The organism is Bradyrhizobium sp. 2TAF36, assembly GCF_052114925.1.
GTDB lineage: Bacteria > Pseudomonadota > Alphaproteobacteria > Rhizobiales > Xanthobacteraceae > Bradyrhizobium > Bradyrhizobium barranii.
Window position 1 is genome coordinate 1 of record NZ_JBFRFR010000029.1, and the last position, 55,125, is coordinate 55,125.

Annotated in this window: 57 protein-coding genes and 1 pseudogene (1 of these 58 only partly in view); 30 read left to right on the forward strand and 28 right to left on the reverse strand. The window is 63.9% G+C overall.

The window, feature by feature from the left end; all coding sequences use genetic code 11:
• From AB4Z51_RS17765 to AB4Z51_RS17775, 3 genes are all read right to left on the reverse strand, one after another.
• A partial coding sequence (locus tag AB4Z51_RS17765; RefSeq protein ID WP_441497700.1) for a helix-turn-helix transcriptional regulator occupies positions 1-862 on the reverse strand: 862 nt, incomplete at its 3' end.
• Between the two features lie 375 nt (positions 863-1,237).
• Positions 1,238-1,408 (reverse strand): hypothetical protein, encoded by a 171-nt coding sequence (locus AB4Z51_RS17770; protein ID WP_441497701.1) that lies wholly within the window; start codon positions 1,406-1,408, stop codon positions 1,238-1,240.
• A gap of 259 nt (positions 1,409-1,667) precedes the next feature.
• Positions 1,668-2,141, reverse strand: coding sequence for a hypothetical protein (locus AB4Z51_RS17775; RefSeq protein WP_063982299.1), 474 nt, complete (start codon positions 2,139-2,141; stop codon positions 1,668-1,670).
• A gap of 246 nt (positions 2,142-2,387) precedes the next feature.
• On the opposite strand from AB4Z51_RS17775, the gene AB4Z51_RS17780 reads away from it, so the two are divergent.
• Positions 2,388-4,043, forward strand: coding sequence for a fumarate hydratase (locus AB4Z51_RS17780; protein ID WP_014494037.1), 1,656 nt, complete (start codon positions 2,388-2,390; stop codon positions 4,041-4,043).
• Positions 4,044-4,086: 43 nt separating this feature from the next.
• On the opposite strand, the gene AB4Z51_RS17785 is transcribed toward AB4Z51_RS17780, so the two are convergent.
• The 7 genes from AB4Z51_RS17785 to AB4Z51_RS17815 all read right to left on the reverse strand — a co-directional run bounded on the left by AB4Z51_RS17785 (position 4,087) and on the right by AB4Z51_RS17815 (position 9,543).
• On the reverse strand, positions 4,087-5,106 hold the full coding sequence (locus AB4Z51_RS17785) for a DUF3616 domain-containing protein (RefSeq protein ID WP_063982300.1): 1,020 nt from the start codon (positions 5,104-5,106) through the stop codon (positions 4,087-4,089).
• Positions 5,107-5,249: 143 nt separating this feature from the next.
• Complete coding sequence (locus tag AB4Z51_RS17790) at positions 5,250-6,170, reverse strand: hypothetical protein (RefSeq protein ID WP_063986246.1); 921 nt, start codon at positions 6,168-6,170, stop codon at positions 5,250-5,252.
• A 14-nt stretch (positions 6,171-6,184) separates the two neighbouring features.
• Positions 6,185-6,481: a hypothetical protein gene (locus AB4Z51_RS17795; RefSeq protein ID WP_063982301.1), complete on the reverse strand. Its 297-nt coding sequence runs from the start codon at positions 6,479-6,481 to the stop codon at positions 6,185-6,187.
• A 108-nt stretch (positions 6,482-6,589) separates the two neighbouring features.
• Complete coding sequence (locus tag AB4Z51_RS17800) at positions 6,590-7,141, reverse strand: inner membrane-spanning protein YciB (protein WP_441497702.1); 552 nt, start codon at positions 7,139-7,141, stop codon at positions 6,590-6,592.
• A 14-nt stretch (positions 7,142-7,155) separates the two neighbouring features.
• Positions 7,156-7,731 (reverse strand): hypothetical protein, encoded by a 576-nt coding sequence (locus tag AB4Z51_RS17805; RefSeq protein ID WP_063982303.1) that lies wholly within the window; start codon positions 7,729-7,731, stop codon positions 7,156-7,158.
• Between the two features lie 76 nt (positions 7,732-7,807).
• Positions 7,808-8,071, reverse strand: coding sequence for a hypothetical protein (locus AB4Z51_RS17810; RefSeq protein WP_354114855.1), 264 nt, complete (start codon positions 8,069-8,071; stop codon positions 7,808-7,810).
• Positions 8,072-8,145: 74 nt separating this feature from the next.
• Entirely contained in the window at positions 8,146-9,543 is a 1,398-nt protein-coding gene (locus AB4Z51_RS17815) for a carotenoid oxygenase family protein (protein ID WP_441497703.1), read from the reverse strand.
• A gap of 106 nt (positions 9,544-9,649) precedes the next feature.
• Here AB4Z51_RS17815 and AB4Z51_RS17820 point away from each other — a divergent pair, with 106 nt between their 5' ends.
• Entirely contained in the window at positions 9,650-10,384 is a 735-nt protein-coding gene (locus tag AB4Z51_RS17820; protein ID WP_247309258.1) for a TetR/AcrR family transcriptional regulator, read from the forward strand.
• A gap of 21 nt (positions 10,385-10,405) precedes the next feature.
• Here AB4Z51_RS17820 and AB4Z51_RS17825 read toward each other — a convergent pair whose 3' ends face one another.
• Positions 10,406-11,011 (reverse strand): hypothetical protein, encoded by a 606-nt coding sequence (locus tag AB4Z51_RS17825; protein WP_441497704.1) that lies wholly within the window; start codon positions 11,009-11,011, stop codon positions 10,406-10,408.
• A gap of 160 nt (positions 11,012-11,171) precedes the next feature.
• On the opposite strand from AB4Z51_RS17825, the gene AB4Z51_RS17830 reads away from it, so the two are divergent.
• A complete protein-coding gene (locus AB4Z51_RS17830; RefSeq protein WP_441497705.1) occupies positions 11,172-11,717 on the forward strand; it encodes an SET domain-containing protein in 546 nt (181 codons plus the stop codon).
• A gap of 130 nt (positions 11,718-11,847) precedes the next feature.
• Here AB4Z51_RS17830 and AB4Z51_RS17835 read toward each other — a convergent pair whose 3' ends face one another.
• The 10 genes from AB4Z51_RS17835 to AB4Z51_RS17880 all read right to left on the reverse strand — a co-directional run bounded on the left by AB4Z51_RS17835 (position 11,848) and on the right by AB4Z51_RS17880 (position 21,325).
• Entirely contained in the window at positions 11,848-12,246 is a 399-nt protein-coding gene (locus AB4Z51_RS17835) for a hypothetical protein (protein WP_441497706.1), read from the reverse strand.
• A 36-nt stretch (positions 12,247-12,282) separates the two neighbouring features.
• The gene (locus AB4Z51_RS17840; protein ID WP_014494050.1) at positions 12,283-12,513 is read right to left on the reverse strand and encodes a hypothetical protein; all 231 of its coding nucleotides are present in this window, start codon (positions 12,511-12,513) and stop codon (positions 12,283-12,285) included.
• A gap of 385 nt (positions 12,514-12,898) precedes the next feature.
• Positions 12,899-13,954 (reverse strand): threonine aldolase family protein, encoded by a 1,056-nt coding sequence (locus AB4Z51_RS17845; protein WP_441497707.1) that lies wholly within the window; start codon positions 13,952-13,954, stop codon positions 12,899-12,901.
• 17 nt (positions 13,955-13,971) lie between these two features.
• Entirely contained in the window at positions 13,972-15,609 is a 1,638-nt protein-coding gene (locus AB4Z51_RS17850; RefSeq protein ID WP_441497708.1) for an ABC transporter permease, read from the reverse strand.
• On the reverse strand, positions 15,606-16,667 hold the full coding sequence (locus tag AB4Z51_RS17855) for an ABC transporter ATP-binding protein (RefSeq protein ID WP_085404244.1): 1,062 nt from the start codon (positions 16,665-16,667) through the stop codon (positions 15,606-15,608). The genes AB4Z51_RS17850 and AB4Z51_RS17855 overlap by 4 nt, the downstream gene beginning before the upstream one ends.
• A gap of 4 nt (positions 16,668-16,671) precedes the next feature.
• On the reverse strand, positions 16,672-17,679 hold the full coding sequence (locus tag AB4Z51_RS17860) for an extracellular solute-binding protein (RefSeq protein WP_441497709.1): 1,008 nt from the start codon (positions 17,677-17,679) through the stop codon (positions 16,672-16,674).
• 31 nt (positions 17,680-17,710) lie between these two features.
• Complete coding sequence (locus AB4Z51_RS17865; protein WP_441497710.1) at positions 17,711-18,889, reverse strand: pyridoxal-phosphate-dependent aminotransferase family protein; 1,179 nt, start codon at positions 18,887-18,889, stop codon at positions 17,711-17,713.
• A complete protein-coding gene (locus AB4Z51_RS17870; protein ID WP_441497711.1) occupies positions 18,886-19,383 on the reverse strand; it encodes a LeuD/DmdB family oxidoreductase small subunit in 498 nt (165 codons plus the stop codon). The genes AB4Z51_RS17865 and AB4Z51_RS17870 overlap by 4 nt, the downstream gene beginning before the upstream one ends.
• Entirely contained in the window at positions 19,380-20,642 is a 1,263-nt protein-coding gene (locus AB4Z51_RS17875; protein ID WP_441497712.1) for a 3-isopropylmalate dehydratase large subunit, read from the reverse strand. Before AB4Z51_RS17875 ends, AB4Z51_RS17870 begins: the two co-directional genes overlap by 4 nt.
• A 2-nt stretch (positions 20,643-20,644) precedes the next feature.
• Entirely contained in the window at positions 20,645-21,325 is a 681-nt protein-coding gene (locus AB4Z51_RS17880; protein WP_441497713.1) for an RraA family protein, read from the reverse strand.
• A gap of 90 nt (positions 21,326-21,415) precedes the next feature.
• Between AB4Z51_RS17880 and AB4Z51_RS17885 the strand changes: the two genes are divergently transcribed.
• A complete protein-coding gene (locus AB4Z51_RS17885; RefSeq protein WP_049807412.1) occupies positions 21,416-22,150 on the forward strand; it encodes an IclR family transcriptional regulator in 735 nt (244 codons plus the stop codon).
• Between the two features lie 231 nt (positions 22,151-22,381).
• Here the strand turns inward: AB4Z51_RS17885 and AB4Z51_RS17890 are convergent, their stop codons facing one another.
• Both AB4Z51_RS17890 and AB4Z51_RS17895 read right to left on the reverse strand, forming a co-directional pair.
• The gene (locus AB4Z51_RS17890; protein ID WP_441497714.1) at positions 22,382-22,969 is read right to left on the reverse strand and encodes an ANTAR domain-containing response regulator; all 588 of its coding nucleotides are present in this window, start codon (positions 22,967-22,969) and stop codon (positions 22,382-22,384) included.
• The gene (locus AB4Z51_RS17895; RefSeq protein ID WP_028151205.1) at positions 22,966-24,141 is read right to left on the reverse strand and encodes a transporter substrate-binding domain-containing protein; all 1,176 of its coding nucleotides are present in this window, start codon (positions 24,139-24,141) and stop codon (positions 22,966-22,968) included. Before AB4Z51_RS17895 ends, AB4Z51_RS17890 begins: the two co-directional genes overlap by 4 nt.
• 409 nt (positions 24,142-24,550) lie before the next feature.
• Between AB4Z51_RS17895 and AB4Z51_RS17900 the strand changes: the two genes are divergently transcribed.
• From AB4Z51_RS17900 to AB4Z51_RS17940, 9 genes are all read left to right on the forward strand, one after another.
• Positions 24,551-25,951, forward strand: a complete 1,401-nt coding sequence (locus AB4Z51_RS17900; RefSeq protein ID WP_441497715.1) for an amidase — start codon at positions 24,551-24,553, stop codon at positions 25,949-25,951.
• 17 nt (positions 25,952-25,968) lie between these two features.
• The gene (locus AB4Z51_RS17905; protein WP_354076165.1) at positions 25,969-26,967 is read left to right on the forward strand and encodes an acetamidase/formamidase family protein; all 999 of its coding nucleotides are present in this window, start codon (positions 25,969-25,971) and stop codon (positions 26,965-26,967) included.
• Between the two features lie 34 nt (positions 26,968-27,001).
• Positions 27,002-28,243: an urea ABC transporter substrate-binding protein gene (locus AB4Z51_RS17910; RefSeq protein ID WP_441497716.1), complete on the forward strand. Its 1,242-nt coding sequence runs from the start codon at positions 27,002-27,004 to the stop codon at positions 28,241-28,243.
• Between the two features lie 98 nt (positions 28,244-28,341).
• Complete coding sequence (locus tag AB4Z51_RS17915) at positions 28,342-29,208, forward strand: ABC transporter permease subunit (protein WP_028151201.1); 867 nt, start codon at positions 28,342-28,344, stop codon at positions 29,206-29,208.
• Between the two features lie 12 nt (positions 29,209-29,220).
• Complete coding sequence (locus tag AB4Z51_RS17920) at positions 29,221-30,294, forward strand: branched-chain amino acid ABC transporter permease (protein ID WP_354076167.1); 1,074 nt, start codon at positions 29,221-29,223, stop codon at positions 30,292-30,294.
• Positions 30,295-30,296: 2 nt separating this feature from the next.
• A complete protein-coding gene (locus AB4Z51_RS17925) occupies positions 30,297-31,016 on the forward strand; it encodes an ABC transporter ATP-binding protein (protein WP_085404254.1) in 720 nt (239 codons plus the stop codon).
• On the forward strand, positions 31,006-31,731 hold the full coding sequence (locus tag AB4Z51_RS17930) for an ABC transporter ATP-binding protein (protein ID WP_441497717.1): 726 nt from the start codon (positions 31,006-31,008) through the stop codon (positions 31,729-31,731). The genes AB4Z51_RS17925 and AB4Z51_RS17930 overlap by 11 nt, the downstream gene beginning before the upstream one ends.
• A 47-nt stretch (positions 31,732-31,778) precedes the next feature.
• Positions 31,779-32,540 (forward strand): SDR family NAD(P)-dependent oxidoreductase, encoded by a 762-nt coding sequence (locus AB4Z51_RS17935; RefSeq protein ID WP_441497718.1) that lies wholly within the window; start codon positions 31,779-31,781, stop codon positions 32,538-32,540.
• Between the two features lie 86 nt (positions 32,541-32,626).
• Positions 32,627-34,030: an amidase gene (locus AB4Z51_RS17940; protein WP_441497719.1), complete on the forward strand. Its 1,404-nt coding sequence runs from the start codon at positions 32,627-32,629 to the stop codon at positions 34,028-34,030.
• A gap of 15 nt (positions 34,031-34,045) precedes the next feature.
• Here AB4Z51_RS17940 and AB4Z51_RS17945 read toward each other — a convergent pair.
• A pseudogene (locus AB4Z51_RS17945) lies at positions 34,046-34,304 on the reverse strand (hypothetical protein); the annotation flags it as partial.
• A gap of 376 nt (positions 34,305-34,680) precedes the next feature.
• Between AB4Z51_RS17945 and AB4Z51_RS17950 the strand changes: the two are divergent.
• The 3 genes from AB4Z51_RS17950 (at position 34,681) to AB4Z51_RS17960 (ending at position 38,552) form a co-directional block, all read left to right on the forward strand.
• Positions 34,681-36,306 (forward strand): sugar ABC transporter ATP-binding protein, encoded by a 1,626-nt coding sequence (locus tag AB4Z51_RS17950; RefSeq protein ID WP_441497720.1) that lies wholly within the window; start codon positions 34,681-34,683, stop codon positions 36,304-36,306.
• The gene (locus AB4Z51_RS17955; RefSeq protein ID WP_283017018.1) at positions 36,303-37,295 is read left to right on the forward strand and encodes an ABC transporter permease; all 993 of its coding nucleotides are present in this window, start codon (positions 36,303-36,305) and stop codon (positions 37,293-37,295) included. The genes AB4Z51_RS17950 and AB4Z51_RS17955 overlap by 4 nt, the downstream gene beginning before the upstream one ends.
• Before the next feature lie 147 nt (positions 37,296-37,442).
• Positions 37,443-38,552, forward strand: coding sequence for a substrate-binding domain-containing protein (locus AB4Z51_RS17960; RefSeq protein ID WP_441497721.1), 1,110 nt, complete (start codon positions 37,443-37,445; stop codon positions 38,550-38,552).
• A gap of 80 nt (positions 38,553-38,632) precedes the next feature.
• Here AB4Z51_RS17960 and AB4Z51_RS17965 read toward each other — a convergent pair whose 3' ends face one another.
• Entirely contained in the window at positions 38,633-39,427 is a 795-nt protein-coding gene (locus AB4Z51_RS17965; protein ID WP_085404259.1) for a DeoR/GlpR family DNA-binding transcription regulator, read from the reverse strand.
• A gap of 341 nt (positions 39,428-39,768) precedes the next feature.
• Here AB4Z51_RS17965 and deoC point away from each other — a divergent pair, with 341 nt between their 5' ends.
• The 10 genes from deoC (at position 39,769) to AB4Z51_RS18015 (ending at position 50,954) form a co-directional block, all read left to right on the forward strand.
• Entirely contained in the window at positions 39,769-40,686 is a 918-nt protein-coding gene (deoC, locus tag AB4Z51_RS17970) for a deoxyribose-phosphate aldolase (RefSeq protein ID WP_441497746.1), read from the forward strand.
• A 2-nt stretch (positions 40,687-40,688) separates the two neighbouring features.
• Positions 40,689-43,079: an aldehyde dehydrogenase family protein gene (locus AB4Z51_RS17975; protein ID WP_441497722.1), complete on the forward strand. Its 2,391-nt coding sequence runs from the start codon at positions 40,689-40,691 to the stop codon at positions 43,077-43,079.
• A gap of 83 nt (positions 43,080-43,162) precedes the next feature.
• Positions 43,163-43,618 carry an RbsD/FucU family protein gene (locus AB4Z51_RS17980; protein ID WP_014494077.1) on the forward strand — a complete coding sequence of 152 codons (456 nt, stop codon included), beginning with the start codon at positions 43,163-43,165 and terminating at the stop codon, positions 43,616-43,618.
• A 5-nt stretch (positions 43,619-43,623) separates the two neighbouring features.
• On the forward strand, positions 43,624-44,547 hold the full coding sequence (rbsK, locus tag AB4Z51_RS17985; RefSeq protein WP_441497723.1) for a ribokinase: 924 nt from the start codon (positions 43,624-43,626) through the stop codon (positions 44,545-44,547).
• 7 nt (positions 44,548-44,554) lie between these two features.
• Positions 44,555-45,430, forward strand: a complete 876-nt coding sequence (locus AB4Z51_RS17990) for a carbohydrate ABC transporter permease (protein ID WP_441497724.1) — start codon at positions 44,555-44,557, stop codon at positions 45,428-45,430.
• Complete coding sequence (locus tag AB4Z51_RS17995; RefSeq protein ID WP_441497725.1) at positions 45,427-46,464, forward strand: carbohydrate ABC transporter permease; 1,038 nt, start codon at positions 45,427-45,429, stop codon at positions 46,462-46,464. The genes AB4Z51_RS17990 and AB4Z51_RS17995 overlap by 4 nt, the downstream gene beginning before the upstream one ends.
• Positions 46,465-46,513: 49 nt before the next feature.
• Positions 46,514-47,953 carry an extracellular solute-binding protein gene (locus AB4Z51_RS18000; RefSeq protein WP_321576352.1) on the forward strand — a complete coding sequence of 480 codons (1,440 nt, stop codon included), beginning with the start codon at positions 46,514-46,516 and terminating at the stop codon, positions 47,951-47,953.
• A gap of 85 nt (positions 47,954-48,038) precedes the next feature.
• Positions 48,039-49,130: an ABC transporter ATP-binding protein gene (locus AB4Z51_RS18005; protein WP_441497747.1), complete on the forward strand. Its 1,092-nt coding sequence runs from the start codon at positions 48,039-48,041 to the stop codon at positions 49,128-49,130.
• A 260-nt stretch (positions 49,131-49,390) separates the two neighbouring features.
• Entirely contained in the window at positions 49,391-50,212 is an 822-nt protein-coding gene (locus AB4Z51_RS18010) for a helix-turn-helix domain-containing protein (RefSeq protein WP_085404264.1), read from the forward strand.
• 76 nt (positions 50,213-50,288) lie between these two features.
• Complete coding sequence (locus AB4Z51_RS18015; protein ID WP_441497726.1) at positions 50,289-50,954, forward strand: DsbA family oxidoreductase; 666 nt, start codon at positions 50,289-50,291, stop codon at positions 50,952-50,954.
• 7 nt (positions 50,955-50,961) lie between these two features.
• On the opposite strand, the gene AB4Z51_RS18020 is transcribed toward AB4Z51_RS18015, so the two are convergent.
• Complete coding sequence (locus AB4Z51_RS18020; protein ID WP_441497727.1) at positions 50,962-52,131, reverse strand: GNAT family N-acetyltransferase; 1,170 nt, start codon at positions 52,129-52,131, stop codon at positions 50,962-50,964.
• A gap of 161 nt (positions 52,132-52,292) precedes the next feature.
• Between AB4Z51_RS18020 and AB4Z51_RS18025 the strand changes: the two genes are divergently transcribed.
• Together AB4Z51_RS18025 and AB4Z51_RS18030 are read left to right on the forward strand one after the other, a co-directional pair.
• Positions 52,293-52,721 (forward strand): YeeE/YedE family protein, encoded by a 429-nt coding sequence (locus AB4Z51_RS18025; RefSeq protein ID WP_441497728.1) that lies wholly within the window; start codon positions 52,293-52,295, stop codon positions 52,719-52,721.
• 5 nt (positions 52,722-52,726) lie between these two features.
• On the forward strand, positions 52,727-53,194 hold the full coding sequence (locus AB4Z51_RS18030; RefSeq protein WP_441497729.1) for a DUF6691 family protein: 468 nt from the start codon (positions 52,727-52,729) through the stop codon (positions 53,192-53,194).
• Between the two features lie 54 nt (positions 53,195-53,248).
• Here AB4Z51_RS18030 and AB4Z51_RS18035 read toward each other — a convergent pair whose 3' ends face one another.
• The gene (locus AB4Z51_RS18035) at positions 53,249-53,578 is read right to left on the reverse strand and encodes a hypothetical protein (RefSeq protein WP_028152664.1); all 330 of its coding nucleotides are present in this window, start codon (positions 53,576-53,578) and stop codon (positions 53,249-53,251) included.
• A gap of 114 nt (positions 53,579-53,692) precedes the next feature.
• Positions 53,693-54,097, reverse strand: coding sequence for a hypothetical protein (locus AB4Z51_RS18040; protein WP_354120618.1), 405 nt, complete (start codon positions 54,095-54,097; stop codon positions 53,693-53,695).
• A gap of 151 nt (positions 54,098-54,248) precedes the next feature.
• Here AB4Z51_RS18040 and AB4Z51_RS18045 point away from each other — a divergent pair, with 151 nt between their 5' ends.
• Together AB4Z51_RS18045 and AB4Z51_RS18050 are read left to right on the forward strand one after the other, a co-directional pair.
• Positions 54,249-54,473: a hypothetical protein gene (locus AB4Z51_RS18045; RefSeq protein ID WP_085404269.1), complete on the forward strand. Its 225-nt coding sequence runs from the start codon at positions 54,249-54,251 to the stop codon at positions 54,471-54,473.
• Positions 54,474-55,125: the 5' portion of a pyrroloquinoline quinone-dependent dehydrogenase gene (locus AB4Z51_RS18050; protein WP_441497730.1), read on the forward strand. The gene runs 1,397 nt beyond the window's last position; only the first 652 of its 2,049 coding nucleotides appear in the window; its start codon is at positions 54,474-54,476; the stop codon falls past the right edge of the window.

The window sequence follows — 55,125 nt, forward strand, 5'->3', positions numbered from 1 at the left end:
GAACGGCGCGGGCCTCATAGCTGGCCCCGAACATTTGCCGGCGTCCAGCCGCGAGCGGCAGGAGATTCCCGACATAATGCGAACCGTTGCGGGCCGTCAGATGCAGCGAGATGCTCGCGCTCGTCATCGACCGGTCGCCGAGAGCCGTGCCCGCCAGTGCCTGCCGCAGCATCCGATCGGCATTCAGGTCCGACGTCACGAGCCGGCCATGGACCGAACGAAGGACGTCGGCCTCGTCCAAAATCTCTCGCGCGCTTGCATTGGCGTGCGTGATGTGACCGTCGGTATCGAGCAGCAGAACGGCGGTGCGCAGAGCGTCGAGCGTGCGGACCGACGTCGTCTCCAATGCATTCTGCTGCTGCAGCTTCTGTCTGACGAGCATGGCCCGTTGCATGTGCGGCGTCAGGTGAGAGATGGTCTGATACATCCTGYGATCGACCGGACCGCCGCCCTTCATGATCGAGAGACGGGATATTCCCCCTGCAGACTTGCCGATCAGGATGTTGGCGGCGTCCTCGAGACCCTGCGGCCGCGCCCATTCGTTGTAGAATGTGGTCGTCCGGAATTCGTCGACGCCGATCCAGTCCCTGATCGTCTGGATTTGACCGACCGCGGCGTGGAGCACGTTGCGCGACGGATCGAATGGCTCGTAGGTTTCGATGTAGGACTGAACATAGGCGGGTTCGACACCGACGGCATGCGAGATCACGGCCTCGCCCGCTGCCCCGATCCAGACCAGACCACCGCTCTGGCCGCCCGCGATGTCGACGATGCTGCCAAGTGTCGCCGTCCATCGGGAATCGTCGAGCGCTGCATCGTAGATGTCCGTCACCAGCGAGAGCAGCTTTTCATTCAGTTCCATAGGCGTGTCCATGAACGGATGGATGGGCTCGTTCAGCCTCACAGATGAGCACGCCGGATGTGGAAATTTGATGAGCCGGATCACACTTGAAGACGCTCTCGCAGCCCTGGCGGGCGCTGAGCGAGATGCCGGGAGGAACGCGCCGGACGGAAGTGGCGCGGGAACAGTCAGGCCGAAGGCCAGTGCATCGTTCCGGCGCAGGCGAACAGCAGCGCGCCCATGGCCGCGGCGGTGATCGTGTTCTGCAACGGCAATTTTGCGATCATGCGCAGGTCAGCCGCGCACGATGTTGGTCCCGCTATCCGGCGAAGATGCGGCCGGACACGCGAAAAGCCCGATCGACCGGATCGGGCGTTTCATCTTTGACCGGCTTGATCAGGCGAGCTGATCGATCCGCGTGCCCTGACCCGGCGGCAGCGGCGCGGGCGGCGGCAGCTTGTACGTCGGGTCGTTGTCCTTGGTCTTCTGGTCGTCCTGCTGCTTGGTCGCGTCGTAGCTCGGCACCACGATCGCGATCGGCGGCGGCGCAACGGTAGAGACGCTCATCCACAAATCCTCACACATGGAAACAATCGACCTTGCGCTGCGAGGAGCGAAGCTTCCGTCAAGCCAATCGTTAAAATGCGAGGGAGTTGGTGCGGTGGGATGTGCCTTTTGTGCCTCCTTGCGCTGTACGAGGGAGCGGACGAACCTCTCCTCGTCATTGCGAGCGCAGCGAAGCAATCCAGGACTGTCACCGCGGAGGGATTCTGGATTGCTTCGCTGCGCTCGCAATGACGGAGCGTGTGGAAAGAGCGAGTGCCGTCTACTCGTCCTTGCCGCGCGTGATCGCGATGGACGCATCCGTCTTGGTACGCGTGCATTCCATGTTGAGCCGGCGGTAGCGCATGACGACCTTGTCGCCGCGCAACAGTCCCATCCGCTTCAGGCAGCGTGTCGCGCCCGTCGTGGTGTCGTCCTTCGTGACGGTGAAGACGATCGCCGCCATCGACCCCACCAGTGAAAAGAACTCCGCTGTCGGCTTGCGATCGCCCTTGGCATAGAGCTCGATGGAATATCTGTCGCCGCGGCAACCCACGGACAGCTCCTTGGCCGCGGGGTGCGAGAGGTAGACGATGTTGGCGGCCCGGAAATTCACCTTGAGGCGCTCGACCTGGTTCGCCAGCTCCTTGGCGCTGTCATCGCAGCGATCCGCGCGGGCAGGCGAGGCGAGGGTCACAAGGCCGGTGATGGCGGCGGCGACCAGGATCGCGCCGCGGACGTTCAGTTTGAAAATCATGATGAAAAGCCCCTTAGGCCGCGCATTCAACCTTCGTCGCGCGCCGAGCGCAAGGGGTGCACCCAGAGCCTGCCGGGGACGGTCATCGCCACCTTGCGTCCGGCCGGCGGCAACCAAAAAGGGCCGTCGTGACGCCGAATCGGGATGCCTCGGCCGCGCCAGAACGCCTTCCATTCGCGGCAAAAAAGCTTAGAACGCTTCTACGCTTAGAGGCCCGCAAGGGCTCCAAAACCCCGAGATTTGCCCATGAACGCTCCCACTGCCTTCCCCGACCCCGCAAAACCCGTTCCGCCCTACAAGCACACCCCGCTGTTCCCGCTGGGCAAGGACGAGACGCCCTACAAGAAGATCACGGCCGAGGGTATCAGGGTCGAGAAGGTCCTGGGGAAGGACATGCTGGTGGTGTCGCGCGAGGCGCTGCGGGCGCTGTCGGAGGCGGCCTTTGGCGACATCAATCATTATCTGCGCCCCGGCCATCTGAAGCAGCTCCGCGCGATCCTGGAGGACGGCGAGGCGAGCCCCAACGACAAGTTCGTCGCGCTCGACTTCCTGAAGAACGCCAACATCGCGGCCGGCGGCGTGCTGCCGATGTGCCAGGACACCGGTACCGCGATCATCATGGGCAAGAAGGGCTGCAACGTCATCACCGATGGTGACGACGAGGCGGCGCTGTCGGAAGGCGCGCGCGACGCTTACCTGCGCCGCAATCTGCGCTACTCGCAGGTCGCGCCCTTGTCGATGTACGAGGAGAAGAACACCGCCAACAACATGCCGGCGCAGTGCGAGATCTACGCCGAGGGCGACGACGCCTACAAGTTCATGTTCATGGCGAAGGGCGGCGGCTCCGCCAATAAAAGCTTCCTGTTCCAGGCCACGCCCTCGGTGTTGACCAAGGACCGGCTGCTCGCCTTCCTGAAGGAGAAGATCCTGACGCTGGGCACCGCCGCGTGCCCGCCCTATCACCTCGCCATCGTGATCGGCGGCACCTCGGCCGAGCTGTGCATGAAGACGGTGAAGCTCGCCTCCGCCCGCTATCTCGACGCGCTACCGACCCACGGCTCGCCCGACGGCAACGCCTTCCGCGACGTCGAGATGGAGCAGGAAATCCACAAGATGACGCAGTCGCTCGGCGTCGGCGCGCAGTTCGGTGGCAAGTATTTCTGCCACGACGTGCGCGTGATCCGCATGCCGCGCCACGGCGCCTCGCTGCCGATCGGGCTCGGAGTGTCGTGCTCGGCCGACCGGCAAGTGCTCGGCAAGATCACCAGGGATGGCGTCTATCTCGAGGAGCTCGAGCACAATCCGGCGCAATATCTGCCGCAGGTCGAGCAGTCGCTCGGCGGCGAGGTCGTCAAGATCGACCTCAACCAGCCGATGAAGGACATCCTGGCGACGTTCTCGAAGTACCCGACCAAGACGCGGGTCTCGATGACCGGCACCATGATCGTCGCGCGCGATAGCGCGCACGCCAAGCTGCGCGAGCGCCTCGAGAGGGGCGAGCCGCTGCCGGACTATTTCAAGAACCATCCGGTCTATTACGCCGGTCCCGCCAAGACGCCCGAGGGCTACGCCTCCGGCGCGTTCGGCCCGACCACCGCAGGCCGCATGGATTCCTTCGTCGACCAGTTCCAGGCGGCAGGCGGTTCGATGGTGATGGTGGCCAAGGGCAACCGCGCGCCTGCCGTGCGCGAGGCCTGCAAGAAGTACGGCGGCTTCTATCTCGGCTCGATCGGCGGTGCGGCCGCGAACCTCGCCGAGCACTGCATCAAGAAGGTCGAGGTGCTCGAATATCCCGAGCTCGGCATGGAAGCGATCTGGCGCATCGAAGTCGTCGACTTCCCGGCGTTCATCATCATCGATGACAAGGGGAACGACTTCTTCAAGGAATTGAATCTGGGCTAGCGCTCCGCGCAGTTGAACGGCGGTCCGCCGCTGATGGTGCGCTTTAGCGCGGCACCACATACTGCGTCGGCGCGCCGTTTTCGGGCCCATCGAACATCACGAGCACGCGCCATGGCTCGCCGCTGATGTCGCTGAGCACCAGCAGGGTCTCTGCCTTGGCGGTGCTGTCGGCGACGCTGAGCGTGTGGCTCGGTCCAAGCTTGCCGCTGCTGGTATCGTAGAAGACGACGGCGGGCGAGATCTGCTGTTCGTTGACCGGCCCGGTCAAGAGCAGCAAGCCGCCTGACACGGCGGCGATGTCCCTGATACCGGTCGTTGTGCCAAGCGCCAGCGGAGGGTCGATGAGCTTGGCCTTGAGCGGCATGTTCTCGGTGAAGACGGCCTTTGCGTCGACCGTGAGAATATAAGCATTGCCGTCTTTGGAGGGACCACGGAAACCAAGATACATCAGGTCCGCTTTGACCGCGATGCCCTCAATGTTGGCGCCGTTGTCGCCGAGGGGCTTGTCGTAATCCACGGGCAGTGCGTCCTTGATTGCACCGCGCAGGCGCGTCACGGATGCTTCGACGCCGATCACCTCGTCCGCGGAGATCGGGAAGGGCGGCTCTCCAGTGACCTTGTCGACGGGAAAGCGAAAGAGGTGATAGCTCGTCGGATTGCTAACGTCGGGATGATGACGTTTACGGCCGTGCGATCCGACCACGTAGAAATAACCGTCATCGTAAGCGGCGCCCTCGGCATCCGGATCGCCGCTGGCCTGATCGCTCAGCAGGCGGATCACCTTGCCGGGTTTGATCGTCGTGCCTTCGATCGCGAAGAACTGCGCGTATTTCTTCTCGTCGTTGACGACGAGGCAGGATTTGAGGGGCGGGGATGTGGTCGCGCACGCCGCTCCGCTGATGTTGGTGCGGGCATCCGCGTTCTTCTTGAACGGCTCGCTCAGTTGCCACGCCGGCGACCGCGGCTCGAGCACATCGGCACTCGCCGGCGCTGCTCCGGCAAGTGCGGAGATGGCGGAGGCCACGAATAGGTGGATGCGATTGCGAGCGGGGAGGGAGACCATGCAAATTCCCCTTCTGCTGAAAGTGTGTTGAGATCAATAAAAATCTTTAGTTGTATACTTCATCCTGCTCGCGAAGCCGGCTATGGTCAACGACCTGAGCGCCTTGGCCCCGTGGCCAATGACCGCAGACTGACCGCAGCCCCTCAGCTGCAATTGGTAACCTGGTTCGAGCACAGCGAGCGCCACCAGCCGCGGACGCCGTCCTGGCTCTCGACGAGGCCCCAGAGGCCGGTACACGCAAAAATGCGCTTCGGGCCGCCGTCGGTGTCGATTTCGCCGCCGAGCTCGCGCTGGGCGGGCATCCATTTCGCATCGACGAAGGGCGCCTGAAACAGGCCGCCCATGCGCGTAGCGCCGTTGGCATAGGACGCGCCGACCTTGTTGGACGCGACCCAGCCGCGCCCCGCATAGGGTTTTGGCGCGCTGCGCGGATATCTCTTCTCGTCCTCGTAGTCCTTGCCTGGCGGCTTGGCGCCTTCGATCAGAAACCAGCCGTCCTTGACGCCGATGATGCGGAATTCGGTGAGCCATCCGCCCTCGGGCGTGTTCTCGGCGCCGCCAAGCTTCAGCCGATAGGGCGGCGGCAGCGTGCCGAGCACGCGCGCTTTCACCGAGGGCTCGGCGCGAACGTTGAGGCCATCAGGATCCTTGTCGATGGACCAGGCGCCGAGACCGCAGGGCTCGGTGCCGTCGGGCAGCGTTGCGCGCCTGGCGGCGAGATCGGCGTGGAGCTTTGCGAAATCGGTATCGTCGTTGTCAGGATCCGGCCCGCTGCGCGGCTTCAATTCGGCAGAGACTGCGCGCGTCGCATCCGGCGTCAGCGTGACGACAAGGGCCTGGCGCGCAGCGAACACGCTTGCCGGTGTCTTCGGATCGTTCGACGAGGCCGGATAGACGGCGAGGGTGCCGGTCGATCCTTCGGTCCGGTAGGCCGTGCCGGCGACATAGCCCGCCGGCACCATGGCGAGCGCGCTTGCGCGCCACGCCGGTTCGGTGTCGTCCGCGCGCGCCGCTTGCGTCGCGACACACAGGATCGTTGCCGCGATGAGACGGAGCACGCGCACGGTTCGCAACGTGCTTATGCGCGCTCGCCCGTGAACGGAAAACTGCCCATCGGGCCGATGCCCATCTCGCCGCTCATGCTGTCGCCGGACACCGTTCCGATGAACTCGAGCGTCAAAGGCATCGGATTGGTGATAGAGACTTTCCAGTTGACGGCGTCGCCGCTGATGGCGCCGTCGAAGATCTCGGCCGAATTGCCGTCGGCGCCCTGCGTCCCGGTCAGTGTGCCGCCGGAGCTCAGCAAGGTCAGCGTGGCCTTGCGCTCGCCCATGGGCGTCGTCATGGTCAGAGTCCAGTTGCCGTCCACGGCCATTCGTGTCTCCCAACTTTTTCCCGGCACCTCGCGACAATCCGCAAGGTGAGCCAGGGACGCCTATAGCCTAACTCGCGTGACGTGCCTAACGCTCTCTTTGACGCGCCCTTAAGCGCGGGCTGCGCGAATACGGCTGCCGATGAGCAGGCGGAAGGCCACGTACTGGATCGCGAACGCAACGATCTTCGCGCCGATCAGGACCACCGAAATATAGAAGGCCCACAGCTTCATGTCGCCGGTCATGGCAACCGCAACGGTCCCCGCGGCGAGCGCAAACATCAGCGCGGCCCAAGCGTAGCCCGCGAAGGTAACGTATTCCGGAATGGTCTCGGTCACGATCGCCGGCAGATAACGCAGCATCCAGCCGCGCTTGAGCATGATGATGCCGATCGCGACATGCCCGATCGCGGGCTTCGCCAGCACGAAGCGTGGGTCGTGGGTGAGCAGCGTTGCGCCGCCGARCACGATGACTAGGCCGAGGCTCGCCCAGGTCATGTAGCCCAGCGTCTGGCCCTTGATCCGCGACCAGACCACCTGGCCGATGGCGCCAAGGATCGCGACTGCGGTCGCGAGGATGACGTTGTCGGTCGCGAGATAGATTGCCAGGAAGACGATGGTGGAGAGGAAATCAGAGACGAGCCGGCGGAATACGTCTTTCATCGTCTGTCCTGTCTTCAATGGGTGTGGGGCAGCGCGGCGGCGGGCGCAGCATATTTGATCTGACGATACTCGGGATACCACTTTGTGAAATAGATCGCGCTGTTGCGGGCGGCGAAGGCGACCGCGAGGCCCGACCAGAGCGGCAGGCCGGGGACGTAGAGCAGCGCGATGTTGGCGGCCATCATCAACAGCGCTGCGGCGGTCCAGGCGCCGGTGATGACGTAGTTGGCGGTGAGGAAGCCGGGCATCGCCGCCGTCTCGGCCGGGACCGTTTCAACCGCATATTGCAGAGTGAACGGGTGGCGGACCAGCATCGAGCCGAGCGAGATGACGAAGATGCCGATGTCGACCGACAGCTTGACGCCCAGCGTGCCGAGCTTCGGGTCGATCAGCGCGAGGTAGAGACCGATTGCGGCGAATACGATCGCCGAGCCCATCGCCAGGATCTTCACGGAGCGGCCGCGCACGACATCGACCGTGATGGTGGCGAGGCAGATTGCAGACGCGGCGAACACGCTGATCGTGGTCGACGTCACCAGCATCAGGAAAGTGTAGGCGCCGTAGGGCGCGAGGATCAGGAAAATCGCCATGAGCCGCCTCGGTCTCGCTAATCTTTACGATGTAAAGATGAATAAATCAGGAGCGGTGCCGGGTCAAGCGAAATCTTTACAGTGTCAAAATAACGTAGGTGACTTCCAAAAAGTGAAGGGCAGCAATGGCTTGGTCGGACGCCTCGTCGGCGAATTCCGCCCAGGGCAGGCGTGACAGGATCGGCAGCGCGGCGGCGAGGAGGAGGCCGACCGAGAGCAAGATACCGCCGTTGAAGATGACATGGCCGCTCCGTCGCAGCCGGATCATCCGGAGTGCGAGCGCAGCGGAGGCCAGGGCGAGGACGGCAAGGCAATCTGCGGTGATCGAGGGCATGTGCATGCGAGGCCTCTTTGGTGACATCCGCGATGTCATTCCGGGGCTCGCGACGTCGTCGCGCCCCGGAATGACAAGAGTTACTGCGCGCCCACCCAATTGCCGTGAAAGCCGTCGGGGACGCGGTGGCCGAGCTGCACCAGCGCGACGGGGCCGGCTTCGACATCGGTGGCGTTGAACACCGCGAGGTCGCTGCGGTTCTCCCGCGCGCGCCAGACCACCGCCAGCAGCCAGCCGTCGCCTTCCGTGGCATCCGTCGCGCGCTCGACGAACACCGGCTCGGAGATGGTATCGCCGGCCGGCAGCAGATAATGACCGAGCCGTCTGCCGTTGCCGTCGACATGGACGACGCCCGACAGCGCGCCGAACATCGGCAGCCGCGGATTGGCGCAGGCGTACCAGCCGTGACGGCTTTTCAATCCGGCGCGGCGGTCGTCGATGCGGGGGAATTCGCCGGTGAGATCGTCGAGGTAGGTCTGCTGGAAGCGGTCGGTCGTCCCTGAGAGATCGAATGTCCAGCGGCAATGGCGGGCGCGTGATTTCTCCGGATCCGTCGGCCGGCCATCGGGATGCGGAAACAGCGGCGCTTCCTCGAACTGCATGACGTCGGCGATGATGCGGTTGCCGTCCTCCCACGCATTCATGATGTGGAAGACGTAGCAGGCTTCACCGCGGAACCAGACGATGTCCTTCGCCGTGCCGTTGCGCTTCATCACGCCGACATAGGCGCCCTTGTCCGGCTCCCAGGCATAAGGCGGCCGTCCGCTCATCGCGCGCTCCATGCTGCCGGTGATCGGGAGGATCGGAAACAGTGCGTGGTTCTCGGTGACGATGAAGTCGTGCACCATGCTGGCGTAGGGCGCCTCGAAACGTTCGAAGCGCGTGGCCTTGCCGGAGGCGTCGATCGATCCGTAGGAGAGGGCAGGGGTCAGCGGACCCGCGGCGTTGTAGCCGAAGAACACGAGCTCGCCGGTGACCGGGTCGACCTTCGGATGCGCCGTGAAGCTGCCGGCGACGCGACCCTGATAATTGTGATAGCCGCACGTCGCCAGCGTGCCCGGCTCGATCTCGGTCGGCAGATGCGCTTCTTCCAGCGCGAGCAGCTTGCCGGCATGAAAGATGATGTTGGTGTTGGCGACGCCGCCATCGGTGAGGTCTTGCGGGGCATCCGGCAGCTTGCGGCCGAAGCCGCCGAACAGCGCGCGGCCTGCATCGTGCTCGGCCAGCCATTTCGGCGTGCGGACCCAGCGGTTGCGATAGCTGGCGCGGCCGTTCTCGAGGTGGAAGGCGTGCAGCATGCCGTCGCCGACGAACCAGTGCGCACCAGGCGCATCGAACTGCGGATTGGGACCGTTGCGATAGAGCACGCCATTCAGATCGCGCGGCAATTCCCCGACGATTTTGAGGAATGGCGCATCGGCTTCGAATGGAATCGGACCGAGGTTGTGGCGGCGCTCGGTGACGGCGTCGTGCTGCACGGCGTATCCCTCCCTATCTTTACATCGTAAAGATCGAATAATGCCGATCGCCGCATTCGTCAAGTGAAATCTTTACACTGTCAATATTGCGTCATATAGCTTGCAAATGGCCAAAAGCGACACCAAAAGCGAAACAGCGCGCAAGCCGCGTACCCCGCGCAAGACATCGTCGGCCGCGAGCGCGCAGGCGCGTTCCGCACGCCGTCCGGCAGTAGCGAAGACGGAGACGCCGTATCATCACGGCGCCCTGCGCGAAGCGCTGCTCCAGGCCGCCGAACGGGTGCTGGAGCGCGACGGGCTCTCCGGCCTGACCTTGCGGGCGGTGGCGCGGGAGGCGGGCGTCTCGCATGCCGCGCCGACCCATCATTTCGGCGATCTCACCGGCCTGCTCAGCGAGCTCGCGGCCGTCGGCTTCCGCCAGTTCAACGCGGCGATGGCCTCGTCCTGCGACGCCGCCACCACGCCGCTGGAGCGCGCGCTGGCGCGGCCGAAGGCCTATGTCGCCTATGCGCAGGCCCATCCGGGCATGTACGGCATCATGTTCCGCACCGAACGGCTGGACTATTCCAGGCCCTCGCTGCACGAGGCGGCCGAGGCCTCCTTCGCCGGCCTTGCCAATGCCATCGGCATGATGCGGCAGGAGCAGATCAGCGGCGACGCACTGACGCTGAACCAGGGCGCCGCGATCGCGCGCGCCTGGTCGATGGTGCACGGCTTCACCATGCTGCTGCTCGACGGCCGTCTCGAGGACATTTTGGGGCGTCTGCCCGAGGGGACGACGACCGAACAGTTGCTCGAGGCGATGCTGACGGCGCCCATCACGGCGAAGCTGCCGGCATAGCGCCTTCGGGCGGGCGCTGCCCTAGCGTATCGTCGCGAGTTCGACCGCGCGTCCACGCGTGCCGACAATCTTCACCTCGTCCTTGCCGCAGGTGAAGCTGCGGGCGAAATCGTCGGCCGCCTTGCGCGCGAGCTCATTGGCGGTGGGGTTGGCGATGGCATCGACATAGGCGACGTGGCAGACCGGCCCCGGCGGCAGCCGCGTCACGACGAGCATGGCCTTGGTGTTCGGCCGTCCCTGCTTGTCGGGATCGGTGCTATCGGCGATGTGCCAGCGCTGGATCATGGCAAACGACTTCGTGCCCGCGCTGCGCCATTCGACGGTGGCCTCCGATGAATTGAATGGCGCGAACCAGACCTTTGCTGCCGGTTCCTCCGCTGCGGCCTTGCGGTTGCGGCCGACCGAGACGATTTCGCGCAGATCATTCTCGGCGATCAGCACGATCAGGCCGTCTTTTCCCGGGCAGACCCGCGTGGTGCTGCCGTCGAGCTCGCTGGGCTTGCCGATCTGGCGGCAGTCTTTTGGCGCTGTGGAGGAATAGGTGCTGCCCATGGATTGGGCGGCGACGTGACCCGCGCTCAGGCAAGTCAGCAGCACGGTCAGACAAAGGAACGCGATACGCCTCATGACGACGCCTTGATACAGAGGGAACTCACTCCATCAGACGTCTTCATTGTGGGCAAGGTTCAAACAGAGGCGGGATGTACCTGACAGCGGCGCGGAATCGTTCTAGAAGGGCGCCTTCCGCTGCGCTTACCGCGCTTCGTCCGCGACATCTCATTCGATCATGCCAGCCATCGCTTCCAGCAAATCCTATCGCGTCGGCCGTTCCAAGACCGGACTTGGCCTCTTCGCCACCATGCCGATCAAGAAGGGGACCCGGATCATCCGTTATTTCGGACCGATCCTGGACTCCAGAGTTCCCGCGCATGACGAGATCGAGAACAAATACCTATTCGAGCTCAACAACCGCTGGACCATCGACGGGTCGGTGCGCAAGAACCTCGCCCGCTACATCAACCATTCCTGCCGCCCCAACGCCGAGTCCGACGTCCGGCCGCGCGAGCGCAAGGTCTTCATCCGCGCCATCAGGAACATCGAGCCGGGCGACGAAATCAACTACGATTACGGCACCGACTACTTCAAAGCCTATCTCAAGCCGATCGGCTGCAAATGCCCTTCCTGCGAGGCCAAGCGCAAGAAGCTGCGCGCCGAGGCCCGCGCCGAACGCACCAAGGTGAAGGCGCGCACGGAAGCCAAGGCCAAGAAGGCCGGCAAGAAGAAGCTCAACGGCCATGCCGTTGGCAAGAAGAACGGTCGCGCGCGGGCTTAGCCATTAGCCGCGGTGTCATGCCCCGCGAAAGCGGGGCATCCAGTACGCCGCAGCCCATCCGCATCCGTCTACTGTCTCGGAATACTGGGTCGCCCGGTCGAGCCGGGCGACGACAGCGAGTGACGTGGTCTCACGCCACCACCACGTTCCCGCTCTTCCGCAATCCCACATATTGCAGCTCGGCAAACACGCCGGTCGCAATCGCCTGCGCGACGACCATGAGCTCGCCGCTGATGTTCGGCGACACCGCGCCCGAGAACAGCAGCGCGATGCTGCCGACCGTCCAGGCCGCGTTGCCGACCACGACCAGCAGCACGAGCGGCCTCGCCACGGAGGCACGCGAGGTAAGCCAGCCGACCAGCGCGGTGTAGGCGATCAGGAACAGGCCGGTCTCGCGCAGCAGCGCTTCAGGCAGGTTGAACAGCGATGCGAACGCGCCGGCGCCGAAGGTGAAGCCGAGGGCGGCGCCGCCGCTGAAGATGGCGTCGGCGAGAAGCGCGCGGCGCAGGAAGGTGGATGCGTCGATCATCGTGGTCTCCATGGTTGGGTTGSGCTTGGGGTGAATTCAGTGCCGTCCGCGCCACCAGGCGCGGAGCAGGCGGGCGAGGCGGAACGGGCAGAGGCTCTTGCCGACGCCGTGCTCGAAGGCTGTGACCTGCGCGACGACATAGTGGCCGGTCGAATGCACCAGGGGCTCGGGCATGTTGAGGCTGCGTGCCAGCATGCGGGTCGCGAGCGTCACGGCCCAGGGAACAAGGTGGTCTGCGATGGTCCGGTAGAGCAGCAGCGCGATCATGGTCATCTCCTGTTGCGACCGAAGATGCGCCGTGGCGGGGACCAATTCGATTACCTCGCGGGTAAAGAATGCGCCCGTTCGCGACACCCCTAAGGTGTTCGATGCTGTTCGCGAGGTGCGCGCAGGCTGGTCATCGTGCGCAGTCCCGAGACCATCGCTCTACTAGAAAGATGGGCCGGTTATTTGAAGAAGCGTTTCGGCAGGCTCTACCGGCCAGACATCACGCGCCCTAACGGGCGTGGCAGTTGGTTGAGCGTGTGCCGCTTGCCAAGCGATGCTCTTGTTGCGCAGGAGCTGCAATCGAAAATTGGAAGGGCTGTAGACGCGTGGGTGACGGTGGGCGGGGCAACTATCTGCAGAATGATCGGTTAAGGAATGATCGCTCTCAGCCTCCTGCGATCGCGCGATGGACGAGCGCGATGACCTCGTCAGCATCCTGTTCGGTGCTGTCAAAGCGAGCCACAAACCGGATTACGTCCTGGCCCCGTCGCGCGAATTGCAGCCCGCTCGCTGCAAGACGGTTGATGGCCAAAGCGGGCAGGTTGATGAAAACAAGATTGGCTTCCACTGGCGCAATGAGCTGAACGTCGGGCAGCGCAGCGAGACCCGCTCCAAGACGCGCGGCCACGGCATTGGCCTTCGCCGCGAGCCGCAGATAAAGGCGATCCTCGACGTAGGCGAGCAGCTGTGCAGACGCAAAGCGCATCTTCGACGAGGTCTGGCCGGCGCGGCGAAGCCGATAGGACAGGGATTCGACGAGATCCTGGTCGAACACCACGATCGCATCCGCCGACATCGCCCCGTTCTTGGTCGCCCCGAAGGACAGGATGTCGACGCCAGCGCGCCATGTCATGTCGGCCGGGCTGCAACCGAGCCGCGCCAGCGCGTTGGCGAACCGGGCGCCATCCATGTGCAGCGACAGATTCCTGTCGTGGGCGATTGCTCCGATTTCGGCGATCTCGGCGAGGGGATAGATTGTTCCATATTCGCTGGCCTGAGTGATCGACACCGCATCGGGCTGGGAGCGATTGCGGACTCCCCAGGCCGCCTGGCCCAGCGCCTGGCGCAGGCTCGACGGCTCGATCCGAAAGTTTCGGCCGGACATGGCGACGAGCTTCGCGCCGCCTGTGAAGGCTTCGGTCGCGCCGCCTTCCGCGGTGTGGATATGCGCCTCTTCGTGACAATAGATGGCGCCGTAGGGCCGCGCGCAGCTCGCGAGTGACAAGGCGTTGGCCGCCGTACCGGTCGAGACCGGGAACACGGTGACCGCGGTCTCGAACAGCTCCGAGAAGCGCGCATTCAACAATCTCGAATAATCGTCGTCCCCATAGGCGGCGGCCGGGCCGCGATTGGCCTCGGCGATCGCTCGCAGAATCTCGGGGCAGACCGGCGCGACATTGTCGCTGCGGAAATTCGGGAGCGTCGGGGCTGCTTCGTTCATACCGTCCTGTCCTGCCGTCATATCACGGTTGATTCCTGCTTGTTGATGCGCCGATTGATCAGGAGCAACGGGATTGCGGTGACGAGGATAAGCACCGCGGCCGCGGCGGCCRCTAGACCCGCGCCGGTGCCCTCGATGGCATGGTACATCACGACGGTCGTGGTGACCCAGCCGCTCGCATAGAGCACAATGGTCGCGCTCAACTCGGATGCCGCGGTGATCCAGACCAGCACCAGCCCGCCGACAAGGCCGCTGGCCATCAACGGCACGGTCAGGGTCGCGAAGGTTTTGCTTGGCGAGACCCCGAGATTGATCGAGGCTTCCTCGAGCGAAGGATCGAGCTGGTGCACGATTGCCGAGGACGACCGGATCGCGAAGGGGAGCTTGCGGACGACATAGGCGATGACCAGGATCAGCCAGCCGCCGGTCAGAATCAAGGGACCGCTGTTGAACGCGATGATGAGCCCGATCGCCAGGATCGTGCCCGAGACCGCAAACGGCACCATGCCGACGAAATCTAGCAATCCCGACAGGCGCGAGCGGTGCCGGGCCACGACATAGCCGATCGGAGCGCCGATCAGCATGGTGGCGACGGCCGCGATGCTGGCGAGCGTCAGCGTGTTGAGCAGCGGCCGATAGGAGCCCGACAATAGGGTGGCGTAATYGCCCAATCCGAACTCCCAGGTCAGGACAGGGCCGCGAAAGCGCAGGAGGGAGATCATCAACACAGCCGCGAACGGCAGCAGCGAGGCAATCACAATGCCCCAACTCACGATCGTGGCCGTGAGCCGCAGTCCCGGCGTCAGAGGCAGCTTCGCGGGCGCGCTGCGGGCATTGGTCGAAAACCGGCGCTTGCCGAGGTAGTGCCGCTGAACGAGCAGCGCGATCGCCGTGCAGGCGATCAGGAGTACGCTGAGTGCGCCCGCCGCGGCCGGGTTGGCATCAGATTCGCCGGCGAACAGCTTGAAGATGTCGACGGCCAGGAACGGCCGGTCCTCAGCCAGCACCGCTGGCACGCCGAAATTCTCCAGTGCCTCAATGAACACCAATAGTCCGCCGGCAAGGATCGCCGGCATCACGATGGGCAGCAGCACGGTGCGGATCACATAGGGCCGTGAGCCGCCGAGATTGCGGGCTGCCTCCTCCATCGAGGCGTCGACGGCCTGGAATCCGGCCAGCACGGGCATGACGACGTATGGATAGAGCGTCAACGTGAACACGATGACGATTCCGGGCACGCCGTAGATCGATCCGATCGGGATGCCGATCCCGCGCAGGGCGGTGGTGACGACGCCAGCATGGCCGAACAGCAGCACGAGGGCGTAGGCGCTGACGAACGAGGGCAGGACCAGCGGCAAGGACGCAAGCGTCAGCAGCAGCGCACGGCCCGGTATGTCGATCCGGGCAAGACAGAAGGCGAGCGGAATGCCGATCGCGCATGCGAAGGCCGTCGCGAGCGCGGCGCAAAGCAGACTGTTGCCGATGCTGCCAAGATAGTAGCGGCTCTTCACAATCGCCGCATAGTTCCCAAGTGTCAGGCCGCCCGTGCCGTCGATCCGAAAGCTTGCATCCAGGACGAGCGCCAGCGGGTAGAGCAGAAACACCGCGAGCAGCACCAGCGCCGCCAGCGTCACGATGGTGGCGAAGCGTTTCATGGCGCCGGATACGCCGTGATCTGGGCAGGGTCGTAGGCAAGGGTGAGCGGCGCGCCGGGCAAGAGATCGAGCGCCTGGCCGCCGAGCGCCGCAATCCGAATCTGGGTGCCGTCCGGCAGGGTTGCGTGGAGGCGTTGTACCGGGCCGAGAAATTCACGCAGCGCCAGACGCGCATGCACAAGCGAGCCACCGGAACCGTCTCGCAGCTGCAGGGCCTCCGGCCTGACCGACAGCAACACCGGCGCGCCCGGCGCTGCGACCTCGCCTCTGACCGTGAATTCCGTTCCGGCTGCTGCGACAGGAGTGTTACGGCCGTCGAAAGCTCCAGCGATGCCCGGCACCATGTTGGTCGAACCGAGGAATTCGGCGACGAAGGCGGTCTGCGGCATCCGATAGATGCGCTCCGGCGTGTCCACTTGCTCGATCTTGCCGTGACGCAAGACGGCGATGCGGTCGGAGATGGCGAGTGCCTCCTCCTGATCATGTGTCACGTAGATCGCAGTCAGGCCGAGCGCCTGCTGCAGCTGTCGGACCTCGATCCGCATTTCGGTGCGCAACTGCGCGTCGAGGTTGGACAGCGGCTCGTCGAACAGGAGCACGGCGGGCTCGATCACGAGCGCGCGGGCGATTGCCACGCGTTGCAGCTGACCGCCGGAGAGCTGGTGTGGTGACCGCGGACCGTAACCTGCAAGGCGCACCCGCTCGAGCGCCTTGTCGACGCGCGATGCGATCTCGGCAGCCGGAACCTTCCTGGCCTTCAGCCCGTAGGCCACGTTTTCGGCGACGGTGTGGTTCGGGAAGATCGCGTAGTTCTGAAACACCATGCCGGTGTCGCGGCGATGCGCGGGCAGAGCATCGATGCGCCGCTCGTCGAAGGAAATGGAGCCGGATTCGACGTCGACGAAGCCTGCGATCATGCGCAGCAACGTCGTCTTCCCGCAGCCTGACGGCCCAAGCAGCGTGAACAGCTCGCCATGCTTGATGTCGAGCGAGATGTCGTCCACGGCCCGCACCGCGCCGAAGGTGCGGGTCAGGTTTTCAATCCGGATCGCGGTCATCGGATCAGCGCGTGTTCTGGATCGTGGTCTTCAGCCGCGCGAGGGTGTCGCGACGGGCCGCTTCCCATTTGGTGTCGTCATAGGGCAGCACCTTGACCGCCGAGAACGGCAGCATCCCCGGTGCGACTGCCTCGAGCTCGATATCCTGACGGGCAGGGCGCCGGAACGTCGCCTTCAGCAACATCTCCTGGACTTCCTTGCTGGCCAGATAGTCGACCAGCCGTTTGGCAGGCTCGGGGTTCGGTCCGCCTTTCAGGATGGCCGCGCCCTCGACGCCCGCATAGGTGCCCTCGGCCGGATAGGCGACGCTCACCGGCGCACCGTTATGGGCCCACAGGAAGCCGGCATATTCGAGCGTGATGCCAAGCGGATATTCGCCGCTGCCGATCCCGTCGAAGACCTGGGTCGAGCGGTTGAGCACCTTCGCATTCGCAAGCAGCCCGTCCATCTTGGTCCAGGCTGCGTCGTCCGCGCCCCACAGCGAGAGAAGCGTGGTCGCGGCCGCATATGAGAATCCGGAATTGGCAGGGTCGGTAAAGGCGAGCTTGCCTTTCCATTTCGGATCGAGGAGGTCTGCCCAGGCTTTGGGCCCGCTGGCCTTGTCGATCGCCTTTGTGTTCTGGCCGATCACAACGACCTGGATGTTGGTGCCCAGCCAAAGGTCGTTTGGATCGCGAAATTGCGCCAGCACGGCTTCGCGGCCCTTCGCCGCGTAAGCCTGAAGGTGCGGGCTCGCCAGCCGCAGCAGCGTCGCACTGACGCCCCAGATCACGTCGCCCTGCGGATTGGCGGCCTCGGACGCGACGCGGCGCACCAGCACACCTGATCCGGTCGAGACCACGTCGACCTTGATTCCGGTCGCCTTGGCGAAGCCTTCGGCTACAAGCTTGTTCACGGTGTCGTCGTTGGCCGAATAGAGCACGACGTTCTGCTGGGCCGAGGCCAGCCCGGCCGCGAACAGCGATGCCGCGAGCGTCACGACTCGGGCGAGGATGGAGGCAGGAGATCTCATCGTGGTTCGCCCTCGTGGGTTCAGCGATTGCTCATGCGGTTGCGGCGAGGTACTCGGTGGCCGCCTTGAGCCCGGCGCCGGGTTCGATCGGCAGGCCGAACTTCGTGAGTGCGTCCTCGAGATGCAGAAGGTCGGTCAGAATGGTCCCCGCGCTCAAAGCACCCATCGCGCCAAACCGGATGACACGGCCGGAGAGACGGTTGCGGGCGCCTGCGATCACCGTGCGGTGATCCTGGTAGAGCTGCCGCACGATGGCTCCGCCTTCGAGCCCGTCGGGGACCTTGAAAACCACGACCGTGTTCGAGCGTAGCTCATCGCGGCAAAAATCTGCGAGTCCAAGCGCCGCGCCGCCGGCGCGCAGCGCGGCGGAGAGCTTCTTGTGGCGCGCGAGCACATTGGCGAAGCCTTCCTCGTGCATCATCGTCAAGGCCTCACGCAGGCCATAGATGAGGCTCACCGGTGCCGTGAACGCGGTCTCGTTCTGCTCTGCGGATTTCAGCGCGCGACGGAAATCCCAATAGAAGGCCGATCGCTGCTCGTCCTGCCCGATCACGCGCCACGCCTTGGCGCTGACGCTGGCAAGTGCGAGGCCGGGCGGGCACATCAAGGCCTTTTGCGAGGCCGAGACAACGATGTCGACGCCCCATTCGTCCTGCCGCATCGCGATGCCGCCGAGACCGCTGACGGAGTCTGCGATGAGCAGCGTTGGCCGGTCGCGCACCAACGCGCCGAGCGCCGCGAGATCGGCCACGATCCCGGTCGAGCTCTCATTGTGCACGACGACGACGGCGCGATAGGCGTGCTCGCGCAATCGGGCTTCCACCGCGGCGACATCGATCGCCTTGCCCCATTCGATCGCGACCGTGTCGACGGTGATGTTCATGGCCTTGGCGATCGTGGTGAAACGCTCACCGAACTGACCATGCTCGACTACGAGGATCCGATGGCCCGGTCCGGCCACGTTGACGAGCGCAGCCTCCATAACGCCGGTTCCGGAGCTCGCAAAGAACAGGATGCGGTTCGTCGTGCCGAGAATCGGGCGGATCATCTCCTCCGCCTCGCCGATTGCAGTCCGGCATTCGGGTCCGCGATGGTTGACCATCACCCGAGCCATCGCCTGCCGCACCCGCTCGGGCACTTCGGTTGGACCGGGAAGCCGAAGACGGTATCCCGTCGAGGCAATGGCGCTCGGAGTGTCTGTGATCGTCATAGCTTGAAGTCACCGTTCTGACGCATATAAGGAACGAGGCCGCCCGCGCGCAGGATCGCCAGCATGATCGGCGGCAGCGGCTCCGGGCTGAGGGTCTCACCGCTGCGTTCGTTGCGGATCGCGCCGGTGCCGTCGGCGATCAGGATGTCGCCCTCGCGAATCCCGCCGGTATCGCAGACGAGCGGCAGCAGGCCGTTGTTGATGGCGTTGCGGTAGTAGGTGCGCGAGAAGCTTCGGGCCAGCACCGCAGGAATGCCGGCGCCGAGCACGGTTGTGACGGCGACTTCCATGGCCGAGCCGCAACCGAAATTCTTGCCCGCCACCAGGATGTCTCCGGGTTGCACAGAGGCTGCAAAGGTCGGATCGACATGCTCGAACAGGAATTGCCTGAGAACGGCGGGGTCGAGGCTCTCCCGCTTGCGGGTCGAGCTGATGATGGAGTCGGTGTTGACGTCGTCGCCGACAAGTCGCGCGCGTCCTCGCAGGGCTGTCATCGCGACACCTCGCAAGGATCGGTCACGACACCGCGGGTCGCGGCGGCTGCGCAAGCTGCCGGGGAGGCGAGGTAGATCGATGCCTTGGCGTTGCCCATGCGGCCCTTGAAGTTGCGGTTGGCGGTCGAGATCACCGAAACCCCGTCTCCGGGGATCACCCCGCAGGTCCCGCAGCAGGAGCCGCAGCCCGGCTCGACCACGGTTGCGCCGAAGCCGACCAGGGCGTCGAGCGTGCCATCGGCCGCCATGGCGTCGCGGACCTCGCGCGATGCCGGCGTGACCACGAGCTGCACGCCGGGTGCAACGCCTCCACCCGCCTCGAGCACCGCGAGAGCCTGATGGAAGTCGCGTAACCTGCCGCCCGTGCAGGTGCCGAGATAGACCATCTGTACCGGCGTGCCGGCCGCATCCTCGAGCGCCACGACCTGATCCACCAGATGCGGCAACGCGATCCGCGGCGTGAGGGCGTCGAGCGCGATCTCCACGGTCCGGCTGTAGTGCGCATCCGGATCCGCTGCGACCGGTTCGAAAGCCCGGCCGGTGCGGCCCTGCAGATAGGCGACGGTTTCAGCATCGGCCGGGAAGATGCCGGTCTTCGCGCCCATCTCGACCGCAAGATTGCTCAGGACGAGGCGGTCCTCCAGCGCGAGGGTGGCGACACCCGGTCCTGCGAATTCGAGTGCCTGATAGGCGGCACCGTCAGCGCCGAGCATGCCCGCGAGGGCCAGTGCGATATCCTTCGCATAGACGCCGCTCGGCAGTTGTCCGGTCAGGACGACGCGGATCGAATCCGGCACGCGCAGCCAGATCCGGCCACACAGCATGACCGCGGCGAGATCAGACGAGCCTATCCCGGTCGCAAAGCAATTCAGTGCCCCGTATGTCACGGCATGGCTGTCGGCTCCGACGACCAGACCACCCGGCAGAGCGCGGCCCGTCTCCACGATGAGCTGGTGACCGATTCCTTCGCCAGCTTCATGCAGCGTGACGCTGAACCGCCTGGCGAAGTCCCGCATCACGCGGTGCAGCTCGATCGTCTGCGGGCTTGTCGGCGGCACGTAATGGTCGAGCGCAAAGACCAATCGGGCGGCATCGCGCACGTTCTCTCCGCCCATCGCCTTGAAATAGTCGAGCGCCATCGGGACCGAACCGTCGGTGCCGAGCGCGCAATCGACCTCGCAGACCACGAGGTCCCCGGCGTGCGCATCCTGCCCGGATTTTCGAGCGAGGATCTTCTCGGAGATCGTACGCCCGGCCATGGCTAGACCTCTGGCATCTCGCAGCCGAGACGTCGGAGCGAGGCGTCGACCCAGCTACGATCGAGCGTACCGGCTTCGATCGCCGCCATTTGCCTGGTCTCGGCAGACTGCTTGGCTTCGGCTGCCTCGATCACCGCTCGGCAATCGTCGATGGCGACGGCTAGCACGCCGTCGTCGTCGCCCAGCACCAAATCGCCGGACTGGATGACCATGCCGCCGATCGCGATCGGTCCGTTGATCTCGCCCGGACCGTCCTTGTACGGACCGCGATGGGTGACACCCGCCGCGAAAACGGGAAGGGGGTTTGCCCGGATCGCAGCGGCATCGCGGATCGCGCCATGGATAACGATGCCGGCGACGCCGCGCCGGGCGGCCTGCGCGAGCATCATCTCGCCGAAGATTGCGTTGCTGAGGTCGCCGCCCACATCGACCACTATGACGTCGCCGGCAACCGCGATGTCTAGCGCTTTGTGGACCATCAGATTGTCGCCGGGGCGCGTCTTCACGGTCAAAGCGGGACCGGCCATGCCGCCAGCCGCATGCATCGGCCGGAGCGTGGCGCCGCCCGCGGCCATGCGCGACATCACATCGCTGATGTTGGCGACCGGAAGGGCGCGAGCCCGTTCGACCCATTCGCCTGCGACAACACGCTTGCGGGAAAGGATCCTGAACCCTACGGCCATATCAACCCCATTGAAAATGGAACGCCGTTACGCATAGTGTAACGGTGACGAGCCGAGGTCAACTGAAAATCGGCAGGACAGGGATTTTCGATGCCCAAGACGCAAGGGGTCGCCGCCGTGCAACGGGCGTTGGCGATCCTGGATACCTTCGCTGGAGCCGGGTCGCGCAGCCTGGCCGACATCGCCAAGATCACGGGCTTGGCGAAACCGACCGTGATGCGCTCGCTGGTGTCGCTGGATGAAGCCGGCTACGTCGTCCGCCTCAGCGACGGCCGCTACGCACTCGGCGCGAAGACTTTCCAGCTCGGCACCACCTATCGGGCCAATTTCAATCTCGAACAGCATGTGCTGCCGGTCCTTCAGCGGCTAAGCCAGGAGACGTTGGAGAGCAGTGCGTTCCACGTGCGTGAACGCGATAGCCGGCTCTGTCTGTTTCGGGTGGATTCGCCGCAGCTCGTGCGCGACGTCGCGCGGCCCACAAACCTCGCGCCACTCGATTTGACCTCGACGGGACAAGTGCTGCGGACGGCGCGCTGGGCAGACCGCACGGATGGCGGCGTGCAGGTCTTCGTCAGTTCCGGAATCTACGACGCTGTGACGGCCTCCCTCTCCACCGCCGTTTTCGGCCACGACGGAGCGCTGGTGGGCGCCATGACCGTGAGCGGCCCAATCGAACGCATCCGTCAGGCCGACCTCCAGGCGCTGGCGTCCCGGCTCACCGACGCCTCGTATCGGCTCTCACTTGTGCTCGGCGCGCCATTGCCCCGCGAGGTCGGCGCGCCGCGGATCATCAGTCTGCCGTCGGCCGAAACCGGCTCTCCCTGACGCCGCCCCGTTCGGGGCAGGGCACGATTTCGACCGGCAAGCTCGTGAATAGACTCCGCTCAGGTCTTGTACAGACTGTAGAGACCGGACTCAAAGCTCGCCTCCGCAACTCTGAGCCCGGTCACGATGTCCTCGCGAAACTTGAGCCATTCGGCGTAGATCAGCCTACGCCTCACCATTGCTGGTAGGTCAGGCGAAGTGCGGTGAGGAATACACACGTATTGAAGTGAGCTAGCCGGTTGCGCGCGGGAGCATGCCCTTGGCGGTAATCTCCGCCGAAAGCTCTTCGATCGTCTTGCGTTGTTCCATGGCGGCTTTGCGGATCAGCGCAAAGGCGGCTGGTTCTGCGAGCGCGTGCGAGTGCATCACCTGGAGAACGGCGGCGAGCACGACGCGACGCGACCGAAGACGCTGCTCGAGCTTGACCACCTGCTGCTTCAATTCGCTGCTGCGTTCGCTTCGCTCGATTGCCATGACGAGCGCCGCGTAGATGCCGGCCGAGCGCAACGGCTTGACCAGGAACGAGGCCGGATCGAGCTCGAACACTAGCTTCAGCCGGCTTGGCGTTTCGGTGCCGAGCAGGGCGATGACCGGGCAGCGTCCCAGGAACGCGCGCCGTGCCGGTTGCGTCAAAGGCAGGAACTCGTCATCGATCAACGCCAGATCCGGCGCGAAGTCGATCGCCTCTGTCGGCTCCCACGCGATGCTGTCGACCCCGAGACGCTCGAACTGGCGTCGCACGATGGTTGCGTCGCGTTCGTCCTTGATGGCGACGATTGCCTTACGCCCGCGCAGCGAAAATGAAGACGGTCTGCTCATTTTACAACCCGCAAATGCGGCGCATTCGGCAATGCGCCGCCCGCCGAGGTCTCCCTCGAAGGGCTGACGGCAACGTCGAGCTGCGTCAGGTAAGGATCAGGCTTAACAGGCGCGTCGGCTTCCCAGAAGATATCAAACTGTCCTCGCGGATTGGAAACGGCAAGCCGCGGTGTAAGGACGCAATGATTGTTGCCGCCGTCGATCCAGACCGGTCCTTGCGGCGAATTGTAGCGATGGCCGGCCGCGGCGCGCCGCACCTCGGCGATACTCGATGTGCCAGCGCGCTGCAACGCGCGCGCCAGCAGATAGACGGCGACATAGGCGGACTGCCCGTCGACCGAGGGGCTGCTGTCGTCGCCATAGCGCGCCTTCCAGCGTGCAACGAATGCGCGGTTCTCCGGCAGGCGGATGCTCTCGAAATAGGCCGATGACGTGATGCAGCCGGCCGACGCCGGTCCGACGATCGACAGTTCCGGTTCGCACAGGCTGCAGCTCAGCATCGGAATCTCGAGCCCGGCGGCCTTGGTGCCGGCGTGGAAGGCGCGAATGAAATCGTAGCTCGAGCTTCCGACCAACGTGTTGAAGACGATCGGCGGCTTGCGGCGGACGATCTCGTCGACGATGTGCCCGACGGCGCTTTCGCCGAGTTCGAGCAGCCGTTCGGCCAGGATGTGGCCGTCTGCCGCGCTGACCAACTCCCGGGTGACGCGATTGGTCTCCCATGTCCAAACGTAGTTGGAGCCGACGCAGAAGATCTCCCGGGACAGATTGTCGAGCACGTACCGGACGAGCGGCAGGACGTTGTGATTGGGCGAGGCGCCGACATAAATGACGTTGTCGGAGCACTCGAAGCCCTCGTAGCGCGCAGGATACCAGAGCAGGCGATCGGTGCGCTCCACGATCGGCAGAACTTGTTTGCGCGACGCCGACGTGTAGCAGCCGATGATGTGCTCGACGCCGACATTGCGGATGAGATCGTCGCAGACCGTATGGTATTCGGAGATGATGCCGCGAGGATCGCGGATATGAGCGGCAATCGAGAAGCCGAACTCCGTCTGGTTGTTGATCTCGTCGACCGCCATCATCGCGCTCTTGAGGATCTCGCGGCCCATAGCCTGATATGGCCCGGACTGCGAGCAGATGATGCCAACGGGAACAGACGGTTTTGTCATTGACGACTTTCGGTAGTGCAACGCGAAGATGAAATCATCATCGGCGATGACAGTGCAAGTGGCTTGCCGTTTTGCTGCGCAGCACTATCGAAATTTAGGCAGAGAGCATCGTTGACAATGCGATGGGCAGTTACTTAGACTTTTCTCCTACAGGGCTACCTGTCGAACCTCGCGTGCGCCGATCTGGCCGATGACGTCCAGCTCCTTGCACTAAGTGCTTCGTTCGATTGCGGCCCCTAAGCGATAGATCATAGCCGCGGCATTTGAGCCATTCGTCGCCTCATTCGGGAGGGACGGGTGGCTTTTTTCGTTTGCCGCCAAGGAAGCTGGCGATGCGTCCGCGTCGCCAGAACGGTGACGCATGCGCGGAGACGACCGCGCGTCACATCGAGTGTGAGGATGAAGAACGATGGCGGCAACAGATCTCCACTATCTCGGACTCGTCGACGTCGGGCGGAAGATCCAGGCGAAGGAGCTGTCGCCGGTCGAAGCGACCAAAGCGATGCTCGGGCGGATCGAGAAGCTCGACGGCAAGCTCAAGAGTTTCGCTTATGTGATGGCTGACTCGGCGCTCGCGGACGCTGCCTCGGCCGAGAAGGAGATCGCTTCCGGCAAGATCAAGGGGCCGCTGCATGGTGTGCCAGTGGCGGTCAAGGATCTCTGCTGGGCCAAGGGCGCGCCGGCGGCCCATGGCATGACCATTCATCGAGATTTCCGTCCCTCCGAGGATGCAACGGTAGTTGCGCGGTTGAAAGATGCCGGCGCCATCATCCTCGGCAAGCTGCAGCAAACCGAGGGCGCCTACGCCGATCATCACCCGAAGATCGACCCACCGAAGAACCCGTGGAACGCGGATCTCTGGCCTGGCGCATCCTCGAGCGGCTCCGGCGTCGCTACTGCGGCGGGCCTCTGCTTCGGCTCGCTCGGCACCGATACGGGCGGATCAATCCGCTTTCCGTCCGCGGCTAACGGCGTCACCGGGCTCAAGCCGACCTGGGGACGCGTCAGCCGCTACGGCGCATTCGAGCTTGCGGCGACGCTGGATCATATCGGCCCGATGGCAAGGAGCGCGGCCGATTGCGGCGCCATCCTCGGCGTGATCGCGGGTCAGGACCCCAAGGACACGACGTCGGTTCCGCTGCCCGTGCCTGACTATCTCGCCAGTTTGTCCGGCGACCTTCGCGGCGTGACGATCGGCGTCGACCGGCGCTGGACCAGCGAAGGCACCGATGGCGATGCGGCCAAGGTGTTGACCGAGGGTCTGCGTGTAGCGGCCGATCTCGGTGCGAAGATCAAGGAGATCACGTTCCCCGATCCCAAGGCGGTCATCGACGACTGGTTCCCGCTCTGCGGCATCGAGGTCGCCGTCGCGCACGAGGACACTTATCCCGCGCGCAAGGACGAGTACGGCCCGGCACTCGCTGGTCTGCTCGATCTCGGTCGGCAGCAGTCCGGCATGGACTATCAGAAGATCGTGCTCCGGCGCGAAGCGTTTCGTGGCGCCGTCCGCCTTCTGTTCGAATCGGTCGATCTCCTCGCAGTGCCGGCCCAGGCATTCGCCGCGCCCACGCTCGCCAAGATGGCGTCGCTCGGCGAGGACGCCTCGCTGATCGCAGGCTTGCTTCGCTTCACATGCCCGTTCGACATGACGGGAAGCCCGACCGTGACGCTACCCGGCGGCTTCGCCGCGAATGGCGGTCCGGTTGGCTTCCAGTTCGTCGGTCGTCATTTCGATGAGGCCGGCCTCGTTCGCGCGGGCGATGCGTTCCAGCGCGTTACCGACTGGCACAAGCGTCATCCCGGGATCTGAGTTGAGGAGCCGATCATATGCCCGCAGAAGACTGGTTGAAGAATTCCATCATGGCCAGGCGTGCGGTCGCAAAGGGCGCGACCGGCGCGACGCACAGTCTGACCATCGAGCAGCAGGGCAGCTTCCACTACGTCTACGGTCCCTACGCCACGCCGACCCTGTCGATCGACCCGGGTGGAGTCGTTGTCGTCGAGACGGAAGATGCCTTCGGCGGCGTGCTCACCAAGGAGAGCGACAGCCCCACGGCCAAACTGAACTTCCCCTATCTCAACCCGCAATGCGGGCCGATCGCCGTCAAGGGCGCCAAGAAGGGCGATTGCCTCGCGATCTACATCCGCGACGTCGAGACGCGGGGTGAACAGCCGGCCGGTACGACCTGCATCATTCCGGAATTCGGCGGGTTGGTCGGAACAAGCTCGACGGCGCTGCTCAATCCGCCCCTGCCGGAGCGCGTGAGGAAGCTGCATGTAGACAGGAACGGCATACGCTGGAACGACAAGATCACGCTGCCCTACGAGCCGTTCATCGGCACCATCGGCGTCTCGCCGGAGATCGAGGCGATCTCGTCGCTGCAGCCTGACTACCACGGCGGCAACATGGATCTGCCCGACGTCGCCCCCGGCGCGATCATCTATTTCCCGGTGCATACCGACGGCGGGATGCTCTACGTCGGCGACTGTCACGCGACGCAAGGCGACGGCGAACTCTCCGGCGTGGCGCTGGAGCAGCGCGCGACCGTCACGTTGCAGGTCGACCTGATCAAGAACTGGAGCTTCGCCTGGCCGCGGCTCGAGACAAAGGACTTCATCATGACGATCGGTAGCGCCCGCCCGCTCGAAGACGCGGCCCGTATCGCCTATCGCGAACTCGTGCGGTGGATGGCGGCCGATTACGGCTTCGACGAGATCGACGCCTACATGCTGCTTAGCCAGGCCGGCCGCATGCGCCTCGGCAACATGGTCGACCCAAAGTACACGATGGGCGCATCGATCCTGAAGAATTACCTCAAGCCATGACATTCAGCCGCTTTCAGAAACAGGGGATATCACGATGAATTCGAGAAGTAAGCTCGGAATGGTCTTGCTCGGCGCTATGCTCGGTACAGCGGCGGGGGTGAGTGTTGCTCGGGCGGCGGAACCGCCATTGAAGGTGGGTCTGCTCGAGGACGTGTCAGGCGACCTCGCCTTCATGGGCATGCCGAAGCTGCACGGCTCTCAGCTGGCCGTCGAGGAGATCAACAAGAGCGGCGGTATCCTTGGTCGGCAGATCGAGTTGATTCACCTCGATCCGCAGGGCGACAACGCGCGCTATCAGGAGTTCGGCCGTCGACTGCTCAACCGCGACAAGGTCGACGTGCTGATCGGCGGCATCACCTCGGCCTCGCGCGAGGCGCTGCGTCCCATCGTCGATCGCACCTCGACACCGTACTTCTACACCAACCAGTATGAAGGCGGTGTCTGCGACGCCAGCATGATCAGCATGGGCGCGGTGCCCGAGCAGCAATTCTCGACGCTGATCCCGTGGATGGTCGAGAAGTTCGGCAAGAAGGTCTATGTCATCGCGGCCGACTACAATTTCGGTCAGATCTCGGCGGAGTGGAACCGCAAGATCATGAAGGATCTCGGCGGCGAGGTCGTCGGTGAGGAGTTCATTCCCCTCGGCGTGTCGCAGTTCGCGCAGACCATCCAGAACATCCAGAAGGCAAAGCCGGATTGGTTGCTCACGATCAATGTCGGCGCTGCCCAGGATTCATTCTTCGAGCAGGCGGCTGCGGCCAACCTCAATCTGCCGATGGGATCGTCGATCAAGGTCATGCTCGGCTTCGAGCACAAGCGGTTCAAGCCGCCGGCGCTTAACAACATGCATGCGACTGCGAATTGGTTCGAGGAGATCGACACGCCAGAGGCTACCGAGTTCAAGAAGCGCTGGCACGCGAAATTCCCTGACGAGCTCTACATCAACGACATGGGCTACAATGCCTATAATGCGCTCTACATGTACAAGGCGCTGGTCGAGAAGGCGAAGTCGATCAAGCTCGACGACATGCGCAAGGTCATCGCGACCGGCGATGCATGCATCGATGCTCCCGAAGGCAAGGTGTGCATCGATCCGAAGAGCCAGCACACCTCGCACCGCATGCGCCTGATCTCGGTCGGGCCGAAGCATGAGGTGAAGGTCGAGAAGGACTATGGGACGATCCAGCCGTACTGGCTTGGCGAGATCGGTTGCGATCTCACCAAGAAGAACGACAAGGATCAGTACACGCCGAGCCATCTCCCGAAGAAATCGTGACGCCTGACGGGCACGGATTTTGCTCGTATTGAGAGTTGCGTTCTTGGACAAGGCCGGCGCCGCAACGATGCGGCGCCGGGATCGACAAAGGGACCAAGATGTCGGCTGAAGTATTCTCGGTATTCTATCAGTTCGCCGACGTGTTCGCGTTCCTCATTCTCTCGGCCGCAGGTCTCGCCATCGTGTTCGGCATGATGGGCGTCATCAATATGGCGCATGGCGAGTTCATCATGTGCGGCGCCTATGTCACCGTCGGCCTGGTGAATCTGGGCGTTCCGCTCGCGATTGCCCAGATCCTCGCTGCGCTGACGGCGGGGCTCATCGGTGTCGCCGTCGAGTTCCTGATCGTGCGGCGCTTCTACAAGCGGCCGCTGGATTCTCTGCTCGCCACTTGGGGGCTCAGCCTCATCGTGACGCAATCGATGCTTCTGATTGTCGGTTCAGCCGTGCGGGGCATCGGAACGCCCGAGGGAAGCTTCGCAATCGGCGGCTATACGTTTTCGACCTATCGTCTGGTTCTGTTCGGTTGCGCGGTGGCCGTGCTGGGCGGTCTCTACATCGTTTTCATGAAGACGCGCTTTGGTGTGATCGCCCGGGCGACGATGCAGAATGCGGCGATGGCGAAGGCGCTGGGCGCGCGAACGGGCCGAATCTATTCGATCAGCTTCGGGATCGGCACCGGCCTTGCAGGACTTTGCGGGGCGCTCTACGCGCCAACGATGACGCTGATCCCGACCATGGGGGCGACCTTCGTGGTCGAAAGCTTCGTGACGGTCGTCATTGGAGGGGCAAACGTGCTGCTAGGAACAGCGCCGGCCGCTGTGTTCCTGGCGATGATCCGGATGGCGCTGAACGCGAGCTACGGCCAGATCATCGGACAGATTGGCATGCTGGTCGCCGTTATTTTGATCATTCGGGTGTTGCCCGAGGGGCTCTCCAGCGTTCTGGTTCGTCGTGGGCGCTAAAGGGAATTTGTGATGTTCAAGCTGCTGGAAGGTCCGCAGACGCTCGGACGTGGCAAGATCTTCTGGTCCTGCTTCCTTGCAGTGCTCGCGGGCGCATTGACATATCCGCTGTTCGCCGACTCCTATGATGTGGGGAATTTCGCCTATTTCCTGATCTGGATATTCATGGCGCTCGGCCTCTGCCTGATGTGGGGCTATGGCGGGATGCTGTCGTTCGGCCAGACCTTGTTCTTCGGCATCGCCGGTTACGGTTATGGCGTGCTCGCGATTAACATGGGCGGCGGCACCGCAACGATCGCCGCGCTTGCGCTGTCCGTTGTCCTTGCGATGGTGGCGGCCGGCATCCTCGGCTATTTCATGATCTGGGGTGGCATCAACGGCATCTTCTTCGGGATCGTGACGCTGTCTGCGACGCTGGTGCTTGCCTTCTTCCTCGGCCAGACCGCGGGGCCGGAATGGCACATCGGCCCGGCGCGGCTGAATGGCTTCAACGGCATGAAGGGCATGGACCCGCTCGCCGTCGGCGACTTCTATATCGAGGGATCGGCGCTCTACTACGTCATGATCGCGCTGATCGTGATCGTCTATCTCGCGCTGCGCATGCTCGTGAATTCGGGCATCGGCAACGTTATCGTGGCGACGCGCGAGAACCCGCAGCGCGCCGAGATGCTGGGTTATGACGTCCGGAAATACCAGCTCCTGACCTTCGTGATCGGCAGCGGCCTCGCAGGGCTGAGTGGTGCGCTGTACACGTCCTGGGGCCAATTCATCACGCCGTCCAGCATTGGCCTGCCTGCGGCGGCGATGCCCATCGTATGGGTGGCTTTCTCCGGACGGAGCGACCTGACCGCAACTCTGGTCGGATCGTTCCTGCTGCTGTTCGGCTTTCAGACCATCACGGTCTACAGCCAGCAGGCAGCACTCGTGCTGATGGGAGCGCTGCTGCTCGCCACGGTGATGCTGGCGCCGCAGGGTTTTGTGCTCGGCATCGGCAAGCTTGCTGCCGACTGGTGGAGCGGGCGTCGGCGGCGCGATGATAGCCCCGTCATGGCGGAGGCTGGTCGCTTGCAGTCGGAAGAGCCCTGATCATGGCGCTGGTCGAAGTCAAAGGCGTATCCAAGCGTTTTGGCGGATTGACCGCAGTCTCCGACGTCGACCTCACGGTCAACGCCGGTGAGGTCCACTGCCTGATCGGACCCAATGGCGCCGGCAAGAGCACATTGTTCAAGCTGATCGTGGGTCTCTACCCGCCGAGCCAGGGCAGCATCCTGTTCGATACCGTCGACATCACCAAGGAGCGTCCCTACGCACGCGTGCAGCGAGGCATGAGCATCAAGATGCAGGCTCCGAGCGTGTTCAAGGAGCTGCCGGTTCGGCAAAACATCCAGACTGCGCTCCAGGAACGACTGTCCGGCGCGGAACGCATCGCCGAGGAGGATCGCCTGCTGACTCTGCTCAACCTGGGGCCGGACAGCGATAAGCTCGCGGGTGCGCTGTCGCATGGCCAGCAGCAATGGCTCGAGATCGGGATGGCGCTGGCGCTGAAGCCGCAGCTCCTGCTGCTGGACGAGCCGACTGCCGGCATGTCGCCGGAGGAAACCTTCAAGACCGGCGAGCTGATCAAGTCGTTCAATGCAGAGGGCATGACGGTCCTTGTCGTCGAGCATGACATGGCCTTCGTGCGCCAGGTCGCCCAGCGCGTCACGGTGCTGCATCTCGGCAAGATTTTCGCACGCGGCGATCTCGAAAGCATTTTGCAGGACGCGAAAGTCGCGGAAATTTATCTCGGTAAGACGCATGCTCACTGAACCCAAGCCCRCTGACCGGATTCTGGACGTATCGGAATTATGGGCGGGATACGGTGCGACGCCGATTCTGCAGGGCGTCACCATGTCGGTCTCCCGCGGCGAGATTGTCGGCGTGATCGGCCGTAACGGTGTCGGCAAGTCGACTCTGATGCGGTGCCTGATCGGTTTGCTGCAAACCTGGCGTGGCACGATCAGCTTCATGGAGCAGGACGTAACAAAGCTCGAAGCCGACGCGCGGGCGAGGGCGGGCTTCGGCTACATCCCGCAGGGACGCGATGTCTTTCCGCAGATGACCGTCGAGGAAAACCTGCAGGTCGGCGAGTTGATCGGCGGTCCCGGCGGCAAGAAGCTGCCTGAACTCGTCTATGAGTATTTTCCGCGACTGAAGGAACGCCGGCGGCAGGCCGCAGGCACGATGTCTGGCGGCGAGCAGCAACAGCTCGCCATAGGCCGCGCGCTGATCGGCAATCCGTCCTTGATGATCCTGGACGAGCCGTCCGAGGGTATCCAGCCCTCGATCGTCCAGCACATCTGCGAGGCGCTGAGATCGTTCCGGAACGAGCTCGGGACCACCATCATCTTCGTCGAGCAGAACCTCGACACGATCCTGGCAATCGCCGAGCGTTGTTACATCATGGAGAAGGGCAAGATCGCGCAGTCGCTGGCGGGTGGCGAGGTTAACGAGGACAATGTCCGCGAGCAGCTCCTGCTCTGAACGGCCGCATGGCATGTTTTCAAGTCGTCAATAGGGAGGGAATGGACATGGATCTGGGACTCAAGGGAGCAAAGGTTCTCGTCACCGGCAGCACCAAGGGGATCGGCAGGGCGATCGCCGACACGTTCGCGGCGGAAGGCGCGGATGTCGGCATCTGCGCGCGCAACCAGGCCGACGTCGATAGCGCAGTCGCCGCGATCAAGGCGAAGGGCGTCGCTGCCTTTGGTCGTTCGGTCGATGTCTCCAACGGCCCGGCGCTCAAGGCCTGGGTCGAGGACATGGCCTCGAAGCTTGGCGGCATCGACGTCGTGGTCGCCAATGTCAGTGCGCTGTCGATCGGACAGGACGAGGAGAGCTGGGAGAAGGAATTCTCCACCGACATGATGGGCACCGTACGGCTGGTCAATGCGGCGATGCCGTATCTCGAGAAGAGCAAGGCCGCGGCGATCGTGACCATCGCCAGCGTTTCAGGGCGGGAGGTTGACTTCGCGAGCGGCCCCTACGGCACGTTCAAGGCCGCGATCATCCACTATACGCAAGGTCTCGCCTTCCAGCTTGCCGGCAAAGGCATCCGCGCCAATTCGGTGTCGCCGGGCAATACCTATTTCGAGGGCGGTGTCTGGAATCAGATCAAGGACGGCAATCCCGAGTTGTACAAGACCGCGCTGGCGCTGAATCCGACCGGCCGCATGGGAACGCCGCAGGAAATGGCGAACGGTGCGGTGTTCCTTGCCAGCAAGGCAGCGAGTTTCATCACGGGGACCAACCTCGTGGTCGACGGTGCCCTCACGCGCGGCGTGCAGTTCTAGGCGCTCCCTGAGTAGCGCAGTCACGAAACCGGGCCGTCTGCGGCGCCGGTGGGCGAAGCCGTTTCCGACAACAGCAGGACAGTCAGATGTCAGCAGATCCAATTCACTACAAGTCGATCATCGAAATCTCCGAGCTGTTCCGCCGCGGCGAGCTTCTACCTTCGAAAGTGACCGAGGTGATGCTGGGCCGGATCGCGAAGCTCGATCAGAAGTTTCACGGCTACGCGCTCGTCCTCGCCGAGCGGGCCATGGCGCAGGCGAAGCGCTGTGACGCCGAGCTTGCCAAGGGCATCTGGCGCGGGCCGCTGCACGGCGTGCCGATCGGATTGAAGGATCTCTGCTACACCACTTTCGCGCCGACCGCTGGTGGTACCACGATCCACGCTAGGTTCGTCCCCTCCTTCAACGCGACGATCGTGGACCGGCTCGAACACGCCGGCGCCGTCACGCTCGGCAAGCTAAAAATGACCGAGGGCGCCTATACGAGCCATCATCCCGACGACCAAGCGCCGCTCAATCCCTGGGGGACCGACTACTGGGTCGGCTCCTCCTCAAGCGGATCGGGCGTGGCCACTTCGGCGGGACTTTGCTTTGGCTCGATCGGCAGCGACACCGGCGGCTCGATCCGGTTTCCGTCGGCGACGTGCGGGCTGACCGGGATCAAGCCCACCTGGGGACGTGTGAGCCGCCACGGCGTCTTCCCGCTGGCTGACTCTCTCGATCATGTCGGGCCGATGTGCCGGAGCGCAGCCGATGCCGCGGCCATGCTCGGCGTCATCGCGGGCGCAGACGTCAATGATCCGACCGCCCTTCAGGCGCCGGTGCCGAACTATCTGGCGGGGATCGGTGACGGCGTGCGAGGCTTACGGATTGGCGTGGACCGCAGCTACACGCAGGACGGGATCGATCCGCAGGTGGTCGCCGCCTTGCTGGAAGCGGAGCGTACGCTTGCGGACCTCGGCGCCGATATTCGTGAGGTCAAGTTCCCAGCTTACGAGAAGCTCGTGAGCATGTGGATTCCGATGTGCTCCATCGAGACGGCAGAAGCGCATCTCGAGACCTATCCGTCGCGGAAGTCGGAATACGGCCCAGATCTGGCGCAACTGATCGAGCAGGGCAGGTCGATGAATGGCGTCGAGATCGCTCAGATCCATCATGAGCGGTTGAAATTCTGCGGCAGCCTCGCGGCGCTGTTCGGCGATATCGACCTGCTCCTGATTCCCACCATGCCTGTGCCGATCCCAACGCTGACCAAGATGGGCGAATACGGCGCCGATCCGGGCGTGCTGCTCAGCATCCTGCGCTTCACGGCAGTGTTCGATTTCTCGGGCAGTCCGACCATCACGCTGCCGAACGGCATGGCGGCGGACGGGTTGCCGCTCAGCATGCAACTCGTCGGCCCGCATCTGTCCGAAGATACGCTCACGCGCACCGCGTATGCCTTCCAGTCAGTGACGGATTGGCATACGCAGCGTGCTTCCATCGAATGAAGCATCCCGCGACTACCCCTGGACGGGATTGAAGGATACAATTCGGACCGGATAGGCGTACTGGCCGGACCGCAGATTTTGCAGGATGATCTCGAGGTTGGTGTCAGCCTCGTCGGTCTCGCGCCGGGCGCAACCAGCGCGCGCCGACGTCTTCAAGCACCAGATAGATGTCGCGGTCGATGCGGTCGGCCGGCACGATCGAGGGCGAGGAACGTAATCCCGCGCGGCGGGAATGACGCGACGAGCACGACGTGTCGCAGGGATTGTCATCCACAGAATTGGAGCGAAGTGTCGCGCGCGGTCTAGTGTGCTTGGCTAAGGCCGCCTCATCGCCATGGCTGTCACGCGTCGCCTATGCATCTACCTTTCTGTCGGCACACGCTTGCGCTGATCGATCGCGGGGCCTGCCTCCTCTCGCTTGGATGATCGGGTGCTTGCCGCCAGGACCGGATGGAGCGCGTCGTGAAGCTTTGCTCCGTTCCTGATGTTGAACAGATCCGCGCTGGGAAGGCCGGCTGTCTGTACTGACGTTCGCAACCGCACAAATCGAGATGGGGCCAGGGTTAGATCCGGCCCMGCGACGTGATCCGCCATTGACAGGTCAGCGGAGATGATAGAATTATAACAGGATAAGTTGCAAAAATAACAATATGTCACCATCGTACCAGCGTCTTGCGGGGCGACGGGAGGAAAGTTTGGAACTGTCCGGTTCGGTTGCAGCAGAACCTCGGTCGTCGACCTCGCTTGTGATGGTCAGTGGCATCAACAAGCGCTTCGGCGGCGTGCGAGCGCTGCGTGACGTCAACCTCGAGGTTCGCGCCGGCGAGGTTCATGCGCTGCTGGGCGAGAACGGCGCGGGAAAATCTACCCTGATCAAGATTCTCAGTGGTGTTCATGCCCTCGACAGCGGCACGATCGAGATCGCCGGCAGGCCGGTGGAATTCGACAGCCCGGCGAAGTCGCGCGAGGCGGGGATCGCTGTCGTTTATCAGGATCTCAGCCTCGTCGAATCCTTGAGCGTTGCGGACAATCTGTTGCTCGGCCGTGAGCCGCGTGCGCGTTTCGGCTTCGTCCGGCAGCGCGCGCTGATGGCCAGGGCCGAGGCGTTCCTGAACGCGCTCGGCATTCCCCTGGATGCGAGTGCGGCTGTCGGCTCGCTGCCTTTCGCCTATCGCCAGATGACGGAGATCGCCAAGGCGCTGATGGGCGAGGTCCGGCTTCTGATCCTCGACGAGCCGACCTCCTCGCTGACATCGGATGAGGTCCGGATCCTGTTCGATGCGATCGGGAAGGCGACGCGCCGCGGAGTCGGCGTGATCTATGTGACCCATCGGCTCAACGAGGTGTTCGAGATCTCGCAGCGCGTCACGGTGCTGCGCGATGGCGCTAACGCGGGCACGTTTGTCACCGCCGAGACCGACATGAAGCGGCTGGTGAACGCGATCGTCGGAACCGATCGATCGCCACCCACGGGCCCGCGCACCGAACCTGTCGCGAAGCGTGAATTGGATCCGTCGCCGGTTCTGTCGCTGTCCGACGTGTCCAACGACCGGCTTCGCGCCGTCGATCTGTCCGTGCTGAAGGGCGAGATCCACGGCCTCGCCGGATTGATCGGCAGCGGCCGCACGGAGATTTTGGAGACAGTGTTTGGCCTCCGGCCGCTCGAGAGCGGCGCAATCGAGATCGAGGGCCGGCGATGGCTGCCGAGAGGGCCTGCCGATGCGATCGAGCAGGGCATCGCGCTGGTGCCGGAAGACCGGCATGTGCAGGGTCTGGTCCTGGACCATTCGATCGAGCGAAACGTCACCTTGCCGCGAATTCCCCACTTCTCGCGCTGGGGCTGGATGCAGCAACGCGCCGCCGCCAGGCGTGCGGAAACCGCGGTCGCCAGGCTTTCGGTGAAAGCGCCAGGCGCGTTCAGCCTGGTCAGGACGCTCTCCGGCGGCAACCAGCAAAAGGTCGTATTCGGAAAATGGAATGATCCGCGGCCGCGCGTGCTGCTCCTGGATGAACCGACGGTCGGCGTCGACGTGGGCGCACGCGAGGAAATCTATGCCGTGATCCGGAATGCCGTCCGCGACGGCAGCGGGGTCCTGGTCGTCTCGTCCGATCTCGTCGAATTGATCGAGCTCTGCGACCGCATCTCCGTGATCGTCAACGGGCGTGTAGCTCGTACGCTGTCGCGCGGCGAGATCGATGATGCCGAAGAGCTGCATCATCTCCTCCAGATGTACCAGGCCTCCGGGCCGGGCCACTTGCAAGAGCTTCCCGCATGACCGAACTGACTGCTCCCAACGTGGTCGCCTCGTCGACCCCATCTGATCGCCGCCGCAAGATTCTCCAGAATTTGCTGCGGGGCGAGCGGCCGTACATGCTGTACATCGCCTTCGTGATCCTGCTGGTCGTGTTCAGCCTGTCTTCGCCCTGGTTTCTTTCGGTCGACAATTTCCTGAACATCGGGCGCCAGACCACGCTGGTGTCGATCATCGCGGTCGGCATGACCTTCATCATCATCGCGCGTCAGATCGATCTGTCGGTTGCCTCGACATTGGCGCTGTCAGGCATGGCGGCTGCTCTCGCGATGAGCCAGATCAACAACAGCTGGATCGTGGGTGCCGTGGCCGGGCTCGGCACCGGCGCGCTGGTCGGGCTGCTCAATGGCATCCTGACCACGCAGCTATCGATCCCGTCGTTCCTGGTGACGCTGGGCTCGCTGAGCATGGCGCGGGGACTGGCGATGATGGTGACCAACACCAAGCCGGTGATCATCACCAACGAGACCTATTTCGCGATCTTTGGCGAAGGCACGTTCCTCGGCATACCGGTTCCGATCGCCTGGACTTTGGCGGCGATGATTATCGGCATCCTGCTGCTGCACTATAACGTGTTCGGCCGGCGCATCTATGCGGTCGGCGGCAACCCGACCGCGGCGCTCTATTCCGGCATCAACACCAAACGGATCACGACTGCGGCCTTTGTCCTGACCGGCACGCTGGCCGGATTGGCGGCGTTGGTGCTGTCGGCGCGTTCACATGCCGCGCGGCCAGATGTCGTGCAGGGCATGGAGCTCGACGTCATCGCCGCGGTGATCCTCGGCGGCTGCAGCCTGTTCGGCGGGCGCGGCTACATCCTGGGGACGCTGTTCGGCAGCTTGATCATCGGCACGCTCAACAACGGCCTTGTTCTGCTCGGCGTGAGCTCGCCGATGCAGCTCGTGATCAAGGGCGCGATCATCGTTGCCGCGGTTGCTTTCACGAAACGCTAGTCGAAGTCAGGCGCGGCGCCTGAACAACAAGTTCATTGCGCTGCGTGGGTAGGGGCAAGGTCGCTGGCCCTCCGGTGAATCGGCGACCAAAAAATGGAGGAAACAATGAAACCAATCTTGCGACAAACCTTGCCTTTGACTGCGTTGGTGGCCGCTGCCGCCCTCTCGATGATCCCGTCGGCTCGCGCCGAAGTGCCCGCGACCTGCGTCAAGGGTGTCGATCTCGCGAAGCTCGGGCCGAAGTCGATCGTCGGCCAGGGACCCCACGGCGAAAAGGCGGCTTCCCCCGAGGTGCTCGCGCTGTCGGAGGCCGACGCCGCCAAGATCAAGGAGAAGAACTTCAAGGTCGGCATCTCCATGCAGACGGTCAACCTCGACTGGTCGCAGCTCCAGATCCAGGGCATCACCGATACGCTGAAGAAGTACGGCGTGACGGTGACGGGCGTCGCGTCCGCCGAATATCAGGTGGACAAGCAGATCGCCGATATCGAGAACACGATCCAGCAGCATCCGGACGGCATCATTTCGATTCCGGTCGATTTCACCGCGACCGCGCCGACCTACAAGAAGATCGCCAAAGCCGGCATCAAGCTCGTGCTGATGGACAGCATCCCGACTGGTCTGAAGCATCCCGAGGAATATGCGACGATGGTCTCGGCCGATAGCCAGGGCAATGGCCAGATCGCGGCACAGATCCTGGCATCCTGCGTGGCGCAGGGCGGCACCATCGGTCTCGTCAATTTCGGCGTCGACTATTTCAGCACCAACGAGCGCACCAAGGGCGTGCGGGAGTGGATGAAAGCAAACCGCCCTGACATCAAGATGAAGCAGGTCGACTTCACCGATCCGCCGAAGGTCTCGCAGATCGCGGGCGACTTCCTGACCGGCAATCCCGACGTCAAGGGACTGTACGCGGTGTGGGATCAACCGGCGCTCGACACGCTGAGCTCGATGCGGGCTCAGGGCATCGATATTCCCATGACGACGGTCGACCTCGGTCTGCAATCGGCGATCGAGATTGCCAAGGGCGGGCCGCTGAAGGCGACCGGCTCGCAGCGTCCCTACGACCAGGGCGTCGCCGAGGCGATGGCGATGATGAACGCGCTGCTGGGTAAGGAAACGCCTGGCTGGGTAGGTGTGCAGTCGCTGCCGGTGACGCAGTCGAATGTGCTGGAGTCCTACAAGACCGTATTCAAGAAGGACCCGCCGGCCGAGCTGACGGATGCCTGCAACAAGGCGAAGCCCGCCTGCAACTAGCCTGAAACAGCGATGCGCGATCCACCGAGACCGCGCATCGTTCAGTCAGCCTGATCCGGGCGAACCAGCCCCCGTCCGGATCAGGCTGTGCTGGTGACGTATTCGACGGGAAGGCTGCGGAAGTGCTTGCGCGTGTCTGCCGACACGGAGCCACCGACGATGATCCGCGAGAATGAGCTGACGTCGGAGAAGAACGCCGGCTTGAGGCTGCCGAGCTTGCTGGCGTCGACCACGAGGATGCTCTCCATCGCGGTAGCGATCACGGCCTGCTTGATGGCGACTTCGTGAAAATTCGAGCAGCTGGCGCCGCGGGTCCAGTGCAGGCCGCCGGCCGAGATGAAAGCCTTGTTGACCCCGAGCCGCCGCAGGTAGGACAGGCCGTCATCCGACGAGAACGACTGCGACGACGGATGGTAGAGCCCGCCCATCAACATCACCTGCGTCGCTGGCCGGTGGGTGACGATCGAGGCGACGTTCAGCGAATAGCAGATCACCGAAAGAGGCATGTCCTCAGGCAGGCAATCCGCCAGCGACTGCATCGTGGTGCCGCAGTCGATGAAGATGGTGTCACCTTCCTTGATCGAGGCGGCTGCGGATCGGCAGGCGAGGCGCTTGTCCTGCGTGTGCTGGTCGATTTCCTGTTCGAATGTGTACTTGATCCCGGTCGGCGACGCCGCGTTGACGACGTAGCCGCCGAGCAGGGCGAGCGCCGCCTCGGGCCCGGCAAGGTCGCGCCTGACGGTCATCTCCGACACCTTCAGCAGCTCTGCGGCGTCCTTCAGATGCAGTGCGCCGCTCGTCTCGACGGCGCGTCGCAGCCGTTGCAGCCGTTGGACGCGGGTCTCGCTGGGGCGTGCGGTCGGTGTTTCAGTCATTTTCGTCACCGAGCTTGCTTATCCGGTTGACAATGATCTTACAATGATGTGAGTTTAGCAACGTCAATCTGTTACAATAATAACATTTGGCCCGAAGGGTGTTTCGCTGTCCGACGACGGGAGGCAGCAGAAGCGCCGGCGGCCAAGGGATGGGAGGATCGCATGTTGCAATCGGCACATTCAGTCTATCTGCCGTTTCAGGCGATTCGCTAGCATTGCGCGGCGTACCGATGGCGCAGGGCGTCTTGATATCAAATCCATCCGCGGTGCCGGCGCAGCCCCATGCGCGGGATCACAATCATCCGCATCCGATCGCGCGCAACAGCGGCCGCGCGCTCGAGATGGACTGGGTCGACGATATCCGGATCAATCTGTCCGCCGCCGAGCGCCGCGTTGCGAGCCTGCCGGGCCGGCGCACCGTCAAGAAGGACGCGCAGGCGGCGTGGTTGCTCAAGGCGATCACCTGCATCGACCTGACGACACTCAACGGCGACGATACGGCGGAGCGGGTGAAGCGCCTCTGTGCCAAGGCGAGGGCCCCGATACGAAGTGACCTCCTCGAGGCACTCGGTTTTGCAGGGCGCCGGCTGCACACGGGCGCGATCTGCGTCTATCACCGCTTCGTCGCAACCGCGGTCGAAGCGCTCGATGGGTATGACATTCCGGTCGCTGCGGTTTCGACTGGATTTCCGGCAGGCCTCGTGCCTCACGATCTGAAACTCAAGGAGATCGAGGCGTCCGTCAGGGACGGTGCGCAGGAGATCGACATCGTCATCACGCGTGAGCATGTGCTGACCGGAGATTGGCGCGCTCTCCACGCCGAGGTCCGGGATTTCCGCGCAGCCTGCGGCAATGCGCATCTGAAGACGATCCTCGCAACCGGCGACCTCAAAACGCTGCGCAACGTCGCCAAGGCGTCGATGGTCTGCATGATGGCCGGCGCGGACTTCATTAAGACCTCCACCGGCAAGGAAGGCGTCAATGCCACGCTGCCGGTGACGCTCGCGATGCTGCGCATGATCAGGGTCTATGAGGAGCGCACGGGCTTCAAGATCGGCTTCAAGCCGGCCGGCGGAATCTCGACGGCGAAGGATGTACTCAACTACCAGTTCCTGATGAAGGAGGAGTTGGGACGCGATTGGCTCGAGCCGGATCTGTTCCGCGTCGGCGCCTCGAGTCTGCTCGCCGACATCGAGCGCCAGCTCGAGCATCACGTCACCGGCCGCTACTCGGCCTTCAACCGTCATCCCGTGGGCTGAGCATGAGTATCGCACATTACTACGAGACCATGGATTATGGTCCCGCTCCCGAGGCGGACGGCGAGGCGCGCGCCTGGCTGAAGCGGCACGACGCGACGTTTGGGCATTTCATTGCCGGTAAATTTGTCGCGCCGGCTTCGGGCAAGCATCTGGCGACGATCGAGCCGGCCACCGGAAAGACGCTGGCCAAGATCGCGCAAGGCATCGCAGCGGATGTCGAGGCTGCCGTCGGCGCCGCGCGATCGGCGCAGTCGTCATGGGCAAAGCTCGGTGGTCACGGTCGTGCCCGTCATCTCTATGCACTCGCGCGTATGCTGCAACGTCATGCTCGTCTGTTCGCGGTGTTGGAAGCGATCGATAATGGCAAACCGATCAGGGAAACCCGCGATCTCGATGTGCCACTCGCCGCGCGCCACTTCCTTTATCACGCCGGCTGGGCGCAATTGCAGGACCGCGAATTCGCCGACCACGTCCCGGTCGGTGTGATCGGCCAGATCATCCCCTGGAACTTTCCGCTGCTGATGCTGGCCTGGAAGATCGCGCCCGCGCTGGCGACCGGCAACACCGTGGTGCTGAAACCGGCAGAGTTCACGTCACTCACCGCGCTGCTGTTCGCCGAGCTCGCGGCGGAAGCCGGCCTGCCGCTCGGCGTGTTGAATGTGGTGACGGGTGATGGCGCCACCGGCGCGTTGCTGGTCGAAAATCCCGGTGTCGACAAGATCGCCTTCACGGGGTCGACCGAGGTCGGGCGGTTGATCCGTCAGTCGACCGCAGGCAGCGGCAAGTCGCTGACGCTCGAGCTCGGCGGCAAGTCGCCGTTCATCGTGTTCGACGACGCCGACATCGATGGCGCCGTGGAAGGCGTGGTCGATGCGATCTGGTTCAACCAGGGCCAGGTCTGTTGTGCCGGATCGCGGCTTCTGCTGCAGGAAGGGATCGCAGAGACATTCCGCAAGCGCCTCATCCGCCGCATGGAGAGGCTGCGCGTGGGTCCGCCGCTCGACAAGGCGATCGACATGGGCGCGGTGGTCGCACCGGTGCAGCTCGAGCGGATCAAGGCGCTGGTCGAAACCGGCGTCAAGGAGGGCGCCGAGAAGTATCAGGCGCCGGGGCCGATCCCCGCTGAGGGATGCTTCTATCCGCCGACCTTGCTTTGGAACGTACATCCGGCATCGACCGTGGCGATCGAGGAGATATTCGGCCCGGTGCTGGTCGCGATGACGTTCCGCACGCCGGACGAGGCGGTGATGCTCGCCAACAACACGCGCTATGGCCTTGCCGCCAGCGTGTGGAGCGAGACCATCGGGCTGGCGCTCGATATCGCGCCGAAGCTTCAGGCCGGCGTGGTCTGGGTCAATGCGACCAATTTGTTCGATGCCAGCGTCGGCTTCGGCGGCTATCGCGAGTCCGGCTTCGGTCGCGAGGGCGGCCGGGAAGGTCTCTACGAATATCTCAAGCCGAAAGCCTGGAGCGGGCGGAAGCCGCGGGCGAAGGTGCCGCCGCCATCCCCGGCGGCTTCTAACGACGGCGCCGGATTTGGCACGCCGCCGATCGACCGAACCGCCAAGCTGTTCGTCGGCGGCAAGCAGGTTCGTCCCGACGGAAATTATTCGCGCGCGGTGCTGTCGCCGAAGGGGAAGCACCTCGGCGAAGCCGGCGAGGGCAATCGCAAGGATATCCGTAACGCGGTGGCCGCCGCGCGCTCGGCCGAGGGTTGGGCGCGGGCGACGACGCATAATCGCGCCCAAATCCTCTACTACCTTGCCGAGAATCTGTCCGCGCGTGGCGACGAGTTCGCCCGGCGCATCGGTGATATGACCCGCGGTTCGCCCGCCAAGGCGCGCGCGGAGGTCGAGGCGAGTATCGAACGGCTATTCAGCTATGGGGCCTGGGCCGACAAATACGAGGGGACGATCCATGCACCGCCGTTGCGCGGCGTGGCGCTTGCCATGCACGAGCCGATCGGCGTGGTCGGGGTGGCCTGTCCGGACGAGGCCCCGTTGCTGGGCTTCATCAGCCTGGTGGCACCGTTGATTGCGATGGGCAACCGCGTCGTCGCCGTCCCAAGCGAGCGGCATCCGCTTGCAGCGACCGATTTTTATCAGGTGCTGGAGACGTCGGATGTGCCGGCAGGCGTCGTCAATATCGTCACCGGCGAGCGCGACGCGCTCGCAAGGGTCCTTGCCGAGCATGACGACGTCGATGCGCTCTGGGTGTTCGGCTCGCAGGAGGCCTCGACTGCTGCGGAGCGGCTGTCGATCGGCAACCTCAAGCGGACGCTGGTCGACCACGGGCTGGCGCTCGATTGGTACGACCGGGTGGCGAGCGAAGGTCCGATCCTGCTCCGCCACGCGGTGCAGGTGAAGAACATCTGGATTCCCTATGGGGACTAAAGACGTCACCTTGCGGTGATACGGGTTGGCATCCGGACCATCAGAGTTCGGGCGATTTTTTGAAGACAAGGGAGGGACGCAACATGCTCAAGGGCATCAATCCACTGCTCAATGCCGACGTGCTTTATGCCTTGCGCGCAATGGGGCACGGGGACCGCCTCGTGGTGTGCGACACCAATTTTCCTGCCGACTCCATCGCGCGCCAGACCGTGTTCGGCGAGCTGCTTCGCATCGACAACGTCAGTACGGCAAAGGCGATCGAAGCCATTCTCTCGGTGCTGCCGCTCGATACGTTCGTCGACGATGCCGCAATCCGCATGGAGATCGTTGGCCAGCCCCAGGAGGTGCCGCCCGTGCAGCGCGAGGTGCAGGCCGCGATCGACCGAGCCGAGGGACGCTCCTGGCCGCTGGTCGGGGTCGAGCGCCATGCCTTCTATGAAAAGGCCAAGACGGCCTACTGCGTGATCGCCACGGGAGAGCGGCGCTTCTACGGCTGCTTCCTGTTTTCCAAGGGCGTCATCGCGCCGGACGGAGAGTGACGACCATGAGCAAGACTGGCGTCGCAGTGCTCGGCATCTTCGTCGTCGATCTGGCCTTCCGGGCCGGCAACATGCCCGCGATCGGTGAAACGATCGCCGGCTCGGGATTTGCCATGGGACCAGGCGGCAAGGGGTCGAACCAGGCCGTGGCCGCTGCGCGCGCAGGCGCAGACGTGACCTTCATCTCCCGGATCGGCCGCGACGCCTTCGGTGATCTTGCCATCAAGACGTGGGAAACCGAGGGCATTCGGCCCCGCGTCGCCAGGACTGCGGAGGAGCCGACCGGCGCCGCCTTCATCTATGTCCACGAGACACGCGGCGACAACGCCATCATCGTGGTGAGCGGAGCGGCCGACGGTCTCAGCCCCAGCGACGTCGATGCGGCGGCGGATTCGATCCGCACCAGCCGCGTCTTCGTGACCCAGCTCGAGCAACCGGTCGCGGCCGCGCAGCGCGGCCTCGAGATCGCGCGCGCTGCGGGCAGCATCACCGTGTTCAACCCGGCACCTGCGGTCAAATTCGACGATGGCCTGTTTGCCTTGTGCGACTACGTCGTTCCCAATGAGACCGAGGCGGAAGCGCTGACGGGGATCGCGGTGAGCGATCTTGCCGGCGCCCGCCGCGCCGGCGAAGCGTTGCTGACCAAGGGAGCGGGCACYGCGCTGATCACGCTCGGCGAACGCGGGGCGCTGTTTCATGGGCGAGACCGCTCGCTACACGTGCCCCCGTTCGCCGCCGGCAAGGTGGTCGAAACCGCGGGCGCGGGCGATGCATTCGTCGGCGGCTTCGCTGCAGCGCTTGCGGGCGGCGCCGATCCCCTGGAAGCGGCGCGCTTCGGTTCCGCCACTGCGGGGATTTCCGTGACGCGCGCGGGGACTGCGCCTGCCATGCCGCGGCGCGCCGAGATTGAAGCCCTGTTGAAGGGATGATCTGCTCATGATGCGGAACGATCCGATCAAGCATGTCTTCATCTGGCCGGCGGTGCTCGTCGTGCTGGCGATCTCGATCTTTCCGCTGATCTATTCGCTCACCACGAGCTTCCTCAGCTATCGCCTGATTCCGCCGATCCCGCCGCGCGTCGTGTGGTTCGGAAATTATGCTACGCTCCTGCAAGAGCCGCGCTTCTGGAATGCGATCTTCACGACGACGCTGATCGCGTTCGTTGCCGTCGGGCTGCAATACGTGATCGGGTTTGGCGTTGCGCTCGCGCTGAACGCGCGCGTTCCGGGCGAACGGCTATTTCGCGTGGCCTTGCTGCTGCCCATGCTTCTGGCCCCGGTCGCCGTCGCGCTTGTTGCTCGCATGATCTTCAATCCGACCATGGGGCCGCTCAACCAGTTCCTGTCCATGTTCGGCATGGCGAACCTGCCGTTCCTCACCAACGGTCATTGGGCGCTGGCCTGCATCATCGCTGTTGAGATCTGGCAGTGGACCCCGTTCGTCATCCTGATGATGCTGGCTGGCCTGCAAACGCTCCCCGAAGATGTCTACGAGGCGGCCGAGCTCGAGAACGCCAGCGCCTGGCAGCAGTTCTGGGGCATCACCTTTCCGATGATGCTGCCGATCTCCGCCGCGGTCGTCTTCATCCGCCTGATCGAGAGCTACAAGATCATGGACACCGTATTCGTGATGACGGGCGGCGGACCGGGTGTGGACACCGAGACCCTGACCTTGTTCGCCTATCAGGAGGGTTTCAAGAAGTTCAATCTCGGCTACACGTCGGCGCTCAGCTTCCTGTTCCTGATCGCCATCACGATCATTGGCGTCACTTATCTGGCGCTGCTGCGGCCGCATCTGGAGAAGCGCCGATGAGCGGGCAGGGCCTTACCGGACTGTCGTGCTGGAGCCGCCGCCTGGTCGCGGCCGGTGTCTTCGCATGGTGCCTGATCACGGCGTTTCCGCTCTATTGGGTGGTCGTGACGGCGTTCAAGACCCCGCCGGGCGTGGTCGGCGGCCCGACCTATATTCCGTTCGTCGATTTCACGCCGACCCTGCAGCCCTTCATTGATCTCTATCAGGGTATCCGTGGCGAGTTCTTCCGGACCTTTTTGAACTCGACAATCGTTGGCTTGTCGGCGGCGGCGATCGCGACTGCCGTCGGCGCAATGGCGGCCTATGCGCTGGTGCGGTTCGAATTCAGGGTGCGCTTCGGCGCCGGTCTGATCTTCTTCCTGCTCGCGCTCGGCGGCTATCTGCTGTTCAACAATTCGCTCGGCTTCACCCGCGCGCAGGCGCTGCTGCTGGCGTTCCCGATCGCGCTTGTCGCTGCAATCCTGTCCAACCGCCTGCCGCTGCCGGGGCCGATCCTCGGCAATGAAGACATCCTGTTCTGGTTCGTCAGCCAGCGCATGTTTCCGCCGATCGTCACGGCTTTCGCGCTGTATCTCCTCTACAGCGAAATCGGCCGGCTCGGCTTCCAACTCATCGACAGCTATGTCGGCCTGACGCTGTGCTACGTCGCGTTCTCGCTGCCGATCGTGGTCTGGCTGATGCGCGACTTTTTCGAGGCCATTCCGATCGAGGTCGAAGAAGCCGCGATGGTCGACAACGTGCCAAGTTGGCGCATCTTCCTCGGCATCGTGGTGCCAATGTCGATGAACGGACTGCTGGCGACGTTCATGATCACGCTCGCCTTCGTCTGGAAYGAGTTCCTGTTCGCRCTSTTYCTGACCARTTCCAGATGGCAGACGCTGCCGATCCTGGTGGCGGGGCAGAACAGCCAGCGCGGCGACGAATGGTGGGCGATCTCGGCCGCGGCGCTCGTCGCCATCATTCCGATGATGATCATGGCAGGTCTGCTCAGCCGCATGATGCGGTCGGGCCTGCTGCTCGGAGCGATCAAATAGCAAAAACCTATGTAGGGAGGACTGGAYGATGTTGCGACGGACGTTTCTGATGCTGACCACCTCGCTCGCGATGGCTTGCACCGCGAGCCAGGCGAACGCTGCTTGTAGCCCGGATTACTCCGGCGTCACCCTGACTGTGGCGTCGCAGACCGGACCGTATATCGCCTCCGCGCTCAAGCTCGGCGCGGACGAATGGACCAAGAAGACCTGCGGCAAGGTCAATGTGGTCGAGTTCCCCTGGTCGGAGCTCTACCCGAAGATCGTTACATCGCTTACCGGATCGGACGCGGCGTTCGATCTGGTCAGCTTTGCGCCGGCCTGGCTGCCCGACTTCGTCACCTATCTCAGCGAGATGCCGAAAGAGATGCAGTCCGGCAAGGATTGGGACGATGTCGAGCCGGCCTACCGTGAGCGCCTGATGGTGTGGGAAGGCAAGATCTATTCGCAATCGATGGACGGCGACGTTCACACCTACACCTATCGCACCGACCTGTTCAGCGATCCCAAGGAGAAGGACGCCTTCAAGGCCAAGTACGGCTACGACCTGGCGCCGCCAAAGACCTGGAAGCAATATCTCGACATCGCGGAGTTCTTTCAGCGCCCCGACAAGGGGCTCTGGGGCACGGCGGAGGCCTTCCGTCGCGGTGGCCAGCAGTTCTGGTTCTTCTTCAGCCACGCGGCGGCCTATACCAACAACCCGAACTATCCGGGCGCGATGTTCTTCGACCCCGAAACGATGGATGCCCAGATCAACAATCCGGGCTGGGTGAAGGGATTGGAGGAATATATTCGCGCTTCCAAGCTTGGCCCGCCCAATGCGCTGAACTTTTCGTTCGGCGAGGTCAATGCCGCCGTGGCCGGCGGCCAGGTGGCCGAGTCGATCGGTTGGGGCGACACCGGCGTGATCGCCGCCGACCCCAAGCAATCGAAGATTTCCGGCAAGGTGGGCTCTGCGGTGCTGCCCGGCTCTGACGAGATATGGAACGCCAAAACCAAGAAGTGGGACAAGTTTCCGGCAGTGCTGCCGGCACCCTTCATGGCGTTCGGAGGCTGGCAGATTGCCGTGCCAAAGGTGGGCAAGAACCAGCAGGCGGCATGGGATTTCGTCAAGACGCTGACAAGCCCTGAAGTCTCCGGCAAGGCCGCGATTACCGGTGGCACGGGTGTCAACCCATACCGCAAGTCGCACACCACGAATCTGGAGTTGTGGAGCAAGATCTTCTCGCCGACGGAAGCCAAGGAATATCTCGGCGCCCAAGCCGACTCCATTAACGGCAAGAACGTTGCGCTCGACATGCGTTTGCCCGGCTATTTCTCCTACACCGAGGTTGTGGAGATTGAGCTTGGCAAGGCGCTGGCCGGCCAGACCACGCCGCAGGCCGCGCTGGACGCGGTCGCGAAGGAATGGAATCGCCTGACCGACGAGTTCGGCCGCGCGAAGCAGCTCGCCGCCTATCGCGCGGCGATGGGCCTCTCGCCGAAGAACTAGCTTCCCGCGGAGACTGCCCCGGATGATGCGTGAGCATCATCCGGGCTTTGTTGGCCGTCGATATAGGGGACGGAAAAAGGAATCCATGGCGCACGTCGAGATCGAGAACGTCAGCAAGGCATATGGGCCCTACAAGATCATCGAGGGGCTTAATCTGAGTGTGGCCGACGAGGAGTTTGTCGTGCTTGTCGGACCGTCCGGCTGCGGCAAGACCACGACGTTGCGCATGATAGCGGGACTGGAGACAGTCACCAGCGGAACCATTCGTATCGGTAATCGCGATGTGACGCAGCTGCGCCCAGGCTTGCGCAATTGCGCGATGGTGTTCCAGAACTATGCGCTCTATCCGCATATGACTGTTGGTGAGAATATCGGCTACGGCATGAAGGCGCGGGGCGAGTCGCGCGCCAATATCGCGAAGGCCGTCCAGGACGTGGCGCGGGTTCTCGACCTCGAGCAATACGTGGACCGTCGGCCCAAGCAGCTCTCCGGTGGGCAGCGTCAGCGCGTGGCGATCGGCCGTGCCATCGTGCGCAGCCCGGACGTGTTTCTGTTCGACGAGCCATTGTCAAACCTCGACGCCAAACTCCGCATCGAGATGCGGACCGAGATCAAGGCATTGCATCGCCGTCTCGCCAAGACGATCGTTTATGTCACACACGATCAGGTCGAAGCTATGACTATGGCCGATCGGGTCGTGGTGATGAATCGCGGCCGCATCGAGCAGGCGGCTGATCCGATCACGATCTATGAGAAACCAAGCAATCTCTTCGTCGCGGGCTTCATGGGCGCGCCCAGCATGAATTTCATCCACGGGGAGATTGCCGCTCGCGACGGTGCACTGATCTTCACCGAACCCTCGGGTACGGCGTTGAGATTGCCGAAATCCCGAGAGGCGGCCTATGCAGGGAGCATCGGCAAGCCGGTCGTGCTCGGCGTGCGGCCGGACCACGTGCTGCGGCAAGATGCGCCATCGGGCTCCTCCGTCCGCATGATGGTGAAAGACGTGGAGCCGCTCGGGCCGCATACTCTCGTGATTGGAACCGTGGGCGCATTTCCATTCACGGCGCAGATGCAAGTCGGTGTTTCTGCGGCGCCGGATTGCCCAATAGATGTCGCCATCGATCTGGAGCGAACGCACCTTTTCGACAAGGTTTCCGGGAAGGCCGTTTCATAGTCGGCGGTCCTCTGGCGGTGCAGGTAATCCCAAATCTTTACTTCCAGCGTGCGCATGCCTCATCGCGGTCACTTGCGCTGCGGCGAGCTCGCACGTGATGCGGGCGACGTTGCACCCTTCTTCGCAAACTTTGCTCGTCCGGCATTGGTGTCGAGCAGAGGCTGCGAAAAGAGATTGAGCGATCTCAGATGGTTACATGCCAATATTCATTACCTCGCGGGTAATGGAAGGGCTGAAATCCGCATGCTAGGTTTTCGAGCATGAACGCACATGCATCCACGGCACAGGCCGAACGCAGCCAGCCCGTCCATATCGGCGACCATTTGCGCGAATGGCGGCAACGCCGCCGCATGAGCCAGCTCGATCTGGCGGGCGAGGCCGAGATTTCCGCGCGGCATTTGAGCTTCGTCGAGACCGGCCGCGCTGCGCCCTCGCGCGACATGGTGCTCAGGCTCGCCGAACGTCTCGAGGTACCCTTGCGCGAACGCAACGTGCTGCTGGTCGCGGCCGGCTATGCGCCGGCGTTTCCGCAGCGACCGCTGGAGGATCCCGCCTTGAAATCAGCTCGCCAGGCGATCGACCTCGTTCTCAGGGCGCATGAGCCCAATCCGGCGCTGGCCTATGACCGGCACTGGAATCTGGTTTCCGCCAACCGCATGGTGGCGCCGCTGCTCGAAGGCATCCCGCAGCGGCTGCTCGGTCAGCCCTTCAACGTGCTGCGGCTCGCGTTTCACCCTGAAGCGCTGGCGCCGCGCACGGTCAATCTCGCGGAGTGGTGCGGGCACCTGCTGGAGCGGCTGCACCGGCAATGCGAGGCAACGGCCGATCCCGAGTTGATCAAGCTCTATAACGACCTCAAGAGCTATCCCATCCCGGCGCGCTCGGGGCCGCTGTCGAGCGACAATGTCGCGATTCCCTTCAAGCTGCGCCATGGCGGAGAGATACTAAGTTTCTTCTCCACCACCATGGTGTTCGGCACACCTGTGGACATCACGCTGTCGGAGCTGGCGCTGGAGACGTTCTTCCCGGCCGACGAGCGCACCGCCGAGCGGCTCAAGCAGATGGCAGCAGCTATGACCTAGCGCCCTTGCCTCGGGACGGGTTCTGCTTATCTTCGGCTTATCTTGAGCCAAACCCGCATCGCCCGAAGGAGGCGCTATGAGCACGTTGAAACCGCTCCAGATCGATGTCGTCTCCGACGTGGTGTGTCCCTGGTGCTATATCGGCAAGCACCGGATCGAGAGCGCGCTGGCGCTCGTGCCCGACGTCCCGGTCAAGCTGAATTTCCGCCCCTTCTTCCTCAATCCCTGGGTGCCGCGCGAGGGCATCAGCCGCGAGGCCTATCTCACCCAGAAGTTCGGCTCGGTCGAAGCCTATAAGGGCATTGCCGGCCGCGTGGTCGCAGCCGCGGGCGAGGAGGGCCTCGTCTACAAGCCCGAGCTGGTCGCGCGCCAGCCCAACACGACTGACTGCCATCGCTTGATCCTCTGGGCCGATGCGATCGGCAAGGCGCCCGAGATGAAGCAGCGGCTGATGGAGCTGTATTTCCGCGACGGCGGCGACCTCACTGACGTGAACGTGCTGGTGCAGGCGGCCGCCGACGTCGGCCTCGATGCCGACGACGTGCGCAAGCGCCTCGCCACCGACGAGGACGTCGCGCGCGTGTCGGCCGACGCGCAGGAGGCCGCCGAGAAGGGCATCTCCGGCGTGCCGACCTACGTGTTCGCGCAGAAATACGCCGTCTCCGGCGCGCAGGATCCGAACCTGCTCGCCCGCGCCATTCGCGAGGTCTCGGCGGAGATCAACGCACAGGCGGCGGAGTAGCTTTCGCTTATTTGCGGAGCAGACGCACCACGCGTCGCGCGGCCTCGTGCGCGACGTTGAGGCCAACCAGCGCCGCGTGAGTGAGCGCGACAACCGGATCGTGACGCCGCAGCGGAATCAGCACGTCGCCGATGGCGAAGCGTCCGCGCCAGATCGGGTTGATCATGGGGTGGTCGGCGCTCGCCGTGGAGTCCGCGCTGGCGATAGCCGGATCGGCGCAGAGATACCGTGTGAGGTCGAGCGTGAGCTGCACGCCCGGCGAATATCTTGCAAAGCGTTCGTCGATACCGAGCTTGAAGAAGAAGGCGCGGTCCTGGTGGCGCAGCACGATGCCGGCTGCCACCGGCGTCGTGCCGGCGCGCAGCGTGATGACCTCGCACTGCGCGGTCTCTGCCAGCGCGGGAACCGCGCGGCGAATGAAAGTCGCATCGCCCGCATGCTGGATCAGCGCGGTGCCGCGCTTGCCTTTCCAGCCACTGGCCTCGAGTTGCAGGAATGTTTCGAGCGCCGGCCCGATCTCGTCGGGCTTGCGCGCGACCTCGAAGGCGACGGGCCCGTGCTCTTCGAGGCGATGGCGCTGGCGACGCAGCTCCTTGAGCTTCTTGGCGCCGAGCGCGCCATGCAACAGCGTTTCACCATCCTGCGTCGCGTCGAGGCTGGCGCGGATGTAGGAGGAGAGGATACGCGGCTTCAGGCCGTCGCGATTGAGAACGTCCTTGAGCGAACTCATCGCCGCGCCGTCGAGTGCAACGTCGTTCAGCACGAGTGCATGCGCTCCGGCCTCGCGCGCCTGCTGCAACAGCCGCGCGGCCGCTTCGATCGGCGCGTCGCGGTCGATCAGCGGGCTGCACAGGGTGCCATAGGGATGCGCGCTCACCAGCGCGGGCAGGGGGATCTTCCAGGCGCGCCAGAGCGAGACCACCGGCATCAGCCCGATCAGCCGCGCCGACGCGCCGTCGAATGCGGGTAGCGCCGAGGCGTCCGTGCGGCCGCGTGCGGCCTCGCTCACGGCGAGCTCCCAGCCCGGCAGGTAATAGCCGTTCGGCTCGATCACGCGCTGGGCGAGCGCGCGCCATTGGCCGGGATCGATGGACGTGAGGGGGACGAGCGCGCGCGTTGCCGCGGCAGCCCTTGCCGATGCCGGATTGATCGCTGCCTGATGCGCGATATCGACCACGTCCCGTCGTTCCCCGTTCAGAAGGTCATGCTTAGCGCAAAGATTGGAAAATTCCGTTGGGACGCCGCTTCAATTCGAATGGTAATATTAACGTCTCATTGAGCATTCGGGCGGCCGGCCRCGGCATGCCATGATGGAAGCTCTCGACCTGGAGGATCACAATGATCGCCACACCTTTCACGCCGATGGCGTCGCTCCTTGGTGGCGCGTTGATCGGCCTGGCCGCCGTGCTCCTGATGTGGGCGACGGGACGGATCGCCGGTGTCAGCGGCATCGCAGCGCGGCTGTTTCCGCCTTATGAGGACCGCGAGTTCGCCGGCCGGCTCGCTTTCGTCGCCGGCCTCGTCGCCGCGCCCATCCTGGTGCGCATTGTCAGCGGAAGCCTGCCGGTGCAAACGATCGCGGCGGGAACGCCGGTGCTGATCGTCGCCGGATTGCTCACGGGCTTCGGTGCGGTCTGGGGCAGCGGCTGCACGTCCGGCCATGGCGTCTGTGGCCTGTCGCGGCTGTCGCTGCGATCGCTGGTCGCGACCATCACCTTCATGTCGGCGGGCATCGTCACTGTCTTCGTGATGCGGCACTGGGGCTGACGACGATGGCAATCCTCATCCAATTCGCGATCGGCCTCCTCTTCGGTATCGGGCTCATCGTCTCCGGCATGTCGAATCCGGCAAAGGTGCTGAACTTCTTGGACGTCGCCGGCATTTCCGCCGGAACGTGGGATGCGAGCCTCGCCTTCGTGATGGCGGGTGCTGTCGCGGTAACCTTCATCGGCTTCAGCCGTGTCTTGAAACTCGCGCGACCGTTTTTCGCGGACCGCTTTTACCTTCCGACGCGAAAGGACATCGATCCGAGAGTTATCGCCGGTCCCGCCATCTTCGGCATCGGATGGGGGCTCGCAGGCTTTTGTCCGGGCCCTGCGCTCACCGCGCTCGGATTCGGCTCGGCGTCCGCTTTCATCTTCGTCGCCGCGATGTGTGCCGGCATGGTGCTCGCCCGCTTCATCGCGCAGCTCCCGTCGTCAACGCGCTTCGTCGCGCCGGCCGATCCGCTCGAAACCTGACATGGACAGGACCGGGCGAGTGGATCTCGTCCGGTCCTGTTACAGCTTCAGTGACTACCAGCGGTCGCCGCCAACACCGACGCCGACACTGACGCCAGGCGCCCGAATGCCGACGCCACCGCGCGGACCATCGTCCCAGTCGCGATAGGTGCGACGCTCGTAATAGCGATCGCGCGGCATGGCGTTGTAGGAGTCGCGCACGATCACGCGCGAGCCGCCACGGGTGCGATAGCAATTGCCAGCATCATCGCAGACAAGCCGGACTTCCTGAACGAGCTCAGGGTTGGCGTATTCGCTGGTCGTATAGATGTCCGCGGCCTTCGCGCCGCTCGCCGCAGCGAGGGCGCCGACGCCAGCCAATAGTGCGATCGTGAATGTCCTCATCGTGTCCTCCTCCGAAACTGCCCTCGGGGGTAACAAGAAGGGGAGGCGGTGATCGTTCCGGGTCGAATTACAGGTTTTTCCCGGAACCGGAGCGCGTGTCGGCGTGATTTGTTCCTAGATCGGCTCGTAGGTTTCCGTCCCGCAGATGTCGTCCGCTTCCGCGCGGCGGCGATCGACGACCTTTCCGCCTGATATCGTCACGATGTAAATCTGGGTGCCGAGCGTGGACCCGGTGGCGGAGGTGAGCTGCGCGCTGACGCAGGCGGTCCAGCCCGGTCCCCGCACCTCCCGATGGGGCGGGGCGACGTGCACCTCCCGCGGATAGGACGTGTTGAGGAAGACCACGTTGATCTGCTCGCGGACCACACGCTTGACGTCAGGGGCCGCTTCGGGAGGCGGCTGCTCGGTTTCCTTCAGGCGCATGAACTCGGGCACCGGCGCGCGGCTGTCGGCGAAGCCGCAAGAACCGAGTGCGAGGGCGCTGGCCAGCAGCGCCGCATGAGCAACAATCCGCAACATCCGTGAAGGTCCCCTGCGGGCCAACAGATAGGCAGGAATGCGATCCGGCAAAGTCCCGGCCGATCAAGATTTGCTGAAATCCCGGCCCTCCGGCATTTGCTATTACGGGATTGCAGGCTAATTTGTGCCCCAGACGAGGGGGATTGCATCAATGCGGATTTTGGTCATCGCGGCCGCCGTGCTCGCACTAACGGCTGCGTCGGCGCAGGCGCAGGGCCGCAGCAGAGGCCAGCCGAACGAAGCGAAGTCGGACAACAAGCCCAAGGTCGACGAAAAGGCCTACAAGGCCGCGCTCGAGCGCATTCCGGAGCCCAAGGAGAAGTACGACCCGTGGGGCGGAGCCCGTCCGGCTGAACCTGCCAAGAAGCCCAAATAAATGAGGGGGGCGTTGGCGAGCCGTCTGTGTCAGTCGGCCGCCGCCATCGTGCTCCTCTTGTTTTCCTCGTGGCCAGGCATCGCCTGGGAGAGCTGGGGTGGCGATCCCGGCGGCTCACGCTTCTCGCCTTTGCGGGAGGTCACGCCCGACAATGTCGGCAATCTGGTTCGGGCCTTCGAATTCCATACCGGCGATCTCGCGGCGCGGCCGCCCGAGGTGATGCGGCGAACCAAATTCCAGGCGACACCGTTGTTCGTCGAGGGCAGCCTGATCTTCTGCTCGCCCTTCAATGAGGTGATCGCGCTCGATCCCGGCACGGGCGCGCAGAAATGGCGCTTCGATCCAAAGATCGCGACCAATCAGCGGCCCGCCAATCGCTATGTCTGCCGCGGCGTGACCCATTGGATCGACGATGAGGCGCCCGCGAATGCCGCCTGCCGATCGCGCATCTTCATGGGCACGAACGATGTCCGCCTGATCGCGCTCGATGCAAAGACCGGGATTCCGTGCGCCGGTTTCGGCACTGGCGGTGAGGTCAGGCCGGATATCGGCATGAAGCTGGACTGGCCCGGCGAATTCCAGATCACCTCGCCGCCGGCGGTCGGCCGCGGTGTCGTCGTGATCGGCTCCGCGATCGGCGACAACCGCCGCG

Excerpts from the sequence above, each read along its gene's own strand:
- AB4Z51_RS17770 (WP_441497701.1), bottom strand. The coding sequence starts at position 1,408 with ATGAGCGTCTCTACCGTTGCGCCGCCGCCGATCGCGATCGTGGTGCCG.
- AB4Z51_RS17775 (WP_063982299.1), bottom strand. The coding sequence starts at position 2,141 with ATGATTTTCAAACTGAACGTCCGCGGCGCGATCCTGGTCGCCGCCGCC.
- AB4Z51_RS17780 (WP_014494037.1), top strand. The coding sequence starts at position 2,388 with ATGAACGCTCCCACTGCCTTCCCCGACCCCGCAAAACCCGTTCCGCCC.
- AB4Z51_RS17785 (WP_063982300.1), bottom strand. The coding sequence starts at position 5,106 with ATGGTCTCCCTCCCCGCTCGCAATCGCATCCACCTATTCGTGGCCTCC.
- AB4Z51_RS17795 (WP_063982301.1), bottom strand. The coding sequence starts at position 6,481 with ATGGCCGTGGACGGCAACTGGACTCTGACCATGACGACGCCCATGGGC.
- AB4Z51_RS17805 (WP_063982303.1), bottom strand. The coding sequence starts at position 7,731 with ATGGCGATTTTCCTGATCCTCGCGCCCTACGGCGCCTACACTTTCCTG.
- AB4Z51_RS17810 (WP_354114855.1), bottom strand. The coding sequence starts at position 8,071 with ATGCACATGCCCTCGATCACCGCAGATTGCCTTGCCGTCCTCGCCCTG.
- AB4Z51_RS17820 (WP_247309258.1), top strand. The coding sequence starts at position 9,650 with ATGGCCAAAAGCGACACCAAAAGCGAAACAGCGCGCAAGCCGCGTACC.
- AB4Z51_RS17825 (WP_441497704.1), bottom strand. The coding sequence starts at position 11,011 with ATGAGGCGTATCGCGTTCCTTTGTCTGACCGTGCTGCTGACTTGCCTG.
- AB4Z51_RS17830 (WP_441497705.1), top strand. The coding sequence starts at position 11,172 with ATGCCAGCCATCGCTTCCAGCAAATCCTATCGCGTCGGCCGTTCCAAG.
- AB4Z51_RS17835 (WP_441497706.1), bottom strand. The coding sequence starts at position 12,246 with ATGATCGACGCATCCACCTTCCTGCGCCGCGCGCTTCTCGCCGACGCC.
- AB4Z51_RS17840 (WP_014494050.1), bottom strand. The coding sequence starts at position 12,513 with ATGATCGCGCTGCTGCTCTACCGGACCATCGCAGACCACCTTGTTCCC.
- AB4Z51_RS17845 (WP_441497707.1), bottom strand. The coding sequence starts at position 13,954 with ATGAACGAAGCAGCCCCGACGCTCCCGAATTTCCGCAGCGACAATGTC.
- AB4Z51_RS17855 (WP_085404244.1), bottom strand. The coding sequence starts at position 16,667 with ATGACCGCGATCCGGATTGAAAACCTGACCCGCACCTTCGGCGCGGTG.
- AB4Z51_RS17860 (WP_441497709.1), bottom strand. The coding sequence starts at position 17,679 with ATGAGATCTCCTGCCTCCATCCTCGCCCGAGTCGTGACGCTCGCGGCA.
- AB4Z51_RS17865 (WP_441497710.1), bottom strand. The coding sequence starts at position 18,889 with ATGACGATCACAGACACTCCGAGCGCCATTGCCTCGACGGGATACCGT.
- AB4Z51_RS17870 (WP_441497711.1), bottom strand. The coding sequence starts at position 19,383 with ATGACAGCCCTGCGAGGACGCGCGCGACTTGTCGGCGACGACGTCAAC.
- AB4Z51_RS17875 (WP_441497712.1), bottom strand. The coding sequence starts at position 20,642 with ATGGCCGGGCGTACGATCTCCGAGAAGATCCTCGCTCGAAAATCCGGG.
- AB4Z51_RS17880 (WP_441497713.1), bottom strand. The coding sequence starts at position 21,325 with ATGGCCGTAGGGTTCAGGATCCTTTCCCGCAAGCGTGTTGTCGCAGGC.
- AB4Z51_RS17885 (WP_049807412.1), top strand. The coding sequence starts at position 21,416 with ATGCCCAAGACGCAAGGGGTCGCCGCCGTGCAACGGGCGTTGGCGATC.
- AB4Z51_RS17890 (WP_441497714.1), bottom strand. The coding sequence starts at position 22,969 with ATGAGCAGACCGTCTTCATTTTCGCTGCGCGGGCGTAAGGCAATCGTC.
- AB4Z51_RS17895 (WP_028151205.1), bottom strand. The coding sequence starts at position 24,141 with ATGACAAAACCGTCTGTTCCCGTTGGCATCATCTGCTCGCAGTCCGGG.
- AB4Z51_RS17900 (WP_441497715.1), top strand. The coding sequence starts at position 24,551 with ATGGCGGCAACAGATCTCCACTATCTCGGACTCGTCGACGTCGGGCGG.
- AB4Z51_RS17905 (WP_354076165.1), top strand. The coding sequence starts at position 25,969 with ATGCCCGCAGAAGACTGGTTGAAGAATTCCATCATGGCCAGGCGTGCG.
- AB4Z51_RS17910 (WP_441497716.1), top strand. The coding sequence starts at position 27,002 with ATGAATTCGAGAAGTAAGCTCGGAATGGTCTTGCTCGGCGCTATGCTC.
- AB4Z51_RS17915 (WP_028151201.1), top strand. The coding sequence starts at position 28,342 with ATGTCGGCTGAAGTATTCTCGGTATTCTATCAGTTCGCCGACGTGTTC.
- AB4Z51_RS17920 (WP_354076167.1), top strand. The coding sequence starts at position 29,221 with ATGTTCAAGCTGCTGGAAGGTCCGCAGACGCTCGGACGTGGCAAGATC.
- AB4Z51_RS17925 (WP_085404254.1), top strand. The coding sequence starts at position 30,297 with ATGGCGCTGGTCGAAGTCAAAGGCGTATCCAAGCGTTTTGGCGGATTG.
- AB4Z51_RS17935 (WP_441497718.1), top strand. The coding sequence starts at position 31,779 with ATGGATCTGGGACTCAAGGGAGCAAAGGTTCTCGTCACCGGCAGCACC.
- AB4Z51_RS17940 (WP_441497719.1), top strand. The coding sequence starts at position 32,627 with ATGTCAGCAGATCCAATTCACTACAAGTCGATCATCGAAATCTCCGAG.
- AB4Z51_RS17950 (WP_441497720.1), top strand. The coding sequence starts at position 34,681 with ATGTCACCATCGTACCAGCGTCTTGCGGGGCGACGGGAGGAAAGTTTG.
- AB4Z51_RS17955 (WP_283017018.1), top strand. The coding sequence starts at position 36,303 with ATGACCGAACTGACTGCTCCCAACGTGGTCGCCTCGTCGACCCCATCT.
- AB4Z51_RS17965 (WP_085404259.1), bottom strand. The coding sequence starts at position 39,427 with ATGACTGAAACACCGACCGCACGCCCCAGCGAGACCCGCGTCCAACGG.
- deoC (WP_441497746.1), top strand. The coding sequence starts at position 39,769 with ATGGACTGGGTCGACGATATCCGGATCAATCTGTCCGCCGCCGAGCGC.
- AB4Z51_RS17975 (WP_441497722.1), top strand. The coding sequence starts at position 40,689 with ATGAGTATCGCACATTACTACGAGACCATGGATTATGGTCCCGCTCCC.
- AB4Z51_RS17980 (WP_014494077.1), top strand. The coding sequence starts at position 43,163 with ATGCTCAAGGGCATCAATCCACTGCTCAATGCCGACGTGCTTTATGCC.
- AB4Z51_RS17990 (WP_441497724.1), top strand. The coding sequence starts at position 44,555 with ATGATGCGGAACGATCCGATCAAGCATGTCTTCATCTGGCCGGCGGTG.
- AB4Z51_RS18000 (WP_321576352.1), top strand. The coding sequence starts at position 46,514 with ATGCTGACCACCTCGCTCGCGATGGCTTGCACCGCGAGCCAGGCGAAC.
- AB4Z51_RS18005 (WP_441497747.1), top strand. The coding sequence starts at position 48,039 with ATGGCGCACGTCGAGATCGAGAACGTCAGCAAGGCATATGGGCCCTAC.
- AB4Z51_RS18010 (WP_085404264.1), top strand. The coding sequence starts at position 49,391 with ATGAACGCACATGCATCCACGGCACAGGCCGAACGCAGCCAGCCCGTC.
- AB4Z51_RS18015 (WP_441497726.1), top strand. The coding sequence starts at position 50,289 with ATGAGCACGTTGAAACCGCTCCAGATCGATGTCGTCTCCGACGTGGTG.
- AB4Z51_RS18025 (WP_441497728.1), top strand. The coding sequence starts at position 52,293 with ATGATCGCCACACCTTTCACGCCGATGGCGTCGCTCCTTGGTGGCGCG.
- AB4Z51_RS18030 (WP_441497729.1), top strand. The coding sequence starts at position 52,727 with ATGGCAATCCTCATCCAATTCGCGATCGGCCTCCTCTTCGGTATCGGG.
- AB4Z51_RS18035 (WP_028152664.1), bottom strand. The coding sequence starts at position 53,578 with ATGAGGACATTCACGATCGCACTATTGGCTGGCGTCGGCGCCCTCGCT.
- AB4Z51_RS18040 (WP_354120618.1), bottom strand. The coding sequence starts at position 54,097 with ATGTTGCGGATTGTTGCTCATGCGGCGCTGCTGGCCAGCGCCCTCGCA.
- AB4Z51_RS18045 (WP_085404269.1), top strand. The coding sequence starts at position 54,249 with ATGCGGATTTTGGTCATCGCGGCCGCCGTGCTCGCACTAACGGCTGCG.